Origin of the sequence: Halococcus qingdaonensis (assembly GCF_024508235.1) — an archaeon.
Classification (GTDB): domain Archaea; phylum Halobacteriota; class Halobacteria; order Halobacteriales; family Halococcaceae; genus Halococcus; species Halococcus qingdaonensis.
Genome location: NZ_CP101943.1, coordinates 2015704 through 2073374, shown reverse-complemented (window position 1 = coordinate 2073374; position 57671 = coordinate 2015704). Strand labels below are relative to the sequence as shown.

Annotated in this window: 52 protein-coding genes, 1 tRNA gene and 4 pseudogenes (2 of these 57 only partly in view); 26 read left to right on the top strand and 31 right to left on the bottom strand. The window is 62.0% G+C overall.

Going from position 1 to position 57671, the window contains the following annotated elements; all coding sequences use genetic code 11:
• Both NO363_RS10655 and NO363_RS10650 read right to left on the bottom strand, forming a co-directional pair.
• Positions 1-490 carry the 5' end (the start) of a branched-chain amino acid ABC transporter permease gene (locus NO363_RS10655; RefSeq protein ID WP_256684987.1) on the bottom strand. Its footprint begins 842 nt before the window's first position, so the window shows 490 of its 1332 coding nt (coding positions 1-490); the start codon lies at positions 488-490; its stop codon lies beyond the left edge, outside the window.
• A 60-nt stretch (positions 491-550) separates the two neighbouring features.
• A complete protein-coding gene (locus NO363_RS10650; protein ID WP_256684985.1) occupies positions 551-1654 on the bottom strand; it encodes a branched-chain amino acid ABC transporter permease in 1104 nt (367 codons plus the stop codon).
• Positions 1655-1761: 107 nt separating this feature from the next.
• On the opposite strand from NO363_RS10650, the gene NO363_RS10645 reads away from it, so the two are divergent.
• The 5 genes and pseudogenes from NO363_RS10645 to NO363_RS10625 all read left to right on the top strand — a co-directional run bounded on the left by NO363_RS10645 (position 1762) and on the right by NO363_RS10625 (position 5601).
• Positions 1762-2952 carry a phosphoglycerate kinase gene (locus tag NO363_RS10645; protein WP_256684983.1) on the top strand — a complete coding sequence of 397 codons (1191 nt, stop codon included), beginning with the start codon at positions 1762-1764 and terminating at the stop codon, positions 2950-2952.
• Complete coding sequence (locus NO363_RS10640) at positions 2949-3431, top strand: GNAT family N-acetyltransferase (RefSeq protein WP_256684982.1); 483 nt, start codon at positions 2949-2951, stop codon at positions 3429-3431. Before NO363_RS10645 ends, NO363_RS10640 begins: the two co-directional genes overlap by 4 nt.
• Before the next feature lie 11 nt (positions 3432-3442).
• Positions 3443-3516 (top strand) — tRNA-Thr (locus NO363_RS10635).
• Between the two features lie 172 nt (positions 3517-3688).
• Positions 3689-4427: pseudogene (gene fabG, locus NO363_RS10630) on the top strand (3-oxoacyl-ACP reductase FabG).
• Positions 4428-4491: 64 nt separating this feature from the next.
• The gene (locus NO363_RS10625) at positions 4492-5601 is read left to right on the top strand and encodes a CobW family GTP-binding protein (RefSeq protein ID WP_256684980.1); all 1110 of its coding nucleotides are present in this window, start codon (positions 4492-4494) and stop codon (positions 5599-5601) included.
• Between the two features lies 1 nt (position 5602).
• Here the strand turns inward: NO363_RS10625 and NO363_RS10620 are convergent, their stop codons facing one another.
• Positions 5603-5758, bottom strand: coding sequence for a hypothetical protein (locus tag NO363_RS10620; RefSeq protein ID WP_256684979.1), 156 nt, complete (start codon positions 5756-5758; stop codon positions 5603-5605).
• A 127-nt stretch (positions 5759-5885) separates the two neighbouring features.
• Positions 5886-7043, bottom strand: a complete 1158-nt coding sequence (locus NO363_RS10615) for a glutathione-independent formaldehyde dehydrogenase (protein ID WP_256687964.1) — start codon at positions 7041-7043, stop codon at positions 5886-5888.
• Positions 7044-7163: 120 nt separating this feature from the next.
• Here NO363_RS10615 and NO363_RS10610 point away from each other — a divergent pair, with 120 nt between their 5' ends.
• Together NO363_RS10610 and NO363_RS10605 are read left to right on the top strand one after the other, a co-directional pair.
• Entirely contained in the window at positions 7164-8186 is a 1023-nt protein-coding gene (locus NO363_RS10610; RefSeq protein ID WP_256684978.1) for an NADP-dependent oxidoreductase, read from the top strand.
• A gap of 50 nt (positions 8187-8236) precedes the next feature.
• Positions 8237-8659 (top strand): Rieske (2Fe-2S) protein, encoded by a 423-nt coding sequence (locus tag NO363_RS10605; protein ID WP_256684977.1) that lies wholly within the window; start codon positions 8237-8239, stop codon positions 8657-8659.
• Between the two features lie 3 nt (positions 8660-8662).
• On the opposite strand, the gene NO363_RS10600 is transcribed toward NO363_RS10605, so the two are convergent.
• From NO363_RS10600 to NO363_RS10590, 3 genes are all read right to left on the bottom strand, one after another.
• Positions 8663-8842: a DUF7576 family protein gene (locus tag NO363_RS10600; RefSeq protein WP_256684976.1), complete on the bottom strand. Its 180-nt coding sequence runs from the start codon at positions 8840-8842 to the stop codon at positions 8663-8665.
• A gap of 35 nt (positions 8843-8877) precedes the next feature.
• A complete protein-coding gene (gene glmU, locus NO363_RS10595; RefSeq protein ID WP_256684975.1) occupies positions 8878-10059 on the bottom strand; it encodes a bifunctional sugar-1-phosphate nucleotidylyltransferase/acetyltransferase in 1182 nt (393 codons plus the stop codon).
• A 364-nt stretch (positions 10060-10423) separates the two neighbouring features.
• A complete protein-coding gene (locus NO363_RS10590) occupies positions 10424-11284 on the bottom strand; it encodes an IS5 family transposase (RefSeq protein WP_256684385.1) in 861 nt (286 codons plus the stop codon).
• 135 nt (positions 11285-11419) lie between these two features.
• Here NO363_RS10590 and NO363_RS10585 point away from each other — a divergent pair, with 135 nt between their 5' ends.
• Positions 11420-11632, top strand: a complete 213-nt coding sequence (locus NO363_RS10585) for a DUF5684 domain-containing protein (RefSeq protein WP_256684974.1) — start codon at positions 11420-11422, stop codon at positions 11630-11632.
• A gap of 74 nt (positions 11633-11706) precedes the next feature.
• On the top strand, positions 11707-14475 hold the full coding sequence (locus tag NO363_RS10580) for an AAA domain-containing protein (RefSeq protein WP_256684973.1): 2769 nt from the start codon (positions 11707-11709) through the stop codon (positions 14473-14475).
• A gap of 2 nt (positions 14476-14477) precedes the next feature.
• Here NO363_RS10580 and NO363_RS10575 read toward each other — a convergent pair whose 3' ends face one another.
• Positions 14478-15863 carry a WD40/YVTN/BNR-like repeat-containing protein gene (locus tag NO363_RS10575; RefSeq protein ID WP_256684971.1) on the bottom strand — a complete coding sequence of 462 codons (1386 nt, stop codon included), beginning with the start codon at positions 15861-15863 and terminating at the stop codon, positions 14478-14480.
• A gap of 188 nt (positions 15864-16051) precedes the next feature.
• On the opposite strand from NO363_RS10575, the gene NO363_RS10570 reads away from it, so the two are divergent.
• Positions 16052-16804, top strand: coding sequence for an MBL fold metallo-hydrolase (locus NO363_RS10570; RefSeq protein ID WP_256684969.1), 753 nt, complete (start codon positions 16052-16054; stop codon positions 16802-16804).
• Positions 16805-16813: 9 nt separating this feature from the next.
• Here NO363_RS10570 and NO363_RS10565 read toward each other — a convergent pair whose 3' ends face one another.
• The 11 genes from NO363_RS10565 to NO363_RS10515 form a co-directional block, all read right to left on the bottom strand.
• The gene (locus NO363_RS10565) at positions 16814-17884 is read right to left on the bottom strand and encodes an mRNA surveillance protein pelota (RefSeq protein WP_256684967.1); all 1071 of its coding nucleotides are present in this window, start codon (positions 17882-17884) and stop codon (positions 16814-16816) included.
• Positions 17885-17928: 44 nt separating this feature from the next.
• Positions 17929-20016, bottom strand: coding sequence for a ribosome rescue protein RqcH (gene rqcH, locus NO363_RS10560; protein ID WP_256684965.1), 2088 nt, complete (start codon positions 20014-20016; stop codon positions 17929-17931).
• 36 nt (positions 20017-20052) lie between these two features.
• Positions 20053-21069, bottom strand: a complete 1017-nt coding sequence (locus NO363_RS10555) for an NAD(P)/FAD-dependent oxidoreductase (RefSeq protein ID WP_256684963.1) — start codon at positions 21067-21069, stop codon at positions 20053-20055.
• A 279-nt stretch (positions 21070-21348) separates the two neighbouring features.
• Positions 21349-22998: a tRNA uridine(34) 5-carboxymethylaminomethyl modification radical SAM/GNAT enzyme Elp3 gene (locus NO363_RS10550; protein ID WP_256684962.1), complete on the bottom strand. Its 1650-nt coding sequence runs from the start codon at positions 22996-22998 to the stop codon at positions 21349-21351.
• Positions 22999-23049: 51 nt separating this feature from the next.
• Entirely contained in the window at positions 23050-25128 is a 2079-nt protein-coding gene (locus NO363_RS10545) for an OB-fold nucleic acid binding domain-containing protein (RefSeq protein ID WP_256684960.1), read from the bottom strand.
• Positions 25129-25279: 151 nt separating this feature from the next.
• Positions 25280-25546 carry a hypothetical protein gene (locus NO363_RS10540; protein ID WP_007739517.1) on the bottom strand — a complete coding sequence of 89 codons (267 nt, stop codon included), beginning with the start codon at positions 25544-25546 and terminating at the stop codon, positions 25280-25282.
• A gap of 285 nt (positions 25547-25831) precedes the next feature.
• Complete coding sequence (locus tag NO363_RS10535; protein ID WP_256687962.1) at positions 25832-26143, bottom strand: hypothetical protein; 312 nt, start codon at positions 26141-26143, stop codon at positions 25832-25834.
• 157 nt (positions 26144-26300) lie between these two features.
• Complete coding sequence (locus NO363_RS10530) at positions 26301-26648, bottom strand: hypothetical protein (protein WP_256684956.1); 348 nt, start codon at positions 26646-26648, stop codon at positions 26301-26303.
• 53 nt (positions 26649-26701) lie between these two features.
• Complete coding sequence (locus tag NO363_RS10525; RefSeq protein ID WP_256684954.1) at positions 26702-28300, bottom strand: hypothetical protein; 1599 nt, start codon at positions 28298-28300, stop codon at positions 26702-26704.
• Positions 28301-28394: 94 nt separating this feature from the next.
• Positions 28395-28955, bottom strand: a complete 561-nt coding sequence (locus tag NO363_RS10520) for a DUF1102 domain-containing protein (RefSeq protein ID WP_256684952.1) — start codon at positions 28953-28955, stop codon at positions 28395-28397.
• A gap of 414 nt (positions 28956-29369) precedes the next feature.
• Positions 29370-29957 carry a YIP1 family protein gene (locus tag NO363_RS10515; RefSeq protein ID WP_256687960.1) on the bottom strand — a complete coding sequence of 196 codons (588 nt, stop codon included), beginning with the start codon at positions 29955-29957 and terminating at the stop codon, positions 29370-29372.
• A gap of 262 nt (positions 29958-30219) precedes the next feature.
• On the opposite strand from NO363_RS10515, the gene NO363_RS10510 reads away from it, so the two are divergent.
• The 3 genes from NO363_RS10510 to NO363_RS10500 all read left to right on the top strand — a co-directional run bounded on the left by NO363_RS10510 (position 30220) and on the right by NO363_RS10500 (position 33869).
• The gene (locus NO363_RS10510; RefSeq protein WP_256684950.1) at positions 30220-31173 is read left to right on the top strand and encodes an integral membrane transporter; all 954 of its coding nucleotides are present in this window, start codon (positions 30220-30222) and stop codon (positions 31171-31173) included.
• 354 nt (positions 31174-31527) lie between these two features.
• Positions 31528-32247, top strand: coding sequence for a DUF2270 domain-containing protein (locus tag NO363_RS10505; RefSeq protein WP_256684948.1), 720 nt, complete (start codon positions 31528-31530; stop codon positions 32245-32247).
• Positions 32248-32462: 215 nt separating this feature from the next.
• Positions 32463-33869: an FAD-dependent oxidoreductase gene (locus tag NO363_RS10500; RefSeq protein WP_256684946.1), complete on the top strand. Its 1407-nt coding sequence runs from the start codon at positions 32463-32465 to the stop codon at positions 33867-33869.
• Between the two features lie 18 nt (positions 33870-33887).
• Here NO363_RS10500 and NO363_RS10495 read toward each other — a convergent pair whose 3' ends face one another.
• Genes NO363_RS10495 through NO363_RS10485 form a run of 3 tightly spaced genes read right to left on the bottom strand, consistent with a single transcriptional unit; the run spans position 33888 to position 37467 of the window.
• Entirely contained in the window at positions 33888-35213 is a 1326-nt protein-coding gene (locus NO363_RS10495) for an ABC transporter ATP-binding protein (protein WP_256684944.1), read from the bottom strand.
• A complete protein-coding gene (locus tag NO363_RS10490; RefSeq protein ID WP_256684943.1) occupies positions 35210-36292 on the bottom strand; it encodes an ABC transporter ATP-binding protein in 1083 nt (360 codons plus the stop codon). Before NO363_RS10490 ends, NO363_RS10495 begins: the two co-directional genes overlap by 4 nt.
• Positions 36289-37467, bottom strand: coding sequence for an ABC transporter permease (locus NO363_RS10485; RefSeq protein ID WP_256684942.1), 1179 nt, complete (start codon positions 37465-37467; stop codon positions 36289-36291). The genes NO363_RS10490 and NO363_RS10485 overlap by 4 nt, the downstream gene beginning before the upstream one ends.
• A gap of 248 nt (positions 37468-37715) precedes the next feature.
• On the opposite strand from NO363_RS10485, the gene NO363_RS10480 reads away from it, so the two are divergent.
• Positions 37716-38663, top strand: coding sequence for an ABC transporter permease (locus NO363_RS10480; RefSeq protein WP_256684940.1), 948 nt, complete (start codon positions 37716-37718; stop codon positions 38661-38663).
• A gap of 54 nt (positions 38664-38717) precedes the next feature.
• Here NO363_RS10480 and NO363_RS10475 read toward each other — a convergent pair.
• Positions 38718-39374 (bottom strand): annotated as a pseudogene (locus NO363_RS10475) (tyrosine-type recombinase/integrase); the annotation flags it as partial.
• A 438-nt stretch (positions 39375-39812) separates the two neighbouring features.
• Positions 39813-41456, bottom strand: a complete 1644-nt coding sequence (locus NO363_RS10470; RefSeq protein ID WP_256684939.1) for a transposase — start codon at positions 41454-41456, stop codon at positions 39813-39815.
• A gap of 344 nt (positions 41457-41800) precedes the next feature.
• Here NO363_RS10470 and NO363_RS10465 point away from each other — a divergent pair, with 344 nt between their 5' ends.
• The 3 genes from NO363_RS10465 to NO363_RS10455 all read left to right on the top strand — a co-directional run bounded on the left by NO363_RS10465 (position 41801) and on the right by NO363_RS10455 (position 44523).
• Complete coding sequence (locus NO363_RS10465; RefSeq protein ID WP_256684937.1) at positions 41801-41959, top strand: hypothetical protein; 159 nt, start codon at positions 41801-41803, stop codon at positions 41957-41959.
• A complete protein-coding gene (locus NO363_RS10460) occupies positions 41949-42689 on the top strand; it encodes a recombinase family protein (RefSeq protein ID WP_256684935.1) in 741 nt (246 codons plus the stop codon). Before NO363_RS10465 ends, NO363_RS10460 begins: the two co-directional genes overlap by 11 nt.
• A gap of 766 nt (positions 42690-43455) precedes the next feature.
• A complete protein-coding gene (locus NO363_RS10455; RefSeq protein WP_256684934.1) occupies positions 43456-44523 on the top strand; it encodes a zinc-dependent alcohol dehydrogenase family protein in 1068 nt (355 codons plus the stop codon).
• Between the two features lie 266 nt (positions 44524-44789).
• Here the strand turns inward: NO363_RS10455 and NO363_RS10450 are convergent, their stop codons facing one another.
• Positions 44790-46004 carry a cytochrome P450 gene (locus NO363_RS10450; RefSeq protein ID WP_256684933.1) on the bottom strand — a complete coding sequence of 405 codons (1215 nt, stop codon included), beginning with the start codon at positions 46002-46004 and terminating at the stop codon, positions 44790-44792.
• Between the two features lie 275 nt (positions 46005-46279).
• On the bottom strand, positions 46280-46852 hold the full coding sequence (locus NO363_RS10445) for a DUF8170 family protein (RefSeq protein WP_256684932.1): 573 nt from the start codon (positions 46850-46852) through the stop codon (positions 46280-46282).
• A 112-nt stretch (positions 46853-46964) separates the two neighbouring features.
• On the opposite strand from NO363_RS10445, the gene NO363_RS10440 reads away from it, so the two are divergent.
• Together NO363_RS10440 and NO363_RS10435 are read left to right on the top strand one after the other, a co-directional pair.
• Positions 46965-47375, top strand: a complete 411-nt coding sequence (locus NO363_RS10440; protein WP_256684930.1) for a helix-turn-helix transcriptional regulator — start codon at positions 46965-46967, stop codon at positions 47373-47375.
• A 14-nt stretch (positions 47376-47389) separates the two neighbouring features.
• On the top strand, positions 47390-47608 hold the full coding sequence (locus NO363_RS10435) for a hypothetical protein (RefSeq protein ID WP_256684929.1): 219 nt from the start codon (positions 47390-47392) through the stop codon (positions 47606-47608).
• Positions 47609-48088: 480 nt separating this feature from the next.
• Here the strand turns inward: NO363_RS10435 and NO363_RS10430 are convergent, their stop codons facing one another.
• Both NO363_RS10430 and NO363_RS10425 read right to left on the bottom strand, forming a co-directional pair.
• Positions 48089-49426, bottom strand: a complete 1338-nt coding sequence (locus NO363_RS10430) for an ISH6 family transposase (protein ID WP_440939890.1) — start codon at positions 49424-49426, stop codon at positions 48089-48091.
• 49 nt (positions 49427-49475) lie between these two features.
• Positions 49476-50702: a hypothetical protein gene (locus NO363_RS10425; protein ID WP_256684925.1), complete on the bottom strand. Its 1227-nt coding sequence runs from the start codon at positions 50700-50702 to the stop codon at positions 49476-49478.
• A 131-nt stretch (positions 50703-50833) separates the two neighbouring features.
• On the opposite strand from NO363_RS10425, the gene NO363_RS10420 reads away from it, so the two are divergent.
• From NO363_RS10420 to NO363_RS10390, 7 genes and pseudogenes are all read left to right on the top strand, one after another.
• On the top strand, positions 50834-51115 hold the full coding sequence (locus NO363_RS10420) for a helix-turn-helix transcriptional regulator (RefSeq protein WP_256684923.1): 282 nt from the start codon (positions 50834-50836) through the stop codon (positions 51113-51115).
• A 327-nt stretch (positions 51116-51442) separates the two neighbouring features.
• The gene (locus NO363_RS10415; RefSeq protein ID WP_256684921.1) at positions 51443-51694 is read left to right on the top strand and encodes a Rossmann-fold NAD(P)-binding domain-containing protein; all 252 of its coding nucleotides are present in this window, start codon (positions 51443-51445) and stop codon (positions 51692-51694) included.
• 97 nt (positions 51695-51791) lie between these two features.
• A complete protein-coding gene (locus NO363_RS10410) occupies positions 51792-52793 on the top strand; it encodes a DUF7983 family protein (protein WP_256684919.1) in 1002 nt (333 codons plus the stop codon).
• Positions 52794-53314: 521 nt separating this feature from the next.
• Positions 53315-54240 (top strand): annotated as a pseudogene (locus NO363_RS10405) (replication factor A).
• Positions 54241-55071: an RPA family protein gene (locus tag NO363_RS10400; protein ID WP_256684917.1), complete on the top strand. Its 831-nt coding sequence runs from the start codon at positions 54241-54243 to the stop codon at positions 55069-55071.
• Positions 55072-55149: 78 nt separating this feature from the next.
• A complete protein-coding gene (locus NO363_RS10395; RefSeq protein WP_256684915.1) occupies positions 55150-55491 on the top strand; it encodes a winged helix-turn-helix domain-containing protein in 342 nt (113 codons plus the stop codon).
• The gene (locus NO363_RS10390) at positions 55488-55979 is read left to right on the top strand and encodes a type II toxin-antitoxin system VapC family toxin (RefSeq protein ID WP_256684912.1); all 492 of its coding nucleotides are present in this window, start codon (positions 55488-55490) and stop codon (positions 55977-55979) included. The genes NO363_RS10395 and NO363_RS10390 overlap by 4 nt, the downstream gene beginning before the upstream one ends.
• Positions 55980-56152: 173 nt before the next feature.
• On the opposite strand, the gene NO363_RS10385 is transcribed toward NO363_RS10390, so the two are convergent.
• The 3 genes and pseudogenes from NO363_RS10385 to NO363_RS10375 form a co-directional block, all read right to left on the bottom strand.
• The gene (locus tag NO363_RS10385) at positions 56153-56968 is read right to left on the bottom strand and encodes a transposase (protein ID WP_256684911.1); all 816 of its coding nucleotides are present in this window, start codon (positions 56966-56968) and stop codon (positions 56153-56155) included.
• Between the two features lie 82 nt (positions 56969-57050).
• Positions 57051-57385: pseudogene (locus NO363_RS10380) on the bottom strand (alpha/beta fold hydrolase); the annotation flags it as partial.
• A 93-nt stretch (positions 57386-57478) separates the two neighbouring features.
• Positions 57479-57671 carry the 3' end of a hypothetical protein gene (locus NO363_RS10375; protein ID WP_256684909.1) on the bottom strand. Its footprint extends 551 nt past the window's final position, so 193 of the gene's 744 nt are visible here — the last part of the coding sequence; its start codon lies off the right edge, out of view — the gene reads right to left on this strand; it ends in the stop codon at positions 57479-57481.

The following is a 57671-nucleotide window of genomic DNA, read 5'->3' as shown; positions in this document are numbered from 1 at the left end:
TCTGGAAGGTGGTGGAGTTGTACGTGAGTCGGATGATCTCGGAGAGGCCGAGCGTGACGATAGCGAGATAATCGGCCTTGAGCCTGAGTGCGGGCAGCGCCGCGAGCGCGCCGACGAGCGCCGCCGCGACCATCCCGCCGACGACGCCGACCCAGAGCGGGAGGCCGAGGCCGGGCACGCCGCCCGCCGCGGGGCTCGCGGGCGCGGTGAGCATCGCCATCGTGTAGACGCCGACAGCCATGAACCCCGCGACGCCGATGTTGAGTAGTCCGGCGTAGCCCCACTGGAGATTCAAGGCGAGCGCGAGCAGCGCGTAGACGGCCGCGAAGAAGGTGATTCGCTGTAAGGTGCTCGCGAGCCCCGCGATATCGAGCCCGAGTGCCATTCCCAACACCGTGAAGCCGACGTACAGCCCGAACAGTACGCCGAGGATCAATACGGCGTCGTTGTCCGGTAGCCGGGCCGCGACCCGCTCGGTGGCGCTACTCATCGGTCCACCTCGCTGGCCGCAGCCGCAGTCGGTGACGGTATCCATTCAGTCGCGGGGCGGTCATGCGGTCGTCACCCCGCCGAACAGCCCCGACGGCCTGACCAACAGCATGAAGATCATCACGAGAAAGGCCGCGACGGTGGTAAAATCGGAGGGGATCCAGACCAGCGACACCGTGCTCGCGAGTCCGATGAGCAACCCGCCGAACATCGCGCCGTAGACCGAGCCGATACCACCGAGAATGACTGCCGCAAAAATGAGGAGGAGCAGCACCCAGCCGAAGTCGAAGGCGATGGTGCCCGTCTCGAGCGTGATGAGATAGCCCGCCGCACCGGTGAGTCCGCCGCCGATGACCCACGTGGCGCGGACGACGCGTTCCGTTGGAATTCCGGTGACGCGCGCGAGATCGCGGTTGTCGGCCATCGCGCGCATCGCCGTCCCGAGCTTCGTGTACTGGAGCACGACGTGGACGCCGACCAGCAGCCCGATCGCACAGACCGCGAGCGTTGCCTCGTGGGCGTTGATCTGGATGCCGACGCCCGGAACGGTGATCCCCGGGATCGACCCGCCGGTGATTCCCGGCCGACTGGTGCCGAAGACGAACGCGATCAGATAGCGCAGCGCGAGCGCGACGCCGACGCTCGCGATGAGCAACGAGATCCCCTCCTGATCGCGCATCGGCTTGTAGACGAGCCGATCGATAAGCAGGGTGAGCGCGATGGTGAACACGGCCGCCATGACGAGCCCCGCGACGACCGCCAGCGGCGTCGAGACGACGCTCACGCCGACGCTGCCCGCGGTCGCGTCGCCGCTGACGCCGAGCAGGAGCAGGTCGCCGACCGACACCGTGCCGAGCCCCGCGATCACGTAGGTGGTCGCCCAGCCGGCGAACGCACCGCTGGAGATGTAATCGCCGTGAGCGAAGTTGGGAAAGCCGAGGATCGAGTACGTCATCGAGAGCCCGACCCCCGCGAGCCCGATGACAAGCCCGAGGATCAGCCCGTCCTTGAGGAAGACGGCGAGGCTGAGCACCGACAGCGAGCCGCTCAGTAGTTTCGAAACCAGATCGACCGCCAGCAGCACACAGACGACCGCGACCAGCAGCGTGAGGGGTTGTTCGGCGACGACGCTCCGGCCGCGAGAGTAGGTTTCAGCAATACCCATGATACGAGTCCACATGAAACGGTGGGGGAGACCGTAATAAGTGTTGCTCCCTCCGTCCGGCGATCGGGAGGGAAAGGGATTTGCCGGCGGCCGAAGGAGGGCGCACAATGATCCGAACCCTCGACGACCTCGACTGCGAGGGCGTCGCCGTCGGGGTGCGCATCGACATCAACAGCCCGCTCTCCGAGACGGGGTTAGCCGACGACGCCCGCCTGCGCGCCCACGTCGAGACCCTCTCGGAGCTGCTCGAACGCGGCGCACGCGTGGCGATTCTCGCCCATCAGGGTCGCCCTGGCGACGACGATTTCTCGACGCTCGCCGCCCATGCCGACCGCCTCGACGAACTGCTCTCATTCCCTGTCGACTACTGCGACGCCACCTTTTCGGCCGCTGCCAGGGAGCGCGTCGCGGGGCTCGATGGCGGGGAGGCAGTCCTGCTCGAAAACACCCGCTTCTACGCCGAGGAGTACATGGAGTTCGATCCCGAGCGCGCGGCCGACACCCATCTCGTCGAGGGGCTCGTGCCCGCCCTCGACGTCTACGTCAACGACGCCTTCGCCGCCGCCCACCGCTCACAGCCCTCGCTCGTCGGCTTTCCACAGCGACTGCCGGGCTACGCCGGCCGGGTGATGGAGCGCGAACTCGACGTGCTCGCGACCATCGAGGAGACTCCGCGCCCCCGCGTCTATCTGCTCGGCGGCGCGAAGGTCGGCGATTCCATTGGTGTGGCCCGGAGCGTCCTCGAACGCGGCCTCGCCGACACGGTGCTGACCGCGGGCCTCGTCGGCAACGTCTGCCTACTCGCCAGCGGCGCGGAACTGGGAACCGCGAGCGCCGAGTTCGTCTACGATCAGGGCTACTGGGACGAGATCGATCGCGCGGGCGAACTACTCGATGCCCACGACGAGCTCCGCGTTCCGGAGGATGTCGCGATCGAACGAAATGGCGAGCGCCACGAGATCCCCGTCGTGGAACTGCCCCAGGAGACCGAGACGCCGGCGATGGACGTCGGTAGCGAGACCGTCGCCGCCTATTCCGAGATCCTCGATGACGCCGGCACGGTGATCCTGAACGGGCCGGCGGGCGTCTTCGAGGAGGAGACGTTCGCCCACGGGACGCGTGAACTCTACTCGACGGCCAGCGAGGCCGATCACAGCATCGTCGGCGGCGGCGACACGGCGGCGGCGATCCGGCGGCTGGGCATCGATGGGTTCTCGCACGTGAGCACCGGCGGCGGCGCGTCGCTCGCGCTGCTCGCTGGCGATTCCCTTCCCGCCGTCGAGGCGCTCGACGAGTGACCATCGAACCGCCCGACACCGCGGCCGCGGGCGAGATCGCGGAGCTGTGGGTCGAACTCGCCCGTGATCAGCGCGCGTTCGGCTCGCATTTCCGTGCCGAGCCCAATCGGGCGACCATCCGCGAGGCGATCGTCCGCGATATCGTCGCCGGCGGGCTGTTGGTCGCCCGCGAGGACGGCGCGATCGTGGGGTTCGTCATGTTCGGACCCGAATCCGAGCGGTTCGAGCAGGACGTCTCGCGCGGTATCGTCCGGAACATCGTCGTCCGCCCGGAACGGCGAAACGAGGGCATCGGCACGGAGCTGCTCGCGGCCGCCGAGCACGAACTGGCCGCGGCGGGGTTCGACGCCGTCGTTCTCTCCGCGCTCGCGGACAACGAGGCAGCACGGCGCTTTTACGCGCGGGCGGGCTACGAGCCACACCGCATCGACTTCGAGAAGTCGCTCGAAAGCGACAGCGACAAATCGGGCCGTGGGTAACCCACGAGTGCGCCAGGGGAGCTTGGGTGGTGCAAGCACTCGATTTGTAATCGAGAATTCGTGGGTTCAAATCCCACCCCTGGCTTTGTAGCGCGAACCGATCGAGCGTAGCGTGGGCCGAACGGTATGAACCCCCCGTTGCTATCAGGGAGTGAGAATTTTCGATCCAGTGTCATGGTCGACGGTGAGGGCGCGGGGGTAACGTCGTGTGGAGACGGTCGGGACGGCGAGTGACCTCCGACGCTCGCAACGCCACAATGAACTCGAAGCAAACGTGCGTCGTGACGGGTGGATCGCGGGGAATCGGACGGGGATCACCGAGGGCTCGGTCGCAACGGTGCGACCGTCGTCGTGAACTACCGATCGTCGGAGGCCGCCGCCCACGAGACGGCAGAGGCCATCAAGGAGGAGGGTGGAACCGCCGTTCCGCTCCAGGCCGATGTCGCCGAGCCGGACGAGGTCGAGGCCCTGCGCGAGCGGGTCCACGAACTGTTCGGCCCGATCGGCGTGCTCGTGAACAACGCCGGCATCACCGTCGATCGGACGTTCGCGAATATGACCCGCGAGGACTGGCAGCGCGTCGTGGACGTGAACCTGGGTGGCGTCTTCAACTGTACGAACGCCTTCTTCGAGGACATCGGCGACGCCGAGCACGGGCGGCTGATCAACGTCTCGAGCGTCGTCGACCAGCAGGGCAACTACGGTCAGGCGAACTACGCGGCGACCAAGAGCGGGCTGTTCGGCTTCACGCGCACCATCGCGCTCGAACTCGCCAGTTCGGGATCGACCGCGAACTGCGTCGCGCCGGGGTTCGTCGAGACCGACATGCTCGACGACGTTCCGGACGACGTGAAGGAGAAGATCCGCCAGCGCATCCCGCTCGATCGCTTCGCCAGCGTCGAGGACATCGCCGGCATCGTCCGGTTCGTCGCCTGCGACGACTCCGAGTACATGACCGGCCAGATCATCGCGGTCAACGGCGGCATGGAGAGGTAGGAACCCGAGTCGTGACAGCGCGCTAGCTGCAAGAGTGTAGTAGCTCCGTTCCGTAGGACGGACGATGACGCACACCACGGCATCGGAACCGATCCCCGTGACGGTCGTGAGCGGCCCGCTCGGCGCGGGGAAGACGACGCTGCTCAACCGATTGCTGGCCTCCCCCGGCGGTCGCGAGATCGCCGTCATCGTCAACGATATGGGCGAGATGAACGTCGACGCCGAACTGCTCGCGCGCTCGGACGACGCCGACGATCCGGGCATCGTCGACCTCTCGAACGGCTGTATCTGCTGTCGGCTCCAGGACGATCTGCTCACCGAAGCCGCGCGCCTCGCCGAAACCCGTTGTTTCGACGTTCTGGTGGTCGAATCGTCCGGCATCAGCGAGCCGGTGCCCGTCGCGCGGACGTTCCTGGAGGGTTCCGACGAGAGCGATATCGATCCGACCGACCACTATCGTCTCGACACGATGGTGTCGGTGATCGATGCCTACGGCTTCTGGAAGGAATTCGACGCCGGCGCATCGCTGCCCGCGGGGGCCGACTCCGACATGGACCGCCCGCTCGCGGACGTTCTGATGGAGGGAATCGAGTTCTGTGATGTCCTCCTTCTCAACAAATGTGATATGGTGCCCGACGAGCGACTCGACGAGATCGAGGCCACACTCGGAACGCTCCAGTCCCGCGCCGAGATCGTCCGGACGATACGCTCTGACGTCGATCCGGAACTCGTACTCGACACCGACCGGTTCGACTTCGCGGCCGTCACGCGTTCGGCCGGCTGGAAGCAGGCACTGGCTGGCGATGGTCACGATCACGACCAGCCGGCGGCCGCAGCCCACGGCGTCTCGTCGTTTATCTACACCGCGGAACGGCCGTTCCACCCCGGGCGACTCGACGAGTGGCTCGACTCGTGGACGGAGAGTGTCGTTCGGGCGAAAGGCGTCTTCCGACTCGCCGGGCGCGACGACGTGATGGGACTCAATCGTGCCGGACCGTCGGTCCAGGCCGGCCCGATCGGGAAATGGGGCGACGATGACGATCGGCGCACCCGACTCGTGTTCATCGGCAGCGGGATGGATGAGGAGGGGATCGTCACCGCTCTAGACGATTGTCTGCTCGGCGACGACGAATCGGAAAATCGCGCGTTCGACGATCCGTTCCCGACGAACTGAGTTACGGCGAGACCTGCTCGCGGAGTTCGTCCCACGACTCGTGGAAGCCGTAGTTCGAGTCCGTCGTCTCGTCCCCGCGGACGACCTCCTGGTAGGTATCGTCGTAGTCAAGCAGTTTGCCCCAACCCTCCATGTCGTAGCTACAGTAGATGCACATGGGTATCGATACCGTGGCTACCCGGTCGTGGGACATAACGTTTGTGCGGGCGCGACTCGGCCCCCTCCCCGTGGTCACTGTCCGCTACGGGTGTCGCGAGGCGCGCAAAAACCGGTGATCGGGGGAGTTAGGGTTCGAGCAGGACCTTCGTGACGCCTTCCTCGCGGTTGTCGAAGCGCTCGTACATCTCGGGGGCCTCGTCGAGACCCACACGATGTGAGACGAGGAAGCTCGGGTCGGCACGATCTTCGATGATGAGGTCGCGGAGCTGGCGGTTGTAGGATTTGACGTCGCACTGGCCGGTGCCCAGTTTCTGGCCCTTCTCGAACAGCAGTCCGAAGTCGATGCCCAGTCGCCCTTCGGCGGCCATCTCGTCGGGTGCGCCAGGGTCGTCGGGGACGTACAGCCCGACGATGCCGAGCTGGCCGGTCGGGCGCACGGTTCTGATGAGGTTGTTGAGCACGTTCGCGGGGTTTTCCCGTGCCGGGTCGTAGGCGTCGTCGGCCTCCTTGTCCGGGTCGATCGCCTGGTAGCCGACCGCGTCCACGCCCTTGTCGACGCCGCTGCCATGGATTTCCTTGATCTGTTCGACGGGGTCGCCCTCCTCGAAGTTGATCGGCGTCGCCGCGCAGTGTTCTTCGGCGAGATCGAGCCGGCTCGGCACGCGATCGACGGAGTAGATCTCGGATGCACCCTGGATCTTCGCGCTGTAGGCCGCCATCAGTCCGACGGGGCCAGCGCCGTATATCGCGACTGATTCGCCGGGCTGGAGGTCGGCCAGTCGCGTGCCGTGCCAGCCGGTCGGGAAGATGTCGGCCAGCAGCGCGAACGAGTCCTCGTTCTCATCCCCTTCGGGGAGTTTGAGCGCGTTGAAGTCCGCGTACGGTACGCGGAGCTTCTCGGCTTGCCCACCTTTGTATGGTCCCATCGCGACGTAGCCGTAGGCACCGCCGGCGAAGCCGGGGTTGACGTTGGTACAGAAGCCGGTCTTGCCGTTCTCACAGTTCTCACAGAACCCACAGGCCACGTTGAACGGGAGGACGATCCGATCGCCCTCTTCGAGCGTGCTGACGCCGTCGCCGACTTCCTCGACGATCCCCATGTTCTCGTGGCCGAAGACCATCCCCTCGTCGGCCGCGGTCCGCCCCTCGTACATGTGGAGGTCCGAGCCACAGATGCACGACGTCGTGATGTCGATCACCACGTCGTTGGGATGTTCGATCTCGGGTTCGTCGACCTCCTCGACGGCCACTTCGTGTTCGCCCTGATAGACGACTGCTTCCATTGACATTGTGTTCCAAAAACACATGCAGGCGAGGTGTGCTTCAATCTTTTGTAATCATTAATGCATATCGGTGGCTGTGCGAACCGGAACGCTCCTCCGCCGGTCGACCATACCGGCCCCGTGAGCCAGACCAATCGACAGTTCGTTCTCGGCAAACGGCCAGAGGGCAAGCCCGACCGCGACACCTTCGAACTCGAAGAGACCGAGATTCCGGAGCCGAAACACAGCGAGGTGCTCGTCCGCACGCTCTTCCTGTCCGTAGATCCGTACATGCGCGGACGGATGCGCGACCGCGAATCGTACGCCGACCCGTGGGACGTGGGCGAACCGATGGCCGGCCACGTCGTCGGCGAGATCGTCGACTCCGAACACGACGACTGGAAGGCTGGCGAGTTCGTCTTCGGCAACGGCTCCTGGAGCGAGTACGCGACCCTCGACGGCGACGATCTCGCACCCGTCGAACCGAGCGCGAACGCCCCGCCCGAATCGTATCTCGGCGTGCTGGGCATGCCCGGTCGAACTGCCTACTTCGGCACGCGCGAGGTGGTCGAACCGACCCCGGGCGATACGGTGGCCGTCTCGGGCGCGGCCGGTGCGGTCGGCTCGACGGTCGGCCAACTGGCGTCCTTCGCCGGTGCGCGCGTCGTCGGCTTCGCGGGCAGCGACGAGAAAGTCGACTATCTCGAAGACGATCTCGGCTTCGACGCCGGCATCAACTACAAAGAGACCGACGACTACCGCGCGGCGCTTGACGAGGCGGCTCCCGAGGGCGTCGACGGCTACTTCGACAACGTCGGCGGGCCGATCTCGGACGCCGTCTTCACGCAGCTCAACGTCGACGCGCGCGTCGCGGTCTGTGGGCAGATCGCCACGTACAACGACGAGGGCGTCGCGACCGGTCCTCGGAAGCTCCCGCTGCTCATCCCCTCGCGCGCCCGCGTCCAGGGACTGCTCGTGGGCGACTACGTGGCCCGTTTCGAGCAGGCCAACGCGCGCCTCCAGGAATGGGTGGAAGACGGCGACCTCGTCCATCGCGAGTCGATCGTCGATGGCTTCGAGAACGCACCCGACGCCTTCCTCGGACTGTTCGAGGGCGACAACATCGGCAAACAGGTCGTGAAGGTCGCCGAGCCGAGCGAGTAGTCCTATTCGCAAACGACGGGCCTACCCCGGTCGGTCGCCAACTCCGGGTGATGGCATCCGCTGACGGCACGATCATGCCGGTCGACGACGTTCCTGCCGACACGACGGCGCTGTTCAGGATCCGTGAACGCGATAATGGAGAAACCCACGAGGCCGTTCTCGTCGACACCGACGACGGCATCGAAGCGTGGCTGAACCACTGTATGCATTTCACCCATATCGGCCTTGACAAGGGGTCGGGCGCGGAGTGCCGGAACGGCGAGATCGTCTGTACGAACCACGGCGCGATGTTCGAGGCCGACACCGGCTACTGCACGTTCGGCCCCTGCGAGGGCGCACGCCTCGCCGACATCGCCATCGCAGTCGAGAACGGTGCCGTGCGACTCGCCGACGAACGCTACGAGTTCGTCGCCACCGGGCCGAAAGAGGACGACGATGTGGATCTCACCTCGACCTCGAACGTCGAGTTCTGACCCTCAGCCCACGAACGCCGCGCGGCAATCCTCGTCACAGAAATGCTCGGTGCTCACCTGTCCGTTTTCGATGCCCGTCAGCACGCGATGGGTCGGCTCGTCGACGATCTTCTCGTCGCAGCTCGCACACGTCGGCGCGCTTCCTTCGGTAGCCTCGCCGACCGCGGACGTCGGATCGTTCATGGCCCGTGTTCACATCTCACGATATAAATATCCGACTACCTGTCGCGAGCGACCGTCTCGTCCGGCTCCGTCCGCGTGCCCGCATCGAGCACGACGCCCGGATAGAGCGTGGTGTGGACCCCGGTTTTCGTCCCGTCGCCGACGACGACGCCGTACTTCCGTCGGCCGGTCGAGACGCGCTCGCTCTTGACAGTTTGCTTCACCGGCTCGTCGTCGTGGCGGAGGTTGGCGACCGTCGTGTTGGCTCCGAAATTCACGTCCTTCCCCAGAACGCTGTCGCCGACGTACGAGAGGTGGGGGACGTGCGTCCCGGCCATCACGACGCTGTTTTTGATCTCGACGCCGTTGCCGACCCTCACTTCCTCGCCGAGCAGCGTCGCGCCGCGGACGTAGGCGTTCGGACCGACGTGTGCACCGGACCGGATCAGGGCCGGACCCTCGACGACCACACCCGGCTCGACGTGTGCGCCCTCTTCCACCACGACGGGCCCACGGAGTTCGGCGCGGTCGCTGACGTCGCCGTCCACGCGCCCGTCGAGGGCGGCGAGTTTCCATTCGTTGGCTTCGAGGAGTTCCCAGGGTCGGCCGACGCCCATCCAGCGGTCGAGTTCGGTGTAGGAGACGTCGTACTCGGCGAACACCCGATCGAGCACGTCCGTGAGTTCGTACTCGCCGCGCTCGCTCTGTTCGACGTCGAGCCACTCGCGAGCTTCGCTCGGCAAAACACAGGCTCCGGCGCTCACGAGGTCGGTCTCGGGCTCCTCTGGCTTCTCGGTGACGCCCACCACTCGCTCGCCATCGGTGTCGAGCACTCCGTAGTTGGAGGGGTTTTCGGCGCGGTAGGCGGTGATGCCCGGTGCGTTCTCGAACAGTTCCTGAATACTTCCTGGATCGTAGAGGTCGTCGCCGTAGAGGACGGCGAAGTCGCCGTCGAGGTGTTCGCGCGCGGCGCGGACGGCGTGAGCCGTTCCCAACTGTTGGTCCTGCGTGGCGTATTTCACCGGGATCCCGCGATACTCCTCGCCGAAGTAGTCCCGGACGGCGTCGGCCTCGTAGCCGACGACCAGAATGAGTTCGTCCGTGCCGGCCGCGATAGCCGCGTCGGCGGTGTGCGCACAGAGCGGGCGGTCGGCGACCGGGAGCATCGGTTTCGGCGTGTGGGCGGTCAGCGGGCGCATCCGCGTGCCTTCGCCGGCCGCGAGGAGCACTGTCTGCATGTGAGGGCCGACTCGCCGGCGTGAAATAGGCCTACCGTTCGTCGTTGCTGGCAGTGGTACGCTGTTGGATCACTGTGTTTTCGGACGGATGCTTTCATACGGAGACACACTCTGTTATTCCCCGATTCGATGTACCAACTATTCAGTTTTCTCTATAAATACCTATATTAATCTACTACAGAATAGAAATATTTAATACACAGCGATCTGTTGCGATCAATCGATGTCAGCAATTTCGGAGTTCCTGCTCGTTCCGCTACAGAGTGATGGCGGTGGTGTGTTTGGAGCTGTATCCACACTGATCGCCGTGGTGGTAGCGCTCGTTACCCTTGCCGGTATGTGGAAGGCCTTCCAGCGGCCGTGTTTAATCGCATGACGGAAGTGGAATTTCCTGTTTTGCGGCCTGCTTGATGTTGTACACCGCACACATCAACGCGATCTCACGAAATTCTCGATACCATGTCCGCGCTCGCAGGGCGACGCCCAGCGAGCGCTTGACCGAGGAGAAGACGGTTTCTGACATGGAGCGCTGGTGGTAGAGATCGTCGTCAATTCGGGCGTTGTGGGCGTGATCGTAGGGCTTGTTGATGCAGTGCTTGATCAACGGTCGGAGGTCAAGATCCTCACGGAGGTACTCACGCAGCCACGTGCAGTCGTAGCCTTTGTCAGCAGTGAGGATCTGCAACTCGTCCGCCTGCCGGCGGGCGAGTTGCATGCAGATGTCGGCGTCACTTCCTTCTCTGGTGGTCGTACAGTGCAAATCGAGGATGACGTTTGTTTCTGCATCGACAAGTTTCGTGGCTTTGAGGCCCTGTACCTCGTATTTCGTCTTGTTGCAGTACGAGCGGCTCGCAGGCGAGCGCTCGAAGAACGTAGCGTCGATCGCTCCGATCGGCCCAGTGTTATGAAACTGCGCAGACTGCTGGAGAAGTGTTCGACAGACCGCCATCTCAATTCTATCGAAAGCGAGACATAACGTCGATGGATGCGGGAGATCGGCCGGCTCAAGGCCGATCTCCCGCGATATTCGTGGCATTTCCGTCAACACATCGATCGTCATCCGGTAGGTTGTATCGAGATAAATCCGGAGACAGTGGATGGATATCATCGCTGCATCGGTGAACCCGCCGCCACCTTCCGGGGCGGCGGGTTCGTCCCAATCATCGGCAACCCTTTTGACGGCGAAGACAACACGTTCGGTGAAGCGGAAGATTTGCGTTGACATACTTCGCCGTCTTCCGCTTCAACTCCGTCACTCTGGCGACCTGATCCGACGTTGTCTAGCGATTAAACACGGCCCTTCCAGCGGGCCGGTCAGCCGGGGTGGGCTGCAATCATTCCGATATACAACCTGTACGTCATGCTCAAGATCGGCGGCAACGCGTGGTGGTGGCTGCTGATAATCCTCTTCGTTCCGATCGTGAACCTCTACGGCATGTACAAGATGTTCGCCGGTGTCTCGCGAGCGTTCGGCCACGGGGTCGGGTTCGCTCTCGGACTGTGGTTTCTGAACTTCATCTTCTGGCCACTGCTCGGGTTCGGCGACGACGAGTACCGTGGTACCCCACAGTAGCACCCAGGGAACAGCATCCACTGACGATTTCGATGACCGATAGCGTTTTTCACCAGCCGACCCTGTTTTAGCGTGTGACCGAACTGCGGGGATCGCTCGTCGAGGTGGGCGAGGTGACGTCGGTGAGCACCGACTACGGCGAGCGCGATTGCGCGGAGCTCACGCTCAGGCCCGACGACGGACGGGCCGCCCCCGTGACGCTCACGCTGTGGGGCAAGTGGACCGAAACCGTCGACTACGCCGAAGAAGGCATGGAGCTGCTCGCTGTCGACGTCGAGGAGGACGAATATCGGGGCGAGATCCAGTATTCGACGACCGGCGATTCCAGAATCGTCGTCGAACCCGACTACCTCGTGAACGTGACCGACGTGCGATCCTGGGTCCAGTGTCCCCGGATGCACTACCTCAACAAACTCTCCGGTGTGCCGCTCAACTACCCGGTGATCAAGGGGACGATCGTCCACGAGGTCTTCTCTGATCTGCTCCGCGGCGGCGACGTCGAGACGGCGATCGACGAGCGTGTCGCCGAGGCGGGTCTCGATCTCGGACTGCTCGACCGCGACGCCGACGAAGTCAGGGCGGACGTGGCCGACCACGCTCGCGCCATCGACGGCTGGCTCCGACAGGGCACCCTCGATGGTGGAGACGAGTGGCGATCCGAACGGACGCTGATCTCGGAACGGTACGGCCTGAAGGGGCGAGCCGACGCCGTGCGCCGCGGCGCGCCGGTCGAGCTTAAGACGGGAAAGAACACGAATAGCGAACCACGCTTTCAGGACAAGGTGCAGGTCGCCTGTTACGCACTTCTCCTCGATGAGATGGGTGAACCACCCGACACCGGGACGCTGATCTACACGAAAAACGCCGCCCTCGACAGGAGCGAAACGGATGGTGATCTCTCGCCGGCGAAGGATTTCTCGCTGTCCGACGGGCTGTTGGAGTACGTCCTCAGACAGCGCAACGAACTCGCCGCGATGGGCGTCGACAAAACCGTGCCGACGGGCTACGAGGCCAACGCGACCTGCAACTACTGCTTCGAGCAGGACACCTGCATGGTGATCTCCGGTCGGCTCGACCAGGAGTCGAAGGCCGGAGGGATCGGCGAGCCGCTCCCCGCGGAAGAGCGGGCCTATTTCGAACGGTTCTACCGGGCCATCGAGGACGAGCGCCGAGCGGTCCACCGGGAGTACGCGAAGCTCTGGACCCAGAGCGCCGAAGAGCGCGCCGCCGCCGACCGGGCGCTCGTCGACCTCGAACCGATAGGGGAGACGGAAGTCGACGGTCGGTGGGAACTCCGCGCGCGCTGTGACGACCCGGTGTCGAAGATCCGCGAGGGCGACGTCGTTCTCGCGAGCGACGGCCACCCCGTACGAGGGACCGCCGAGATGGCTCGCGTGATCGAACTGGGCGAGGAGGTCGTCGTCGAAACTGACGAACCCGTCGAGCTCCGCCGGCTCGACGTCTATCCCTCCGAGATGGGTGTGGATGGAATGCTCACGGCGCTGCACGACGCGGTGCTCGCCGGCGATCTCACCCAGAAGGACGTGCTCTTCGACCGGCGCGAGCCGACATTTCGGGAAATCGACGAGACGTTCATCGACAACAACCCCGCTCAGGATCGGGCCGTACGCATGGCGGTCGGGGCCGACGACTGCGCGCTGATCCACGGGCCGCCCGGCACCGGCAAGACCTACACGATCGCCCGGGCGATCCGAGCGCTGGTCGATCGTGGCGAGCGCGTGCTCCTGTCGGCCTTCACCAACCGTGCGGTCGACAACGCGCTCGAAGCGCTCGAGGAACAGGGGTTCACCGAGTTCGTCCGCGTGGGAACCGAGAGCGGCGTGCGCGAGGACATGCAGGACCATCGGCTCGAATCGCGCGGCGACCCCGAAGCGCGGGCGCGCGAGCTCAGCGAGGCCCCGGTCGTGGCAGCGACGACCGCGAGTTGTGGTTCGCGCGTATTGCGCGAGACGGAATTCGACGTGGCGCTCGTCGACGAAGCTGGCCAGCTCACCGAGCCGGCGACGCTCGCCGCGCTCGCGCTCGCCGACCGGTTCGTCCTCGTCGGTGATCACCAGCAGCTCCCGCCGGTGGTGCAGTCGGCCGACACCGAGCAGGCAACCGAATCCGAACCGACGACCCCGACCGCTGCACGATCGGACGGCGGGCACGCTGACGTCCAGCAATCGATCGAGCCGTCGCCGAGCGGCGGTGGCGGGCGGGCGGCCGACCTCTCGCGATCGCTGTTCGAGCGACTGGCCGCCGAGCATCCGGACGCGTCGGTGCTGCTCGACACCCAGTACCGGATGGCCCAGCGGATCCAGGCCTACTCCTCTCAGGAATTCTACGACGGCGCGCTCCGGCCGGCGAGCGGGGCGGTCGCCGCCCAGCACGTCACCGACCTTCCAACTGTGGATGCCGACGCGCTCCCCGACCTCCTCCGGAAACGGGTCGCGTTCGTCGATCCCGACGGCACGGCGCAGGGGAACACGAACCCCGCGGAGGTGACGGCGGTCGCGGAGCTCGTCGAGCGAGCCGTCGAAGCGGACGTCCCGCGCGAGGAGATCGGCGTCATCGCGCCGTTTCGCGCGCAGGCGGCAGCCATCCGCCGAGAAGTACCCGACGTCGCCGTCGACACCGTCGATCGGTTCCAGGGCTCGGCGAAGGAGGTTATCATCGTCTCGTTCGTCGCGACTGGCGACCTCGATTCACCGATCTTCGAGGATCACCGACGGGTGAACGTCGCACTCACGCGCGCGAAGAAGGCGCTCGTGCTCGTCGGCGACGAGAACGCACTTTCCTCGGACGAACGCTACGCGCGGATGGTCGACTGGGCGAAATAGGGCTATCGCTCGACGATCGTTCCCTCGGCACCGACCGCGACGGCTCGTTGATCTCCGACCGCGATCCCCCGTAAATCCGCAGCAACCGGTGTCTCGACCGATTCCCAGTCCCCGTTTGCGCGTTCGTACATCGCACCGCCGTCGCCGGCCGCGAACCCCGCTTCGTCGTCGATGGCGATCGCCGAGAGCGCCGCCTCGCCCGGCCGACGTCGGGTCCAGACCGCGCCGTCGTGGCGGAACAGCGAGCCGTCGTCGGCCGTGACGAGCGTTTCGGCGGCGTTGGCGGCGATATCGATGAAGGCGGCGTTCGCGTCCTCGATACCGATCCGCTCGAACGATTCGCCGCCGTCGGTCGTCTCGTAGACCGACTGGTTGGTGTCACAGAGATGGCCACGGTCGCCGTCGACGAACGCGATCGACGAGATGCTCGACCCGCTCCCTGGTTTTTCGATGTCCTCCCACGAGACCGTACCGCCTTCGTAGCTGCCGCGGAGGAGTTCGCCCGAGCCGTTGACCAGGTAGAGCCGCTCGCCGCCCAATTCGCCCGTCACGGCGACGTCCTCCCAGGTGCTGGTCTGATCCTTCGGTGCGGAGTGGTCGGTCAGCGTTCCGTCAGCGTAGCGCCCGAGCACGCCGCTGTCGCCGGCGAACCAGATGGCTTCACCGTCGTCGGTCGCGTCCACGCCGCGCAGCACGTTCCCGTTCGCCGTCGGGCCGTCGTCGAGCGCCACCGTCCACTCGTCCTCGTCGCGGGCGAGCACGATTCCGCCCTCGCCGACCGCGTACGCGCTCTCGTGAGTCGCAACGACGTCGAGCAGCGATCGGTCGGTCGGCGTGTCACTCTCTGTCCAGTCCGGTTCGGCCGATTCGTCACCGTCGCGATCGTTGCCGTCGCGCTCACTGTCGTCGCTCCCGGATGCGGATTCGTCGGCCCCGTCGTCGATGCGCTCCTCGCCATCGTGTTCGTCGGTTGCGGACGCCGCACCCGAGGTATCGAGAGCGGACGAATCGTCGGTCGTTCGACGCTCGGCCGTCGCATCGGCCTGGGAACGATCGACTCGTCCATCCCTGGGGTCGTGATCGTCGTCGCTGTCGCTACTGTCGCGTGTTTCGCCGGTGCTCGCCTCGCTTCGGTCCGCACCGTGGTCCGTTGGTACATCCTCGTCGACCACCGACGGGACCCTCTCGCCTTCGTTCGTGAGATAGAGAAACAGCGGCGGGAGGACGTAGACGGCGATCGCCAGGAGGATGAACGACCGATTGCCGGTGAAACTGGCCCAGAGTCCGATGGCGGTGAGCGCGGCCGCGCTCGCGGCGTGGACGCCCGAGCGGGCGTACTGGCGGTAGTACGCGAAGAAGCCGCTCCCGCCGGCCGAGGAGTCTGCCATCGCCGAGCGTGGGGCGGTAGCGCTCATGAGCCTTCGGCTTGATACTGTCGATCGGATGTCTCAGAACCATTCTATCGCGATCGAGGCCCGACGGTCGATTCGATCCTCGCGATGCGCGGTTCTCCGATCGACGGCACGAACCGACGCGCCAGCGAGCGTCTTTTCCGCGCTGCCGCCGCCCATCCACCATGCGAGTGACTTTCCTCGGAACCGGCGCGGCGATGCCGAGCGGCCGGCGTGCGCAGACCGGACTGCTGCTCGACGCCGACGGTGATTCCCTACTCGTCGACTGCGGCAGCGGCGTCCTCAACGCGCTCGCACGGACCGACGCGGGCTACGAGGGCGTTTCGACGGTTCTCCTGAGCCACCACCATCTCGACCACGTGGCCGACCTCCTTCCCCTGATGAAAGCCCGCTGGCTCGCCGGCGCAGAGCATCTGGAAGTCGTCGGCCCGCAGGGCACCAAGGCCCTGCTCGACGGCCTGCTTGACGTCCACGAGTACATGGACGGGCGCATCGATCTCCGAGTGCGCGAGATCGGCGCGGAATCGTTCTCGGTCGCCGGGTTCGACATCGACGCCAAGGAGACCCGCCACTCGATGGACTGTCTCGCCTATCGGTTCACGCATGGGGAAGGACCGACGTTCACCTTCAGCGCCGACAGCGAGGCGTTCGAGGGTCTTGCGAATTTCGCCGACGGATCGGCCGTACTGGCCCACGACTGCTCGTTTCCCGACGAGGTCGACGTCTCGAGCCACCCGACGCCGAGCCAGCTTGGCGAAACGCTCGCCGATTCGGGAACCGACGTCGGACGGCTCTATCTCACCCATCTCTACCCCCACACCGAGGGTCGCCACGAGGAGATGCTCGAATCGATCGGCGAGCGCTACGACGGCGACGTCAGGTTCGCTCGTGATGGACTGACGGTCGAGATCGAGTAATTCATCGAATCACTCCAGGCGATAACGCAACAGCGCCGCGATCCCGCCGAGTGAGCCCAATTGATCGCCGGGCGCGAATTCGCTCGAAAAGACGGTGACGGAACCGCCCTGCTGTTCGACCCGTTCGATGATCTCGTTCACGTCGACATCCCACTCGCCATCGTCGGTGCGTTCTTCGCGCAGGCGCTCGTCGAGCACGAGCAGCTCCTCCACGGCCCCGAACTCGGTGGCCTCGGCGACCTTCTCGATGCCGTAGGTGGCCTCCGCATCCTGCCCGATGCGGGCGGTGAGTTCGTCGATCTTCCCGGCCTCCTCGGCGATGCGAGTCTCGGCCTGGACCTCCTCGACCGCACCGCGCTTGAGCACCTCGTGAACGCCGCGATCGCCGATGGCGCTCGTGTCGACGGTCGCTCCGAGTTTGTCCAGCAGCTCGGGTGCGTTCCGCTCGATATACTTCTTGGCGTCCTCCTTGGTGAATCCCGGTCCGGCGAGCAAGACCGCATCGACGTCGAGGTGTGAGAGCGCGCTCGCGAGCTCGGCGAACAGTTCGGAGCGCTCGCGGGCGTACTCGCCCTTTCCGGTGGGGCCAGTGAAAGAAGCGTACTCCTCGGCCCCGTACTGGGCGACGGTGTGGATCGAGGCCGCACCCTCCTCGACGGTGGCGATCGCCACGTCGGCGTTCTCGGTCGCCTCGACGGCCTCTTCGATGCGCTCGCGCTGGTCGGGCTGCCATATCTTCTCGATCTCGACCTCCGCGCGCTCCTCGACGTTGAGCGTGTGGTGATGGCCGATCTGGTCCTCGCGCGAGGCCGACTCGATCGTGCCCGATACGCGGAGTCGGTTGGCGAACTTGTGGAACTCGCTGTCCTCCACGCTGATCGTGACCGACATCGGCTCGCGTTCGCCGCCGGTGTCGCGCATCCGATCGTCGTCGCGCTGGATGCGCCGGGTGGTCTCGCCCGAGACGAGATCGCCGGGTTCGAGCACGTAGGAGAGATGCCAGAGATCGTCGAGACTCTCGGGAACGAGCGTCCAGCGCTCGCGCTCGCCCTCGAGTCGCGTGCGGCCGTTGATCTGCATATCACGACTGGGTGGGCGAGCAGTAAGTGCGCTGTCGTTGTGGCTCAGTCGACGATCCGGCTCCCGCCCGGTGGCAGGAACTCCGCGATCAGGTCCGGGCTGGCGACCTTGCGAACGAACGAGGTGTCCTCGAATCGCTCGCGGAACTCCCGGTACAGTCGTTTCGCGGCGTCGTTCTGTGCGTACTGGCCCGGCTCGACTTCGATCGCGGTCTCCGTCCGATCGGCGATGGCCGATGGCGGTCCGCCGATCACGCGCGTCTCGGGCTCGCAGGTGATGCCGACCGCGACGCCGACGGCGGTGTCCCGGAAGTAGGTACGGTCGCCGCGGATGGCGAACCCACCCTTTTCGAGATACTCGCCGCTCTCGGGCGTCTTCGAGACCTGGTCCGGCTCGGCCATGTAGGCGTCGCCGGCGAAGCGCCCGTTCTTCCAGACCGTCGAGTACGAAACGGCGAACCGGGCGGCCTCCTCCAGGCTTCGGTCGGGCAGGTCGATCTCGCGGGTCGGCTCGCTCGGACCGGTGGCCTTCAGGATCGTCACCGGCCCGCCTTGGACCTGCGTGTGGAAGAAGCGATCGCCGCGATCGAGGTATTTCTTCACCAGATCCTCGTTCTGATCGGCGTTGCGCCCGCCGATCACCAGATAGCCGTCGCTCGTGTGGAACCAGCGGAACCGTTCGTACCACTGCTCGTCCGTGCGGACGGGAATCGATCTTCGAGAGAGCCAGTCGATGTCTTCGCTCTCCTCGTCGGGCTCGTTATCGACGTCGCCGGCCTCCCACTCGTCACGCTGGCGCTCGATCGCTTCGAGCTCTTCGCGCGTCTCGGCGACAGCCTCCTCGGCACCCTCCTTCTTCTCGACGACGCGCTTTGCCTCGCGGTAGAGCCGATCGGCGTTCTGTTCGACGCCCTCCTCTGGGTCGAGCTCCACGTCACGGTCGTCGATTTCGACGGTGACGGTGCCCTCGCTCGGCTCGATGCCCGTCACGGCCTCGGCGGCCGCGATCCCGCGCTCCTCGCCCTCGGCGAACCGCTCCTCGATGGCCTCCCAGCCGATGCCTTCCTCGCGCGCGTTCCTGACCGTGATGAGGATCTCGTCGACGAGCTCGTAGTTCGCGTAGAGCGATTCGGCCGTTTCGCGCTCGCGGTCGGCCTGCTCCTCGAACTCCTCGATGGCACCCTCCTGCTGGTCGATGATGCGCTGCTGGCGCTCGATCTGCTCCTCGAAATCGGGGCGCTCGCGCCCGCCGCTCTCCTCGTCCTCCGTGGTGTCGAGCTCGACGAAGTACGCGTCGAGCGCCGCCGTGAACGAGTCGAACTCCTCGCTATCCAACTCGGCGCGCTCGTCGAGCGGAAAGGGCGTGACGTCGACCGGTTCGCCGTCGTCGCGGTAGATACGGGGAGCGAAATCACCGCTCGACAGCTGTTCCGACAGTCCAGTGAGTGCGTCGTAGAGCGCCTCGAAATCGGTTTCATCGGCCTCTTCGATGGCCAGCTCCTTCTCGACGTCCGCGCGGGTACAGAGCTCCTCGCCGTAGAGCCCGCCGAAGTTGAGCTGGGTAGCGAGCGTGCGCACGAGATCGGTGTTCGACTCATCCATTCGGGCGGCAAAGCCGTCGTAGTCGACCGCGAGCGGGTCGAAACGTGCCGAGGGGAACTCGTACTGTGCGCCTGGGGCCACGGTCCGGGACTGGAGGCGGACGGTGTTGAGACAGTCGACCACCTCGCCGGTCGCGTCGAGAACGGCGACGTTTCCCTCGCCGAACAGCTCGGCGACGACCTTCGTGTTTCGATCCCCACGCTCGAACTCGAAGGTGAGCACACGATCGAAGCCGAACTGCGAGACGCCGGCGAAATCCGCGCCCGAGAGCCGGTTTCTGAGCATCTTCGCGAACCCGGGCGGACGACCCGGCGCGTCGGGGACGTGCTCGGGCGAGACGACGTGTGCGCGCTTGGTCTCGCCGACCTCGATCAGCAGTTCGACCCGGCCACGATCGAAGTCCCTGAGCTTGAGGCGCAGCAGATCGTCGCCGTAGAGATAGGCCTTGTCGAGCTTCGCGCCGGCGTACGTCCCGAGCTCGGTGACGAGGGCCGCGAGGTCGACGCTGGTGAGCTCGCGCTTCGGATCCATACCCGTTCTGTGTACGGGTGCCGAAAAGAGGTGTCGTTACGCGCGCTCTCGGATGCGATCGCCGGCATCGAGGCCGCTGTCGAGCGCGAGATGGATCCGCCCCTCGCCCGCGACCCAATCGCCGGCGAAGAAGAGCCCGTCCGCCTCGGCGCGGGCGAGCAGCTCCGTATCGACGCCGTCGTCGGGCTGAGCGAGCCGCCAGCCCTTGCTGTCGACCCAGTCCGGGGCGGCGAGGCGCTCGTCGTCGAACAGTTCCGCGACCGAGTCGGCCGCTGTGGCCGCGATCTCGTCGGTGGGTTCGCTGTAACGCTCGGCCGACCAGCCGGGTGCCAGCTGGACGATCAGAAGCGACTCACCCTCTGGCACGTGGCCCGGCTTGCACTCCTCGCGCGAGAGCCAGCCGATCTCGTGCTCACCGTCGGTGTTCACGAGCGCGTAGTACGGCCGATCGAGCGCGAACGGGTAGTGCAACACGGCGGTGACGGTCGTCCGGTACGGCACCGCATTCATCGTTCCGACGAGTTGCTCACGGAGCTCGTCCTCCCATCCCGCACTCGCCAGCAGCTCCGCCGTCTGCGGGGCGGGCGGCGTACACACCAGTGCGTCGAACTCGCCACAGTCGTCACCGGCCACGTTTTCGAGCCGCCAGCCGTTCGTCCGTTCGATCCCGCCGATGCGGGTGTCCGTCTCGATCGTCGCGTCGGTGCGCTCGAACAGCCGGTGGGGCAGCTGCTCGATGCCGTCGCGGTAGGTCCACTTTCGCTCGTCGCTGTCGTGGCCCTCACTGATCTCGTTCGCGCCGTCGAACGTCCAGACCGGCGTGTCGATATCGACCAATCCCGACGCGTCGAGTTCCGGAAGGAGATCGTCGGCGCTTCCTTCGTCCTTGCAGTAGTTCGCGCCGTAATCGTACCGACAGCCGTGCCGTCGCCGGGTCGCGGTCCGGCCGCCGATCGACGACGCCTTCTCGAAAACCGTCACGTCCGCCGTGTCGTTGAGCGCGTACGCCGCTCCCGCGCCGGCGACGCCGGCACCGACGATGGCGACGTTCATCGCGGCCCCTCCCGTCGCGAGCAGTTCTGAGTCATCGACTGCGCTACGGACTCCGGACGCTAAACGAGATCGGGTCACAATGGTTTCAGAACGTCGACCGGATGGGGCCATGAACCCCCGAACCGGCTCCGCACCCCACGAGTGGGTCCGTCCGTGGCATCACCTGCGGCGTCCCCGTCCCCACTCGCACACCCCTCCTACATAAATCAACTGGCCGGTTCGGGGGTTTCAGCGATCCAAACCCCCGTTTTCGGCAACTCGAATGAATCTGATAGCGGTTTACAATCGCTTCGAGACGTACGGGCCGTCCTGGTGATAGCCCCGATTGCGGTAGTACTCGCGTGCGCCGATCCCGCTGATGACGCTCAGTTTGTCGAAGCCGGCGTCGGCGGCCATCCGCTCGGCGTGGTCAAGCAGTTTCCCGCCGTAGCCCCTGTGTTGCCAGTCGGCGCTCTCGTCGCCGACCTGGACCATCGGGCCGTAGACGTGGAGTTCGCGGACGATGGCCGCGTTTTCGAGCTCGCGGCGCACGGGGTCGTTCAGGAAGCGCAGCCGACAGAATCCCACCAGCAGGTCGCGGTCGGGGTCCTCGTAGCTGATGAACTGCTCGGTGCCGCCGCCCGATTCGTAGGTCAGCACGTCGCGCTCGACGTTCTCGGGCGGTTCCTCGTTCATTCCGACCTCGCGGCAGCGGATGCAGTCACAGTCCCAGCCGTGTTCGTCCATGCGCTGGCGCGCGAGCTGGCGGAGGTTCGACTTCCAGACGCCCGCATCGATGAAGTCCGCCGGGATGTCGCGCTGGACGCGTTGGAGACGGACGTACTTGGGTATCATCGACTTGATCTCGGCGACCAGTTCGGCGGCCGTCTCGTTGTCGAGCGGCTCGAACTCCTCGTTTCGCCACATGTCGTAGGTCGCCGTCCCGCGCACGACCAGCATTGGGTAGATCTTGAGATAGTCCGGCCGCCACTCGCTCTCCTCGAACAGCCGGCGGAAGTCCTCGATACACATCTCCCGCGTCATCCCGGGCTGGCCGGGCATCATGTGAAAGCCCACCTTGAACCCTGCGTCCCGCAGCCGGCGGTTCGCGTTCACGGAGGCCTGTGTGCCGTGCCCGCGATGCATCGCGCGATTGATTTCATCATACGTGGTCTGCACGCCGACCTCGACTTTCGTCCCGCCGAGATCGAGCATGCGGTCGATCTGCTCGGGGTCACACCAGTCGGGTTTCGTCTCGAAGGTCGTCCCGATGTTGCGAACCCGCGCCGTCTCGTTGTCGGCGATCACGTCTTCCAGATAGCGAAAGTCGTACTCGTCGGGCTCCTGTGCGAAGCTCTCGCTCTCGGAGGGAGTCGGCTCGGCGTCGGGATCGAACTCGTTGAGCGCCTGGAGCGCCCGCTTGACGAACCACTCTTGGTAGTCGTGGCTCCGGGCGGTCATCGTCCCGCCCATCACGATTAGCTCGACCTTGTCCACTGGGTGCCCGATCTCGCGCAGTTGATTGAGTCGAAGCGTGACTTGGCCGTAGGGATCGTAGTCGTTCTGGACGCCGCGCGCGGCGGCCGGCTCGTGGCCCGTGTAGCTCTGCGAACTCGAAAACTCGGAGCCGGGACCGCCCGGACAGTAGAGACACTTCCCGTGCGGGCACATGTGCGGGCTGGTCATGATCGCCACCGGCGAGACGCCCGAGGCCGTTCTGACGGGCTTTCGCTGCAGCACTTTCTCCAGCTCCTCGCGGCGGCCCTCCGGCGCGTGATCCATGATCTCGGAGTTCTTCGGGACTTTCGGCGCGGAATGGGTCGAACAGGCCTCGAGTTTCGCCGCCTCGACTTTGCCGCGTTCGATCTCGCCGTCGAGAATCCGCTCGATAAGCGTCTCGCAGGTCCGCTCGAATGCCTCCGTCTCGGTCGGCGGAATCTCGGTACTCATCGCACTCGTGAAAACCAGTCGCGTCGCGTGAATAAGGCTGTTGTTGCCGACCTACGACCGTTCGGCGACCGCTTCGATCGCCGCCTCGCGGACGGCCTCGCGCTCGCCGACCAGGAAGGTCAGCCTGTCGTCGCCGGCCGCGCCGACCGACACGTCCGCGTCGGGCGCGCCGTCGGCGACGTCCGTGGCGACGGCGTCGAGATCGAGGGCGTCGACGTGCCGGACGAGCAGTTCGTCCTCGCCGATCCCCAGCAGCACCGGTGCGTCGTCGCGGGTTCGGCGGTGGAGTTCGTCACAGAGCAGTCCCGTCGGCGGGAAGTCGTAGCGGTGGGTGAACGCGTCCGTATCGAGCACGCTTACAACTGTTCCGTCGACCTCGTGCTGTTCGAGATGCGCCCGTGCGGTATCGAGCGCCGTGTCGAGCTTCTCGCGGAACTGGGTCGCCAGCCGCGTCGCGAGCGACTCACGCCCGTCGAACAGCAGGTCGGCGACGAGTTCGCGCTTGTCCTCGTAGGCCTGGTAGTTCGCGACGAGCGCGACCGACTGCCGGAGATCGCGTGTCCGGTCGGCGTCGTACTCCATCTCGCTGGCGAGATCGGCGTACGCCGCGGGCGTCTCCTCCCAGAAACTCACCGCCGGTAGGTGTTCGAGATCGTCGCGCACGTCGGGATCGACGTGGACGGCGACTGTCGCCGCGATCGCGGTCGCGGTCGTCCCCGCAGTGTCGACGAACGCCTCGGCCGTCTCGCCGTTGGTGGCCCCGTCGGAAACGACGGCTCGATCGGCGTCGTACACCGAGAGCAGTTCCAGCCCGTCCTTCGAGGCCCCGGTCCCGCCGACGCCACAGAAGACGAACAGCGGGAACTTCTCGTCGTGGCGCTCGTTGGCGTCGAGCATCTTCGTCACGTCGCGGGTCGCCGAGTTCATGTCGTAGACGCCCTCGCCGAGCGGTCGGCGGTCGAAGTAGTGGTACTCGGCGTCGCGCTGGGCGTGCTCGTCGCGCACGAGGGGCAGCGTCGCCCGCTCGATGGCGCTGGCGGCGACGTAGCCGTCGGCACTGGCGTCGTGACGGACGATGACGGGTCGTGAATCCAGCACGGCGCGCCGGATCAGCCCCGCGAGATCGCGGATCTCGTCGAGGCGATCGTCGACCGCTTCATCCTCAGCGAGCGGTGCGACCGCCTCGGGCTGGGCCTGCTCGGCGAGTGCCTCCTCCATCCGGTCCTCGACGGCCTCGCGCTCCTCGTCGTCCAGCACGGCGAGCCCGGACGCCTCGACCTGGATCTCCTCGCGATGGCGCTCGACGCGCCCTTCGATGGCGACGACCGCACCCTGTTCGACGTCGGGGTACGCGCGGACGCCGGCCTCCTCGAAGGCCGCGCAGTCGACCGTGCCGCTCTCGTCGTGAAGCGTGAAGACGGTCGGGCCGCCGGTCTGGCGCACCGAGGCGACCGTACCCTCGACGCGCACCTCGTCGCCGACGCGCGATTCCAGTTCGTCGATGGCGACGCGCTCGCGCTCCTCGTCGGGTTCGGCGAGCGTCGCGCCACCGTCGTCGGCCGTCGATGCGGCGCTCGTCCCGGTTGCTCTCTCGGTGCTCGTGTCGGTTTCCGACTCGCTCGCACCGTCGATGTCGACCGTCGCCGAGCTCTCGTCCGTCTGTGGCTCGTCGGTCGTCACTGCGCTCTCGTCGGCGTCGGTCGCCGGACGTCCGGCGACCGCGCGCTCATTTGGGTCTGGGGCCTCCGCGTCGTCCGGGAGTTCGTCACCCTCGGGCGTGTCGACGAGGCTGCCGCGGAACTCGCGGTCGGCCTGACGGATCGACCACGTGAGATCGACGTTGCCGTTGTCATGGACGTCCGTGACCTGGACGTAGACCGTGTCGCCCGAGTCCCAGTCGAGGCTCTCCAGACGGCTGTCGAGCTCGCTGCGGTGGAGCAGACCGGTGACGCTGTCGCCGATGTCGATGAACACGCCAAACTCGGCGAAGCCGTCCACCGAGCCACGGTAGAAACGCCCGGGCGTGAGTTGGTTCGCGTGCGATCCCTCGAATTCGAAAACGACGTCCTCCTCGTGACTCTCGCAGATGTAGCCATCCGTGGAGGTGCCGCAGATGATACAGCTACCCATTGGCTCAACGTACGGCCGGGCACTAAAACGGTTGTCGAAACGCGGCGCGCACGCACCGTCGGGATCAACGCTTCGGCGAGACAGCATCGACAGATCGGCCCGGTCGGCGCACGCGGGAGGTGTGTGGGCTGTGCGGAGCGGTAACGGAACGTCAGTCCTCGAAGACCCGACTGTCCGCTTCGAGGGCTTCGATATCGTCCGCGATCCGTTTGGCCTCCTTGGGAAAGAGCGCCACCTGGACCTCGTTGCCTTCGTCGTCCTCGAAGACGAACTTCACGCGTTTGTCGCCGAACTCGCGTGCCTCGGCACTCGTCACGTCGAACAGTTTCGCGGTGGCGGACTTGTTCGATGGACCGACGTTCTTTAACGCGCCGTCTTTCAGTTCGACCATGAACGACGCGATATCGAGGTTGAGCATACTGGTGTGTGGCGGAGCCAGCAGTTAACCATTGTTCTCGGCAACCTGAGCTATGGAACGATCAACTGTCTGGTTGGGTTGACAGTCGCTCACATATCGATGCATGGTTTCCGTTTGCTGGTTTGCGTGACTGCTGGACTTTGCAGTAGTTATCAGCCATGCTGTACCAATCGATGACTGTACTTGTCCGTGAGCCCCACTTCCACACGGCGTTGATGGTTTCGGGCGAAAACGTGTTTCGGCGGGTCTTGACCTTCGTTAGACTGCAGTTGCATCGTTTGTATATTAGTCCTTATATTGTTCTGCGAGTTCTTCAACAGTCTCCATTTTTCTCGGATGGTATTTTTCTGTCAGAATTGTATTGGGGATAATCATCAAAATCACTCGTTGAAAACCCAAAAAATATACTAAAATACCATGAGAATACATGAGTTTCCCTGAATAGTAGATGAATGCACCCACAGCATATGTGACGATTCCGGCCACCTGTGCGGGGGTCTGCGGACCGCGCCGAACGCGGTCAACTGGCTGATCGGCGAACATCGGGTCGATACCGATGAGTATCGGTTGAACGATATCCTGAAAGATGAACCACATCACTACGACGAGTATCGCTACTTCAATGTATCCTCTAAGTTCCATTGTAACGATTTCTTTTCTTGCTGTCGATTTTCACACAGAATTAATAAATTCGTCCTTGTTGATTACTTATAAGGATATCTTCACGGAAATTAATTGACAAACACAATTTCAATCACCATTCATCAAGATCGAGATCACCCGGGACAAACCATCCAGGGATATATCTGTTTGGAATCAGAGCGGAGATCGGGATGAATAATAATACATGGAGTCCACCTATGTATTCATTAATCCCATGGGAGTATATGAGTCTAGTAGAATAATAAATAAATATTCCTACAACAAATGTGACAATCCCGGCCACCTGCGCAGGAGTCTGTGGACCGCGCCGGATGCGGTTAACGGGCTGGTCGGCGAACATCGGATCGATACTAATGAGTATTGGCTGGACACCCCACTGGAATACGAACCACATCACTACAACGAGTACGATTCCTTCGATATATCCTTTGAGCTTCATTTTCTTTGTCTATGATGGTCCCTTTAATCTTGACAATTCGACCGTATCGTCCTTCACTGGGTTGGGAGATTATTACATGCTTGTTTATTTTCTTCCTTTCTGTCTTCGAGTGATGCTTGTACGCTGCAGTAGTCGTTTGCCATACTGTACCAGTCTGTGCTTTCTTGTCCTCGCGATCCCCACTTATATACGTCCTTGATGAACTCGGGAGATCTACCAGATTTTCGAAGATTTTCGACCCATTTGAGGCTGTAGCCATTCTCAACGTACCACACGACATCCTCGGCAGGTACGTCCATGTTCCTGAGCCGACTGACTCGCTTGAAGTTGGTACTCTCGGGACTGAGTTTCAACCCGCTCTCGGAAGCTTCTGCCATCATCTCGAGATTTCCGTCTTTGGAGAACTCCGTGATTTGCTCCACGGTGAAGCCGTCCTTTTTCAGCGTGCTCGCCGCCCCGTCGGTGGTAACGTCGAGTGCCTTCTTCACGATCGAGTTCGGCATGTACGGCCCGACGTGGTTGACGATCAACTGTCCGAGTGTTTTGAGATCTCCGGCCATTTCCCCACCAAAGCTCTTCTTCCAGTCCTTGAGGTGTCGTATCGCCAGTTGTCCCTCGGTCAGTTTTGCGAGACCGGGAATAGCTCCGGCTGCGCTGAGCGCTGCAGTACCCAGTTTGCCGTTCGCGGCGTCTTGGACGGCGTCACGCGCATCCGCGACGCTGCCCAACGTCGGAACGAACGATCCGGCAATCTGGCCGAGGATGTAGAACACGGAGTTCGCCGAATCCACTGGATGCATCCCGTCCCGCATCCCCGTTTGGCCGAAGAATGCCCCCTTTATCGCTGTCTTTGCGTCTTCTAGGGAAAGATCGGCCAAGAACTCGGGAATCTCGAACGTGTGGCCCGCGATCTCCACCGTGTGAGGTTGCTCCCCCGACGAGCCATCGTTGTTGGAATCCGTCCTCGCATCGCCGCTGTTTCCGTTCTCACTAGTGTCACTTCTATCGTTGTTACTGGTAACTGTCTCCTCGTCACCGGACCACCCGTTACCGGCGTTTTCAATCCGGTCGTTGCTGCCGTTGTCGCTCCTGACTCCACCATTGCCGGTATCGCTGTTCACGTTCTCGATGGAGTTGGCTTGCGACTTCTCGCCGGTAGCAGTGCGAACTTCGACCGACTGAAGCAGGTTCTTGCCGGGCTCGACACCGCGGGAGTCGATGACCAGTCCGACGTGCAGTGACTGCCCGCCAGGCCGAAGCGTGACCGCCCGACTCTCGCTTTCGATGGGATTGCCATCGGGTCCGACGAAGGTCACGGCCTTGCTGCCACCGTCGAACCAGACGCTCACGGGCTGTGCCCCTTTGTTCAAGGTCGTGAAGACGTTCTGGAAGGCGGTTCGACTGCCGGGATTGACGCCGCGGCTGCCTTCGCCCATTCGAACCTGCAGCGCACCGTCGGATCCGTAGGAGGCGAACTGCCCGTTGGGTCCCTCGGACGTTTCGAATGCGAGGAACGCGGAGGCGTCGCCAGCGACGGTCACGTCCGCCGATCGCTCGGCGGACGTGGAGGTGAACGCGCCCGTCGCGTAGACGGCGGCGAGCACCACCGCCAGTGCCAGCACTACAGTGCCAAGCTTGCGAGCAGCTCTCACGCTCGACCTCCAGCACGGAGCAGTGGCTCGATCCGCGGGCGTTCGGTCGTGGACGGGGACGTTCTCGACATCGAGCTGACGATCGATCGCCGAATTAGCTCGGATCCTGTGGTTTGCCGTCAGCGCCGGGGGCCTGTCCGGAATTGGGAGCTTTGGCGTGGACGGTGATGGCCTCGATGAGGTTCCCTTGAGAGACGCCGGAAGTGGTGTCGACCATGATGCCGACCTTCACCGAACTGCCGACGCCGAGGGAGCTGCCCGCCGATTCGATGGAGCTGGTCGGATCGCCGTTTTTGTAGAAGGTCACGGCGTCGGAACTGTCCTCGATCCGGATATCGACCGACTGACCGCCCTTGTTGGTGATCGTGAACACGTTGTCGAAGGAGGTCTTTGCACTCGGGTTGACGCCTTGTCCTTTGACCTTCGCATCGCCGTCGAGGTTCACCGCCAGCCGGCCGTTGTTGGTCGTGGCGTATTTCTGGCCGTTCGGCCCCGATCCCTGTTCGAGCGCGAGGAACGCCTCTTGGTCGCCGACGACTTCGACATCGGTGCTCCTGTCGGCCGTGACGCTGCTGAACGCGCCGGTGGCCATCACCATCGAGGCGGCGACCACCAGCACGATCAGCGCGAGCAGTTTTCCTTGTGGCAAACGCATTGTTGTGTCCTGTCCCACGGCCGCTGGACGGCCGCGGGGTACAGCCACCACCTCCAGCGCTATCCACGTAGTATTGGGCCGCTTGATACTCCATCAAGCTCGGCCTACCATCTATCAAGCAGAGCTTGATAGCGGACAGAACCCAGTTTTGACATAAAAACGTGGCTGCGGCAACCACTTTCAGCGAGAATCGTCAGCGCGAAACGACTGTAGACGGATGAATTGAGGCGATCGAGATTATTGTGGTTGTCTATATGCCATTACTATCGAACTATTTATTAATGGGGTTGGTCGATCCACTCGCTTGTGACGAAATCGAAAACTTATCTCGCCCGGATGCGCCGAACGGTCATCCTGTCGGTCCGAACTCTCTTTTTGTGTCGAATATATTAACAATCGTACTGCGTCGATCGACTACGGCAATAGTGCTGTTCCGGCCGCAATCGCCCGGAAGGCATAGCCGAAGACGAAGACCGCGGGCACGGCCGCAGCGAGGGCTGCGCGCCCGAGACCGATCTCGTGGACCTCGCTTGTACCGACGACGAGCAGTGCTGCTCCGTATAGCGCGCAGGCGATCCTGAGTCCTGGGATTGGAACGCCGGCGAGCACGCAGGGGGCGCTCGCGTAGGCGATGACCTGCACGGTTTCGCTGACGCCGGCGCGGTCATCGGCCACAGCGACGAGCGCGAGCGTCTCGGTGGCTGCCGCGAGATGGAGGGCGAGCGGCGCGACGAAGCCGACGGCGATGAGGAGCACGAGCAGCGCCGACGCGAGCTGCTGGTCGGCGAGCACCGGATAGGAACCCGGAACGAGCGCGAAGCGGGTCGCCTCCTCGATGGCGACCACGACCATGACGAACGCGAGCCCGGGCGCCTGATCGCCCGGTGCGACCCCGGCGGCGAAAAACCGGCGCGGGCGTACCAGCACCTCGAGCCACGCCCGCGCGAGCGCTATCGGGCCCCTGTCGCGCCCGCCGGTCGGGTTCTCGACCCACTGCGTCACGATCGGTAGTCGACTCCCGTCGGGTATCCCGGTTTCGATGCGCCGGTCTCCCATCCCGTCGTCGCCGATCGTCCGGCCTCGCGGACGGTTCCGGGCCCGTCGCCGGACCGAAGTGACCCGTATTTACGCGGTCGTCGCGTACGTGTGACCGTGAGCGACGGTGCACCCGACTTGCCGATCGGTTGCCCTGACCGGCGGGCGCGACCCCTCGCGAGCAGTGGACCGACCATCGACGACCCGTTCGTCCGGGTGAACTGACGTGGTGACGATCGATCAGCCGTCGCTACTGGTCGCCGCTTACGCCGCGGGCGTGCTGATGTTCTTCGCGCCGTGTAGCGTCGGCCTCCTGCCCGCGTATCTGACCTACTACTTCACCCACGATGCCGAAATCGATGGGGGTGCCATCGCTCCCGCAGACCGCACCGCGAGCAGCGGTTCGGGAAGCTTCGCGCGACAGCTGCTGCTCGCTAATGGCGTCCTGCTCTTCCTCGCCGGGGCGATCCCCCTGTTCTACATGGCGACGGCGGGGATCCGTCTGCTATTGCCCGGTTACGAGATCGTCGTCCCGCTGGCGAAACTCGGCACCGGCAGCTATCTCCCGCCGGTGGCGGCGGTGTTCCTCGGCACGGGACTGTCAGTCGTCGCGACCGGTCGCCGCGGCGCGGTTCGTGGGCTCCGCATCGGCGGGATCGCCACCCTCGGCATCGTCCTGCTGTACCTGCTCGTCGGCGGGGTCGTGCTCGTCGTCGGCCAGTGGGTACGCCCGTATCTCGCGTCGCTCCAACTGCTCGTCGGCCCGTTGCTGGTGGCGCTCGGGGCCGCCTACTACTACGGTATCTCGCCGCTCCGCGCCATCGAACTCCCCGAGCGCGGTGAGGTGTCCGACTCGGAGTTCTTCACGTTCGGCCTGCTCTACGGCGTCGGGAGCCTCGCCTGCAACCTCCCGGTGTTCCTCGGCGTCGTGCTCTCGTCGTTTTTCACGGGGAGTTTCCTCTCGGGACTGGCGGTCTTCGCCGCCTTCGCCGCCGGGATGGGCACGCTGATGATCGGGCTGAGTGTCGTCGCCAGTCTCACCGAGGGGTCGCTCTCGCTCGGGCGCTACGCCGCCCCGGTCCGGTCGGTCGGCAGTGCTGCGTTCGTGCTCATCGGACTGTACGTGACGTGGTACACGCTCCGCTCGCTCGGCTACCTCCCGGATGGTGCACTTCTCGGCTAGCCGCCGATCGGTCGGCCGGACGCCTGCCGTTCACCGCCGCCTGCTGTTCATCGTCGACCAGCCGACGAACCCGTGCGTCACTTGCAACCATGCACCTCTGCTCCACTCAAACACGAATAGTTGGATAATATCATCATTGTCGCCCCGATATCGTCACTCTCACTCCATCGTATGGCAAGTCTTATCCGAAACAGTTCGGTAGGGCGACACACTGATCGAACCGAATTACCGGCGACGCGATGTTCGACACCGACCACGTACTCGACCGATGACAACGAACCACGAGCGACACGCGAACCGATGGCGTGACGGGACACTGATCGATCGCGACCGATCGTCGACGGGGTGGGATCCGTGAGCGGGAACGAGCCGTTCGATCCGACCGGCGAGAGCGAGCGCCACATCGGCCGCGGGATGTTCGAGGAGGGGATGGGCCCTGGATCGTCGATGGCCCATCTCTACCGTGGGGAAGTTCATCGCATGAAGTTCTGGCGCGAGCGCCTCGATCGCACCACCAACTGGGCGGTCACGATCATGGCGGCGATCCTGACCTGGACGTTCACGAGCGACAACCCCCACTACATCCTTCTCGTGGGCATGGTGATGCTCACGGTCTTTCTCGTGATCGAGGCCCGCCGCTATCGCGGCTACGATCTCTGGCGCTCGCGCGTGCGCTTGTTACAGGAGAACGTCTTCGCGAACGCGCTCGATCCCTCGCAGGAGATCGACGACCCCCACTGGCGGCGCGAACTCAGCGAGGACTACCGCACGCCGCGCATCAAGATCTCCTTCGAGGAAGCGCTCGCCCACCGGCTCCGCCGCATCTACCTCCCTTTGCTGATCGTCCTGCTCGTCGCCTGGCTGGTCCGCATCACCGCGTTCATGCACGGGACGCCGTGGCCCGCCAGCGCCTCGATCGGCGTCGTCCCTGGAGCCGTTGTGAGCGCCGTTGTCGCCGTCGTCTTCGTCGGCGCGACGTTGATCGCATGCCGGCCGCGTACGTGGCAGGCCAACGGCGAACTCCGACTCACCGACGTCGACGTCTGGAGCGACGTCGACGGCCACCACGACTGATCACGCCGGCCGGCTGGGCCGATTGACCGAAATCCACGGTCTCCACCGGCCGTAGCGGTGGTTTCACTCCTCTTGTCTGACCAGCAGCACACTGTCGGATGGAAACAATTGGAAAGTAGCACTATGGAGATACACTCATTGCAGTGGGCTTCTGTACTTGGATCGTTAGATATCTCTGCCCGACAGTATATACTGCCCGTCGCCGAATCTCTCCTGTGAGCACGTTCGTCATCATCGGTGGCGATGCGGCCGGCATGTCCGCGGCAAGCAAGGCCAAACGGGACGATCCTGATCTCGATGTAATCGTTTTCGAGGCCGGTGAGTGGGTCTCCTATGGTGCCTGTGGCCTTCCCTACTACGTCAAGGGCGAGATACAGTCCTTGGAGGACCTCGTCTCGATCACGCCCGAGGAGTTCCGTGAACAGCGCGATATCGACCTCCGGATGGGCCACGAGGTCGTCGCCATCGACCCGAACGATCGGACTGTGACTGCTCGTGGAGAGAGCGAAGTCGTCGTTGAGTATGACCACCTGCTTGTTTCGACCGGTGCCGCGGCCGTCGAACCTCCGATCGACGGTATCGACAGGGACGGCGTCTACACGCTCGGCTCGATGTCCGACGGCAAGGAGCTCCGAGAGTACGTCGGTCGGGCACGAACCGATGGAACCCTCAACCAGCCAGACAGCGGGCCAGCCTGTCGATTTCTCGACGACTGTAACGGTCCCGTCGGCATCGTCGGCGGCGGTTATATCGGTATCGAGATGGCCGAGGCGCTGGCCGGCAACGGCTTCGAGGTACAGCTGTTCCAGCGCGGCGATCGCATCCTGAAACCGTTCGGCGAGGCGACGAGCGACGCGATCCTCGATCATCTCGGCGAGCAGGACGTCGCGGTGAACCTGAACGCCGAAGTCGAAGCACTCGCTGGTGGTGATGGGGTCGAAGCGGTCGTGACCGTCGACGGACGAACGCCCGTCGAGATGGTGCTTGTTGGGACCGGTGTCAGCCCACGCACCGATCTCGCCGAGGACGCCGGCATCGAACTGGGCGCGACGGGCGCTATCGCAGCTGATGCCTACCGGGAGACGAGCCGCCCCGACATTTACGCGGCGGGCGACTGTGCGGAGGCCGAACACGTCGTCACCGGTGAACCGGCGTACGTTCCGCTCGCGTTGACGGCCAACCGACACGGCCGAGCGGTCGGTCGAACGATCGCGGGCACACCGACCGACGGCGGCGGTATCGCGGGGACGGCAGCCGTCAAGGCCTTTGATCGGGAAGCCGCCCGGACAGGTGTTCTTGATCATCAAAAGGCTCGTCGCGTCGGGTTCGATCCCATCACCGAGATTATCGACGCGAAATCGCGCGCCGGCTACTATCCCGGTGGGAGCACGGTCGGGGTGACACTCACCGCCGACCGCGACTCCGGGCGTGTGCTCGGTGGCAGCCTCGTCGCCGAATACGGCGAGGGTGCAGTCCATCGGAGCCATGCGCTCGTCGGTGCCGTCACCGAGGGCATCGGTCTCGGCGAACTCTCGAACTACGATCTCGCGTACGCGCCGCCGTTCAACACGACATGGGACCCCGTGCTAACGGCTGCGAAGGTGCTCGACGGTAATCGTTGAGGCAGGCGAGGACGATCATCACTCGTTCAACTGCCCGGAGAGCGCCGACTCGACCGTGGACGATTCGCCACCCACATCATGGAGATGACACGCCGCTCGATGTCCGGTGTCGGTTTCTTCGAGCGCGGGCTGTTCTCGACAACAGACCGTCGCGAACGATTCGCCGAGGCGCTCTTCGGCAGTCTCCAGCTCGCCGGCAGCGATGTCCGCGAGCGCGGCCGACAGCACCTGCTCGGCGTTCGCGTCGTGCAGTTCGTCTGGGATGTCGTAGTCCGCGCGGATCGCCGTTCGCAGCTCCGACGCCGATATTTCGTCGGCGCGTTCGACATCCCCTTCGGCGACGAGTCGCGTGCGGAGCCGCTCGGTATCGAGCGTCCGGTCTCGGAGCGCAATCCGGAGATCCAGTATGCCGCGCCACACCTGCTGGTCGAAGTCGTAGTTCGGCGGCTGAATCACTGCGGGACACCGAGTGTGGAACCGACAGCCCGGCGGCGGATCCGCCGGATCGGGCACCGTGCCTGAAAGTTCCGCACGCTCGCCACGCCTGGTGGGGTCCGGCGTCGGCATCGACGCGAGCAACGCACGGGTGTAGGGATGTTGCGGATCGGCGAAGACCGCCTCGGTCGGTCCCCGTTCGACGATCTCGCCGAGATACATCACCGCGACGCGGTCGCAGACGTCGCGCACCACGCTCATGTCGTGGCTGATCAGCAGGATCGAGAGCCCGAACGTCGTCTGAAGGCGTTCGATGAGCGCGAGGATCTCGGCTTCGACCGAGACGTCGAGCGCCGACACCGGCTCGTCGGCGACCAACAGCTCCGGGTTCGTCACCAGCGCCCGTGCGAGCGCGACCCGCTGTTTCTGCCCACCGGAGAGTTCGTGTGGATACCGATCGTAGTCGTCGGCTGAGAGACCGACCTCCGCGAGCATCGTCTCGACGACATTCCGTCGACGATCTCGGTCGCGCAACCCGTGGAGTGCCAGCGGCTCGGCCACGGATTCGCCGATCGACAGCCGCGGGTCGAAGCTCGACGTCGGGTCCTGGAATATCATCCCCGTCCGCCGGCGGAAGCGCTTGCGCTCGTCGTCCGTGTGGTCGCCGACGGTTTCGCCGTCGAACCGGATCTCGCCATCGGTGGGCGTTTCGAGCCGCAGCAGGCTCCGCGCGGCGGTCGACTTTCCACAGCCGGATTCGCCGACGAGACCGAGCGTCTCGCCGCGGTGTATATCGAAACTGATCCCGTCAACCGCGCGTATGTGGCCGACCTCGCGGTTCAACAACCCTTCAGTAACCGGGTAGTGCTTGGTGAGGTTACGTACCGACAGGACGGCATCGTCGGTCACTGTTCTCCTCCCTCGGTCGCGTGCCCGCCATCGGTCTGTCGTTTCGACCGTCCGGTCGCTTGCGCTGCGCGGTCGGTTGCGTCCTCCTGCACCACCGCCGTGTCGTGGTCGTCGTCGTAGAAGACGCAGGCAGCACGATGCGTTTCGTTGTTGTTGACGGGTTCGAGCGATGGTTGCTCGCCGCCGCTGCAGTCTTCGATGGCATGCGGACAGCGCGGGTGGAACCGACAGCCGGTCGGCGGGTCGGTCGGGTCCGGGAACTCCCCGCCGATGGTCTCCCGACGTTCGCCACGTCCCGGCAGACAGCGCAGCAGCGCTTGGGTGTAAGGATGAGCCGGCGTCTCGAACACGTCGTAAACGTCGCCCCGTTCCATCACCTTCCCCGCGTACATGACGACCACGCGGTCGGCCATCTCGGCGACGACGCCGAGGTCGTGGGTGACGAACAGGATCGCCATGTCGCGTTCGGTCTTGATTTCGTTCAGGAGATCGAGAATCCCCGCCTGGGTCGTCACGTCGAGCGCTGTCGTCGGCTCGTCGGCGATCAACAGGTCGGGTTCGGCGGCGAGCGCCATCGCGATGACGACGCGCTGTTTCATCCCGCCGGAGAACTCGTGGGGATACTCGTCGAAGCGCGTCGCTGCCTCAGGAATACCGACCCGATCGAGCAGTTCGATCCCGCGCTCGCGTGCAGCACGCTTCGAGACGTCCCGATGGAGGCGGATGGCTTCGACGAGCTGTGCACCGACGGAGTAGACGGGATCGAGTGCGCCCTGTGGGTTCTGGAAGACGTGCGCGATCCGCTCGCCGCGCACGTTCGAGAGCTGTTCCGGCGAGCGCTCTGTGAGGTCGCGCCCGTCGAAGTCGACCCGGCCGCCGACGAGTTCGCCGGGTGGCATCGGAAGCAATTTCGTGATCGATTCACAGGCGACGGTCTTGCCGGAGCCGCTCTCGCCGACCAGACAAACGGTCTCACCCTGCTCGACCGCGAAACTCACCCCATCGACCGCCAGCACCGTGCCGTCGCTCGTCTCGAAGTGGGTTCGGAGGTCATTCACCGAGAGGAGCGGTTCGCTCATGCGTTCCCCCGTGGGTCGAGCGTGTCTCGGAGTGCATCGCCGATGACGCTGAACGAGAACACCGTGAGAATCAAAAACACCAGCGGGAACGCCCACACCCACCACAGTTCCATGTTCAGATCGGTGAGCATCTGGCCCCACGACGGGACGTTCTCGTCGCCTAGCACGACGATGAACGAGATAGCCGCCTCCGTGAGAATCAGGAGGGGAATCTGGCGCGTCGTGGCCGTGAGAACAGTATTCGAGACGTTCGGCAGGATGTGTCTCCGGATGATCTGCAATCGGCTCGCGCCCGCGCTCTCGGCGGCGGTGACGTACAGCTCGCCGCGACGTTGGATGACCTCGCTGCGGACCAAGCGGGCGACACCACCCCAACTGAACAGTCCGAACACGAGAACGATGAGAAACAGGCTCTGACCGAAGACGAATCCGAGGACGATATAGACGAGAAACGCCGGCACCGTCTGCTGGATATCGACGTAGCGCATCAACACGTCGTCGACCCAGCCGCCGACGTAGCCGGCGACGGTACCGACGGCCGTCGCGATCGGCACCATGAGCATCGACGTGACGAGCGCGACGAGCAGGCTCACGCCCATCCCGGCCACGACCAGCTCCAGCACGCTCTGGCCGACCGCATTGGTGCCGAACGGGAAGCGGAGACTGCCGTGACAGTACTGCTGGACCGCCGTCCCGGTCACGTCGCCGGCGCAGTTGATGGCGACCGTCCCCGCCTCGACGGTGGCAAACAGCGCCGGCTGTTTGGCGTACTGGATGTTCGTCGACGGGCGATCGAGCACGAGCAGGCTGGCCGTCCCGAGAACGAAGAAGACGGCCAGATAGGCCGCACAGGCGACTGCGAGTCTGTTCCGGCGAAACCGTCGCCAGTACTGCATCGTCCGGTCGCGGTTGCGGACGGCCGGAACGACGACGGCGAAGGCGAAGACGACCAGCGAGAGGACGAACAGCCAGTCGAGCCGCGAGGGGGCGTACCACGCACCGATCGAGAGATCGTAGCCGGTGAACCGATCGTAGAGGAACAGTGCCGCGAGCAGCCCGAGCGCGAGGAGAAAGCCGCCGGTCCGCCGTCCGACCACCGGCCGTTCCTCGTCTAACTCCTCCCAATCGATGGCATCGAACTGAGCGTCGATGCTCGCATCGGAATCGACCGCCATGCTACTTGTTTCCGATGTTCGCTTCCACGGTAGTATAAGCTTTCAGGATGGCATACAGAATCTGATACGACCGGATGAGGCCTGAAAACTTATGGCACGCCGGAGCATGGTCGGCAGCAGCATCGAAGGATGTACCGTCCAGCACTCCCCACGCACGGTTTCCGATCGAGCCGATGGTGGTATCCACTCGGCCTGCAGTGCCGGCAGCGACCTGTCCCGCATCCGACGACGAGCGGTGGTGAGACAGTGTGAACCGTCGCTGGCAAATCGTCCGCCGGGCGACGTTCGCCGTACTCGCCACGTTTCTCGTCGTCTCGCTGGTCTTCGCGTTCGTCGCAGTCACGTCGGACCCCTACACTGGACAGCTCGCACGGTCGGCCGCCGAGGAATCCGCGGAGGAAGACACTCCGGTGAAACAGACGGATGCATGGGAGCGATTGGTCGAATATAGGCAGCAGCGCAACCTCGACGAACCGGTCGGCGAGCGCTACGTCGACTGGTTGGGCGACGTTGCGACGCTTGACCTCGGGACGGCGTTCGGGACGACGAGGACGGGAGTGATGTTCGGCCAGTCCTACCCCGAGGACACCCCAGTGACATCACTGGTAGCGAGCGCGGTGTCGCGCACGCTGTCGTATCTCGTTCCGGCCATCGTGTTCTCGGTCGTCGGCGGCATCAGCATCGGCGTCTACACGGCGACGCGCCAGCACACGTTCGTCGATCGACTCGGGACGAGCGTCGCCCATCTCGGCTTCAGCCTACCGAACTTCTGGCTCGCAGAGATCGTAGTGCTCTCCGGTCTCGGTGTGGGCGGGATGCTGTCAGGTGCGCCGGGACGGACGAGCGGGCTTCTCTACACGGTCGTGTTTCCGGCCGCAGTGTTGGGGACGAGCCTGCTTGCCGGACAGCTCCGGTACGCACGTGCCCAGTCGCTCGAATACACCGATGCGGAATTCATCAAACTCGTTCGGGCCAAAGGCGCAGGAAGCCGACGAGTCGCTCGGCATCTGCTACGCAACGCGGCCGTCCCATTGCTGTCGCTGTTTTTCGCAGACATGCTCGGGATCGTCGTCCTGAACGTCTTCGTTATCGAGTACGTCTTCGGGATTCAAGGTCTCGGCGGGTTGAGCCTCGTCGCCATCCAGCAGAAGTCAGCTAGGTCGATTCATCATGCACAGTCTCCCTACGCAATTTAGATCGAGATTGTTCCATTGTTGGTCGTGCATGAACAAACTGCCTGCCTGACTTCAGACTGGGTTGGGAAGACCTCGATCGTCGAGGCGCTGCTTTTTCGCGAAGACCGTCGCATAGCGATCTTCGAGGTGAACGTCTTCCCACCGAAGCCCCTGCCGACGCTCATCGCTCCGATCTCGAAGAATTTCCGCGCCTCGCACGCCGGAGTACGAGAGGAGATAGACGAGTGCACGATCACGGCAGGCTTTGATCGCTGCCTCTCTGTCTTCGCCGACGTTGTCGATCGCCGTGCTGGCTTGCTCGTCGACGAAGCCGGTGAGCTGCTGGCGATCTTCGGCCGACCACGCTTGCTGCTCGCCGCTCTTGTGACCACCGTCGTCGGGAATTGGCTCGGTCGCGTTGCGCCGCTGAGCGACGTTCTCGGCGAGGTGCCCCTCACGGACGGCCCAGCCACAGAACGCGGAGACGTACGCGTAGTAGGTGCGCACAGTGCCCGCTGTCCAACCTTGCCGAGTGAGGTGACGCGCGTACTCGCGCAGGTGGCCCGAGTCCAACTCGTCGAACGTCGTCGGACTGTCTTCGTGGCCAGTAAGAAAATCGACGAGCCGATCGAGCTCTCGGCCCGCGTCCTGGCGATAGTTGCCGCTCTCGCCACCCTGACCTTTGCCCTTGTCCGTCAGGAAGTCCTCGATAACTGCATCAATCGACACCACGCTACGCGCCTCCACTGCGTTCGCTGGCTCGAGCACTGCTCTCGCGATGAGTAACCGTGGTTCTGGGTCGTGGCATCTGGTACGCTGTGGGAGAGGGCGGGGAGGTGGATAAATCTACGTGCCCTTATTCAACTAAGCACGAGTAAACCGAAAAACCGCCAATTCCTCCGATTTCAACCGTAACAGGTGGCTTAGACTCAATATTAGAGTTTATACACTTTATAGTGGTTTATCGAAATTCAGCCCTGCTGCTGCGAATACCCCAAAATCTATGCACGGGAGAGCCGCTAAATCGAAAATTCCGATATGATCTGACCCGAATCGAGCATCCGCAACTGCCACTCACTCCACTGAGTGGCAGTTGCACAAGGGCCTCAGAGTGAAATCAGGGGAACTGGACAGTGACGCCTCTACTGAGGGGCGAACCCGGCGCGGGTTCTACAGGAGTGTTACCAACCTCCTCTGGAGGAAGCCACGAAACCGCGGGGCGATGACCCGCGGTTTCGTGCGGAATTCCACGACACCAAGCGAGAGTTGGACCAAGAGGTCAACCAACAGCCACATATCGTACAGCAGCATCGCGAATCCGAAGTGGAACAACCGCACGGCGTAGTCTTTCGATGTCGTCCACGGGGCGAATTCCTTGATGCTGCCGTAGGCGTTCTCGATACCGCCTCGTCGGGTGTATCGCTTAATCCGACGTCGTGTCTGCCGCCGATCCAGACCAATCTCGTCGTCGACGGCGAGATTGGTCAGGAACGTTTGGATTTCGTCGCGATCCTCGTCAGGAGGGAGTCCAACTAACGTCGTCTCAACCCTGGCATTGTTTGGTTTTCCCTTCACGGGACCGTGCATCGCCCATGTATCCTTGACCGTGACCTGATCGTCCATGCGCGCGATGAACCGCTTCACGCGGGCATCGCGCGTGGCCGGGATCACGTAGAACAGATCACGCTGTTCGAGTGCTTCGATCACGTCCGCAGCGTGGAACTCTCTGTCAGCGTAGACGCGGCGGACGCTCAATCTGACGCGCTCCTCGACAATATCCACGAGCCGGCGGACCACGCCGCCGGCTCGATAGGATTTGTCTTCGCCAACGTACTCGTTCGGATCATGATCATCAGCGTCACCGATCGGAAGCATTGCCGCGGTGAACTGGATGTTATCGCCAACAACGCTCGCAGTCGCGAACTTGTAGCACCAGTCGTAGGATTTGTCCTTAGGAGCTCCCTGAACGCGAACTATCTCGTCACGTTCACCGTAGTAGGCGATGTAGGTCATGTCGATCGCGATCATGACCGGCCGGTCGAACTCCACGTACGGCTTGGCCCGCGTCAAGACGCGGGCCGCGCCACGGTTGACCATCTCCGTGATTTCGTCGAGGTCGAGGTCTTTGACCGCCGTTAACAGCGTCTCTCCAGACGGACCGTCCTCGTAGAATGGATCATCGAGATCCGGCTCAGGATTGACGTAATCGCCGTAGATCTCGGCACCGCCGTTGGCGGCGGTGCCTGTGACCCCGAGCAACGTCTCCAGCAGCAGAAGCTCTTCGTCGTCGTAGATCGACCCATCGGGTCGGTCGAAATCGATCGCCGGGAACACGACAGAGGTGAGCTCTTCGACCACTTCGCGGGTTTTCCCGCGAATGAGTCGGTTGACGGTGCGCTTCGAGGAGCCTGTCGGCTCCTCCGAAGCGCTGTCAGCGTAGGGCGTCCCGATTGGACTCCCACGTCTGGCGGCAAGCATCCGAATCTGCCGCGCGCTCTCTTCGATTCTCGATTGAAACTCTTCGAATCGGTTGCGACGCGCACGCGAGAGCGTACTCTGATTAGGTACGTCGTCAGGATCGAATCCAAGATCGGCTGCCACGTCGGGGTCCTCTTCGAGCGTCCGATGCACGGCGGCATCGGACGCATCTTCGAGTTCGCCGAGAAAGAGCGCCCGAACCATCGGTTCGAACGGCTTCGAGTCGTGCCAGTCCGGGAATGGATCGTTTTGGGCGTACGAAGCGAGATCGAGGTGGCTGACCACCTCGACCGCGTCAGATGTCTCGTCGAGGATGTCTTCGGCCTGTTTTGTCAACAGCAACCGTCCGCCAGAAAGGGAATCAGTGTTCTTCAGTCGGTCATCGGGTCGAGGCTGCGTTCCGCAGCCCCGACCCGTTCTGTGTCGTTTGTGACCACTCGGGACTGTGTTCCTCCCCGACCGGTTAGCCGTCCGACTCATCCTCATCCCGATTCTCGTGCATAGATTCTGTCGTTCGTGACATCAGTCAGCCTTGGAGATCCAGAGATTCGGAGGATGGATTTCTACAAACCACCAGTCTTCTAACTGTTTTGGAAAGTGCAGTAGCGTCTCAGAAACCCACCTTTCTGATACACCTCCATTAGTACTAAATACCGTACTAACCATAGTACGGATCACCAATGCCGACAACAGCCATCAACAAAGCCGGTGATCGCCACTACAAGACCACCGTCCCTCTCGGGTTCGTCGAGGGGTTCGATCTCGACGGCAAACGATTCGAGTGGTCGGTCAAGTCCGGCAACACCTTCGAACTCCGTGTGGTCGACGATGACGACTGAAACCGAATCCGACACTGCTGTCGGCTACATTCGACTCTCTCAAGACGGGAAATCACTCAATCGACAGCGCCGGGACGTCAAGGACTACGCAACTGGGCGCGGGGTCGAGCTGATCACAGTCTACGACGAGGGCAAACGAAGTTCCGGGTTCGATACCGACCGCCCGGAGTACACCGCGCTCCGTGAGCACGTTGCTGACGGCGGTGTGGATACGGTTATCGTCCCGAACCTCTCGCGACTCTCCCGTGATCGCAAGGAACGTCTCCGACTCTTGCTTGACGTCGATACAGCTGACGTCGCGGTTCATTCGGTTGAGCTCGGTCGTGCGGTCGATCTCGATGACGATTGGGCACTCGTCCACCAGTCAATTCGGGCGACTACCGACGACGTCGAGAAACGCAAAGAGATCGCGCGCTCGAAACGCGCAACACAGGAACGCATCGAGAATGGCTACGATCACGGTCGTCTACCGTTCGGGCTGACCTACGACGAGGACGGACGCTACTGGGTTCCTGCCCATGACACTGACGAGTACCAAGCGGCGCTTGCGTGTATCAGACTCCGCAACGATGGTCGCTCCTGGCGAGAGATCGAACGCGAGACCAGCGTGAACAAAGACACCGCGCGCCGGATCTACTCCCGCTGCGAGCGGTATCTTCCCGCGGATGTGAACGGAAACGAGCGTAGCTCGACTTCACAGCCAAGACGGACGATCAACTCGTCACGGTAGGAATTGGTCGGATGGCTTTGGGTCATGCTTATCCTGCCAGCGCCGACGGCCCCTCCGAGGGCCGTAAAAGTGGTCCTATCTACAGAAGTTGTCTGCACATCGAACGCCTCAGTGTAAAAAGCACGATTAGCGGGAACCCAGAAAGTAATAGACGCTAGCAAAAGTGAAAGCCCCAACCCCACCCAGAAGTATCGACCGATAGAGCGGTTCTCCTCCCAGAATAAGTGATAGACCAATCCAAGTAGCGAAAAACCCGATACCAACCAAAAGAACATACCAAGCTCGCGGCAGATCTCTAAGCCACTGGTCCACCCTTCTATACTGACTCAAGAGAGTGTTGACCATACACCATTTCCATCACCCGTCGATATATGTTTTCTCACCCAGTCAGTAGGCACTCCCTTCGTTGCAGGGTAGCGCTCCGACGTGATCGGCGCGACGACACCCCGCGTCCGGAGTGTAAATCTGACGAGCCAAACCTCCTCGACGTACACCGATATTACTCTGTATTGTGATAGAATTACCCCGAAACCGCCAAGTCACGATGTCAGTTGTAACTCATTGGAATAATGAACTACTGCTGTCCGGTGGTTTTTCGTCGCTGATTCGCGCTCGAAATGGATTTACTCGTGATTCGTACAGGACTCATGAGTGCATACTCTGTCATTATTCACTAGACCGATGAGAGGGAGTGATGAAAACACTGATTAAATGAAAACCATCATCCATAATGGTTATTAGCTGCCTCTTCGTGTGTGGGAATGTCATGCAGGCAGTTGTACTGGAGGAGTTTCAGGAGCCGTTGACCGTCCAGGATGTCGAACGTCCTGAACCAGAACCCGATGGAGCCGTCGCCAAACTCATCGGGTGTGGAGTCTGCCGCTCGGATTGGCACTGCTGGCAGGGCGACTGGGACTGGTTCGGTTACCGGCCCGACCCGCCACACGTTCTCGGTCACGAACCCACTGCTCGTATCGTATCCGTCGGTGAGGATGTCGAAACCGTCGAAGAGGGGCAGGAAATCGCAATCCCGTTCTGCCTCGCATGCGGGACCTGTGATCTGTGTCGGAACGGCCGCGAGAACATCTGTGAGAACCACATCGGGTTGGGATTCATGAATCAAGCTCCCGGAGCGTTCGCCGAGGAGGTTCACATTCCACACGCCGATGTCAACGCTGTGCCGCTGCCGGACAGTATCGACGCTGAAACCGCCGCTGGGTGTGGCTGCCGATTTATGACTTCGTTTCACGCGATGGCCCATCGGGCACCCGTAAGCGGTGGCGATGATGTGGTGATCCACGGCTGCGGTGGTATCGGTCTTTCAGCCGTCCACATTGCCAACGCTCTCGGTGGCAACGTGATCGCGGTGGACCTGAAGGATGAGAATCTCGACAAAGCTGAAGAACTCGGTGCGGTCGCCACCGTCAACGCTAGTGAGGTCGACGATCCCGCCGCCGAAGTTCACGACATCACTGACGGAGGAGCGGACGTCTCAGCCGACGGACTCGGTATCAAAACCACTTGCCAGAACGCGGTCAACAGCCTCCGCAAAGGCGGAACGCACGTTCAGATCGGGTTGACCACCTCGGAAGAAGAAGGAATGGTTCCACTGCCGGTCGATGACTTCGTTTCCAAGGAGATCGATTTCCACGGCTCACTCGGTCTCCAGCCCTCGCGCTACAGCGAGATGCTAGACATGATCGAATCGAGCAAACTCGATCCGGCAGCGCTCGTCAGCGAGACTGTCGACATTCACGAAGTCCCAGATGAACTCGCTTCCATGACCGAATTCAACACGCTGGGAATCCCAGTCTGTAACGATTTCAGTAGCTGAGCACTCTCGGACAATTTTTGCTATAACCCCGTGCGGTTGCGCGCCGGGAGAACGCCGATCCCGATTTTGCACACAAGATCGCCCGCTCTTGTGTAGTACAGCGGAATCACGAGATGGCAGGCGATCCAATTCGTAAACGGCCTGTGTCCATGACGTAGTGGCGGTTTCTCAGGTTTGATTAGTTATTGGTAACACGCTATTCCGCCAGTCGACACAAGAGCGATCCGTTAACTCCGATATTCACATCTCGGTATTAGAGTATTGTTTCATATGGTAAATTGAACTGGGAGTTCCTGAACTCCATAGAGGAACGTGCTCCCGACTGGTTGGAGTTCCGTTTCGGGGACCTGCATCGTCTCGAAGCGGTCAAACATCGTCGAGAGAGCGGTTCTCGCTTCGAGACGTGCCAGGTGTGCTCCGAGACAGAAGTGGATGCCATTCCCGAAGGCGAGATGCTGATTCGGCGATCTGTCCGGAACGAACGTGTCGGGATCGTCGAACTGGTCGCCATCATGGTTTGCTGAGCCGTTCCACACGACGACTCTATCACCAGCTTCGACATCGTGACCCCCGAGTTGTGTGTCGTCTGTTGCTATTCGTGAGACTGCTTGAATCGGTGATTGGTACCGGAGCACTTCTTCGATAGCAAGTTCGAGCGAGGCGGCATCACGGACCGATTCGATCCCATCTGGAAGCGTTGCGAAACACCGGACCGCATTCGTGATCAGATTCGTGGTCGTGATATTTCCGGCGATCAACAACAATGCGAGAAAGCCGAGCGTTTCACCCTTTGAAAGGGTAGCGCCTTCGATTTCGGCGTGAATGACCTGACTGATGAGGTCATCGCGTGGGTCTTCCTGACGCTGTTCGATCAGGTCCGTGAAGTACGTCGCCATCTCGGCTTGGGTCTGTAGTTGTTCCTCTCTGACTGTTTCAGCGCTCACCGTGGCTGCTTCGGGACCTTCGACGATGGTATCGGACCATTGTTTGAACTGCTCGCGGTCGTCCGCTGGCACGCCGATGAGTTCGGCGATCACGGTGACTGGCAGCGGCGTGGCGAGGTCCGCGACGATATCCATTTCACCGTCATCAACGACGGCATCGATGTACTCGTTGGTGATGTCACGGATGTGCGGGGCGAGGTGTTTCACCGCACCGGGCTTGAACGGGTCGTCGACGACTTTTCGGAGCTCGTCGTGGCGTGGTGGGTCGGTATTGAGCATGGTTTCGAGAGCCATGCCGTCGGTTTCATTCTCACCCTGTGCCGTCAGCGGTCGCTCCGAGGAAAACTCCTCCGCGTTGTGGAGAACGTCTTGAACGTCGTCGTAGCGAAACACGTCCCAACACCCGCGGTCCTCGTCGTAGCGAATCGGTGATTCCTCGCGCATCTCTCGATACCACGAGAACGGATCGAGGCGTGCTTCACGTGTTGAGAGTGCGTCCGGTTGAGCGACTGGCCCCGCTTGTCCTGAAGTTGCCATACCCCATATTCGTGAGGCGATTGAATAATGTTATTGCTTTATTAATTAGACCTCTAATTAGTACATATCCAGTAGAATAGGCGACTAAGCAGGAAAGCAGGTTCTCAGATTCCTACTGAAACCTCATAGCCTGATGGGGGTGCAGCGCAGGCAGGATAAGCATGATAGACCGTTCTTCCTGAACAGCAAATCATCAGCTGCGTGGTAGTTTGTAGAAACTCATCCTCCGAATCTTTGGTTGGTAAGACACTACCTTCGATAAAGCCGTCTACAATTCATGGAAGTTTTTCGACAGCAGCCATCAACTCGTCTTCACCTGTCCAGACGAACAGTCGCCCCTCTCGGTCGAGGAGGTCAAACCCATCGAGTTGGAGCGCACTGTACGGCTCGTTCCCGTCGAACTCTTCATCAAGCGTCGATTGGGCATACTCGCGCTTGAGGACGTGCGCTCGTTCGAAGTAGGGCTGATGGAGAAAGAACATCCCTTGCTCGACAAGGAATCCACTGCGGTCGTGTTCGGCAACGCCAACGAGACACGTCGCGTAGTCAGCGAGAATGCGAAACTTCACCAGCGTGTTCGACCACTCACCGCGAATGTCCACCATCAGGAACGCATACACGTCGGAGCGACGGTTCAATCGGTCTTTGACGAGCTGGAGCCGATGGATTTCCGGCGTGCCGTAGCTTCCGAGCACGAAATACGAGGTCTCGTACTCGAACAGCGGCGTCAGTTCGGCAACCGCGTCGAGCGCTTGTTCGTATTCGCGTGGCGAGAGCGTATCGAGGTGGGCGTACTCGGCAGCGCGGTCGGCGATATCATCAACACCCGGCTCCGAATGGTCGTCCATACGCTGGGTACGAAGCAACCAGCATTATATCTTGCTCACCAAACCAGCCGCCAGTTTAGCAACCAAATTGGTCGAGACAAACTATTAGTACCGGCAGGACGAACAACTACTCATGAGCGAGACAGCATCGACGGACGGCTTCGAAGGCGAGCAAGAGCGCGAGCGGTTGCACGTCGTAACGCAGGACACGCGGTTCGTCCTCCTTCAGAACATTCTCGGCCACCCGTCACAGCTCCCCTCGATGAAGGAACTCGCCTACGTCAATCCGAGCAAGAGTGAGGGAACGATTTACCAGCATCTCGAACGGCTGGTTGAGGCGGGTATCGTCGAGACTTACATGCTCCCATCTGACCGACGCAAACGCGACCTTCCGTACAAGTTCTATGGACTGAGCGATGAGGGACAGGCGTTTCTCGATCGCCATGGCCTGTTGCGCGCCGAGGAGACGTTACGCGCAGTGTACGAGCGCATCGAGAAAAACGAGCAAATCAAACGCTTCGAGCGTGCGCCGCGGCCGCAATAGAGAAGAAGAGACAAATGAGCGACGACGTTCATCACCCCGACGACACAGAAGACCGTTCGGACGCCCACCAGCAAGCGGTCGAAGCCTGCGAGTACGCGATCGACGCTCTCCATGGTAGCGACCTCTCGCGCGCCCACGCGCTGCTTGACGAGGCACGGGCAGCTGTCGAGCGTGCCCAGCACGATGACAGTGAGCAAGCTTACCGCGAAACTGCTTACGACTGCTACGATTGATGGCCCCAGAGTGGTCGCCAGCGCCGTCTGACGGCTATCGGAAGCACGATCCCGAGTGAAAGTGATGCTTTGAGAAACGTCAGTGAGAGCTATAGTGATTATCGGAGCATCTATGATTTTGCACGAATATTTCCTCACAGTTGAGAGATCCACCGTGCGAGATACAGAGCGCATATTCAGCACGCCTGTTAGAGACAATCTGTATTCAAATATCTGAAGTCAGGCAGGTAGTTTGCTCATGCACGAGCAACAGTGGAACAATCCCGATCTGAATTGCGGAAGAGACTGTGCCTGATGAATCGACCTAGCTGACCTCTGCGTAGATCGTATTGTAGACCAGTTATCATGTCTTTTCCTGGTCATTAGACAAACAGCACGTACAGAGGGTGAAAGTATCACTGACAGGCGTAGCGGCAGGCGGTCGGAATGCTTTCGATGGTTCGTCAATAATCAGAAATATGGGTCGCGTCGCAAGACCGTTTAGACTTCACCTCCAGTGACTGTGACCGAAACAGTGCAGCGTATCTTGTTGTGGGTTGACCGCTGGAGGAAATTATCGAAGAACTGGCGGTAGTAATCTGGATTCGCGTACTTCACGAGTCGCAGCTGAAGCAGCGCCTCTAACCCGTCTTCCGTCCACCGCATCCAATCACGTTTGCACCGTTTGGCGACTTCACCCATTGCCCGTTCGACTGGGTTCGAGGTCCACGGTACCTCGAACCCGTCGAGTGCATCCTCGGCGAACGTTACTATCGATGGCAACCCACTCCGGAGATACTCTGCTGCTTTCGGCGAGGATAGCTGCTCTAACTGCCATGCCGTCTTTTCTATCCTCTCTTCCGTTCGGTCGATCCGCTCGCGGATCGCCGAACGTTCCTCCTCTGGACGATGCTTCTCGACGGAGTTCTTGAGATGGAACAGCTCACCTGCAACTTCCGAAGTGACCTCCCTGCGGTCATCTAATGAGAGTGCGCCGTCGTCCCAGAGCATGTAGCTGAGTGTTCGTGGAACGTGGGACAGATCGAGTTGGTGTTTGCGTGTTCCGTCGGTAAAGGCTGTGACGAGACGATTTTCAGCGTCACTGACGACCCTCGCGTCGTCAGTGATCGCGTCTATTGCCTCCAGTGAGGATGCTGTCTCATCCCAGTCAGCGTTAACCGAGACATCCAGCAACGACCGCGAGTTCTCGGCGGTGTCTTCTGCGAGGGTAACTTGGACGTCGTGGTAGTCGCGGTCGTCGTCCTGACTGTAGCATTTCGTGCCGTCAGGGACGACAGTGTCGGCTGCTGTGCCGGGAAGACGGTCGGCAACGAACTCGGTGAGTTCGTCGCCGTATTCTTCGACACGGCGCTGGATGGTGTCCGGCGACGGCATCTTGTCGAAGCCGTCGCCGTGAGAAGCAGCGTCGCGGTAGGAGAGCGTGGTGGCGAGATCGACGCTGTGAGCGGAGATATCCTGTTGATAGCGTTTCTTTCCATCGAAATCGACGAGGTCTTCGATAGGGCGGAAGTGAGAGGGGTTCTCGTCGTCAGTAGCGGTGTCTTCGACGTAGTCGAGAGTGAATTGGTGCTCGCCGGCGGTGGTAACCGCCGAGCGAGTGGAGGTAGCGGAGCGTTGGAATCGGTTGGTACCGTTGCCGTGTGCGTGTTTATCGCCGCAGTACGCCTCAACGAGGTGCTCGTTGAGGCTTTGGATGAGTGTCTCAAGGAGGGCGGATTCGATACTCTGCTGGGTGAGTACCTCGGCAACAGCAGCGAGTGGATACTGTTCGGTCAGATCAATGGACAGTACCAAGTGAACGGTGAGTGTGATTTGAATCGGGGACTCTCTCATCTCAACATCAGAGTAGTCCCCTTCCTTTCAGGTATCAGCTACGGCTTCTTGCTGACGGATATCGTCCCGATTCTAAAGGATTCTGCGACGCGACCAATAATGCTGTACGCGCGCGTGCCGACTGGCACCGCGCGTACGGAACGCCGAGACCATACTTGAGCCGCCAGTTTCCGCCCTCTATCGCATTCGTACTCACTGGCCCGGTGAATTCTTCTTCCGTTTCGTCCCAGAACGCTGGCTGTTCTTCTCTGAGTGTTGCCACTAGCTTCTCGTAGGCGATTTCGTACTCCTCTTCGAGATATTCGCGGAGTTCGTCTAACTCACCCGCTTTGTGCAACTCGGACACGCGCTCGTCGCCGCGAGCGCGTGTCCTGAGCTTGTGGACCAGACACTTCACCCGATTCGGCAAGATGTCGTTGTAGGAGTCGTGATCGTCGGTGAGCCAATAATCCACACCTCGGAGTGGGAAGATGAGCGCGAGCGCCAGCGCTCGCGCGAAGGCCGTGTTCCGACACTGGAGTCCAGCGAAACAGTCCAGTTGCGGCAGATACGAGCTTCCAACGGTGAATCCTTCCGGCCACTTCTTGGGCTGTTTTCCGTTCTGCTTGCGACGCATGTTCTCCTCGTAGAGGTCTTTTTTCGCGCCTTTCCTCGCTGGATAGGTCTCGTCGGCGACACCGACGAGACCGTTGATTTCCTCATCGTCGAGTTCGTCGGCGTACTCGGTTTTGAGTTCGTCAACGGTGCTGACGCCGAACAGTAGCGAGAGGAAGTTCATCGAAACCGTCGAGTCGGCGATCTTGACGCCGTGGCGGTCGGCGACTTTGTCGCCGAACCGCTCGGCGTAGCGTTGAATCGTGTCTCGATCGACCTGAATCCCGTACTGATTTTGGAGAATCCGTTCACTGGCGTGAAACGGATTCTCCGCCGCATGGAACAAGCACAGTTCTACGATCGGTTTGCCGTAGTGGCAGCCTTCGTAAAATAGCGGCGTCATATCTGGAAGCGTCGGCTTTCCGCAGTTCTTGCACCAGTAGCGGCGGTATTCGACCGTGATTTCCTCGAAGCCGTCCTCAGTGATGAGGACGGCGAAGACCTGTTCTTCGATGTTGTGTTTGCGGTAGTTCTGATCGCCGCAATCGGGGCAGGGACGCGGCTGCGAGAGCCGCGTCCCGCTGTAACTGCGGAGGCGATCTTGGACGGCTTTGATGAAGAGCGACGGAACCAGAGGATTGAGCGTCTTTTCGTGTGGATCTTGCATACGGTTCCCTCGGCTGCACGCTATTTACACCGTCGCACGCCACAGCGCCCATTCGAAGTCTGAATCGAATCGGGGTTCATTCGGTATCTGAAACCAGTATATTTTACTGACAGACAAACCACCTCTGGGACATGTATGATCTGACTGGCTTCCAGCGTGATCTACTGTACGTGGCAGCTGGCAAAGACAAACCGCACGGTCTGGCACTCAAAGACGAACTCGAAGAGTACTACGAGAGTCAAATTCACCACGGGCGGCTCTACCCGAATCTCGATACGCTCGTCGACAAAGGACTGCTCGAAAAGGGCGAACTCGACAAGCGAACGAACTACTACCAGGTGACCAAGCGTGGACATCGCGAGATCGAGGCCCGCCGCGAGTGGGAAGACCAATACGTGGCTGCTGAGGCCTGACTGTTTTCGATTTGTCCCGCACCTACACTCCCAATGTGTCCTGAGAGCGACGAGGTGACCGAGCCTCCACCCTGTCCGAACTGTGGTTCGAGAGATCCAAGCGAGCGCGGGAGCGACGAGTACGTTCTCGAGGATGGGACCAAACGCCGAATGACATACTGTACGGCCTGCGTTCGCGAGACAGAGGATGGAACGATACGCTATGCAGTCATCTCTGAACAGTTCGTTCGGACGGAGATCGATCGGGAGATGACTGATGGGTGACCGGATCTAATCGGGTTCCCCCCGTGTCTACAGATTCATATACAGGTAGCTAAAACAGCGGCTATGGATGAAGAGCGGCGATTGCCGCCGTTCGCCGAAGACACACTCGCGCTGGTGGCCGACGCGGCTGGTGGAAGTGGCAAAGATCTTCTCAGGGACGAAGCTATCGACGTGATTGCTGACGACGAGCGCTTCGACAAAGTCGACGCTGAAGAAGCGCTGGAAATTCTTGACAACCGTGGGTATATCTACACGGTTGGCGAGGCTATTCGCGTCACACCGACCGCCCGACGAGTGAACAGTAGTGGCGAATGAATCGCGGTCTGTGGTTGACAGCCTGACAGGTGAATTCCATTCGTAATCCGGCGTGTTGTCACTGGTTCTTTAGACAGTGGCGGTCTAAGTGGCGTCTATGGCGATTCCGTTCGGAGCGACGTGGGGAACGCTGATCGAGCGGTGCGAGAAACTGCCCGAGGAGGCGACGCTGATCACGCCGCTGGCGTCAAAGCGATTCCGGATTACCGACGTTCAGGATCAGCGAATCATCATCGAAGACGTCGATTCGGGCGATACCCAACCGTTACAGCGTGAGCAGTTCGCAGCGCTCGCCGAGCACACACGCGAGGCAACCGATGGGTACGAGCTCTCTCGACTGCCGACGCAAGCCGAACCGTACGCGGCAGTGCTCGCACTGCACCCGCGCTACGTACTCGACGAGCGCGAGAACACGCTAACCGAACTCGACGAAGCCGACGAGAGTGCCGTACTGGACGAGGCTCCCCACTTGTCGATGAGCGCGGGCACGGACGACGAGCAGGACAGCCAGCGCGAAGAACCCGAGATCGACGTCTACTCGGATATGCTGCTGTTGATCGACGCGCTCGAACGCGAGGACATGAGCGCTCTCGATAGCGTCGAGACGCCCGTATTGGTGAATTTCTACACGTTATTGTCGGACGTCCAGCGCAACGCTAACGACCTGCGCAAGGATGTGACCGACGTGCTCTTGGAGCGGGTCGGACACGACCGGCCGGTGCACGGCCAGTACGGGTCGGTCCAGCGAACAACGCGGAGGAACCGCTCGCTGAAAGGTGACGAAGAAGTGCTCGAGGCGTTCACAGAGACGGGCATCGATCGCGAGCGACTGCTCGGCGTCGATCGAAACAAGGTAGAGGAAGCGCTGGATGTCGTTTCAGTGCCCGAATCGGCCGTCTACAATGTCTCCGAGAGCGAGTACGTGCGGAAAGCCGAGGTGGACGACGAACGCAAGGAGACGCGCTTGCAGGGGCTCAAGGACCGCTTGGCAGTCAGCGACGATCCCGAAGCGGATGTCCTGCGCCAGGAAGTCGACCGCTTAGAACAGGAAATCGAGGAGTTGACCGAGTTCTCGCCGGCGAGTTCGTTCGATGAGTGACAGTGAATACGGCCAAAACATTAATGATTGTATATGATAATAGTGGGTCGCGGAGCAATCAACCCATGTACAAGATCATCTGCGAGTCGTGTGGAGAGTACGGCTTTCACCCTTCACGGGTCGGCGCAGAAACACAGGCTGAAACGCACACGCATGACACCGGCCACGCCTCGCATATCGAACCGATGACTGAGGAGACGCTCTCATAGCCTCAAAACGGAGTCGAGCATCGATTTCAGTTCTTGAATGGGGGGAGTACTCATCCCAGATACCGTTGTATCTCGGGGTGAACTCAATCTCACGAATCGCAACTCGCCTGTGAGCGTGTCGATCATGCCGTGACACATTGCTTGTCCGTGTACTCAGTGTCCGAGCGATGAGTGTCGTCCAATTCCCGATCCAGAATCATACTACCGGGGGTCTCGGCCCGATCCACTTTCACTGTCCTTTCCGCGGTTTTTTACTCGGGAGACGTTAACGATGAGCGTCTCCCATCGAACACACGCGGAGGCAGATAACCCATGACCGAAGTGCATTCACACGCCGAAGAGATCCACGACCAGTTCGCCGATCAGCTGGAGATTACTGTCGAGGAGGTCGAAGAACGCCTCGAAACGCTGGTCAACGAGTATCAAGTGCCCATCGAGGAAGCGCGCCGCAGCGTCACCAGCAGCTACTACGACGAGGCCGACGTCGATCAGGACTCGCTGAGTGACGCGAACGAACAGCGCGAGATCGGCAGTATCAACGCGGCGGAAGAATGGGTCGATATCACCGCAAAGGTCGTCGAACTGTGGGAGCCACGCAGCGATGCGATCGCACAGGTCGGCCTCGTGGGCGACGAAACCGGGCGGATCAAATTCACCTCGTGGGCGAAATCCGACTTGCCCACGATCGAAGAAGGGTCGGTGTACCAACTGGGCAACGTCGTCACCGACGAGTGTCAGGGTCAGTTCTCGGTGAAACTCAACCGGACCACCACATCGAGGAAGTGGACGAAGAGATCGAGGTCGGCGACAACACCACCGAGATTGAGGGTGCGCTGATCGATATCCAAAGCGGGAGTGGGCTGATCAAGCGCTGTCCCATGGAGGACTGTACGCGCGTACTCCAGAACGGGCGTTGTTCCGAACACGGCGAGGTCGAGGGAGAGTTCGACCTTCGGATCAAAGGCGTTCTCGATAGCGGGAGCGAGGTTCACGAGGTGATTTTCAATCGGGAGATGACCGAGGAGTTTGCGGACATCACGCTCGATGAAGCCAAAGAGCGGGCGATGGACGCGCTGGATACGACAGTCGTGGCCGACGATATCAGTGAGGACGTGCTCGGGCAGTATTACCGGGTCAGCGGGCCAGAACTCGGCCGATACGTGCTGGTCGATGAGTACGAGAAGCTCGGTGCGCGGATGGATTTCGAAGAAGTGCTGATCACAGCGAGGTCGCTATAGATGAGCTCCAGTCCAGACACGAGTGAGTCGACGGGGCGAGAGGTCGCCAAGCGGCTATTCGCTCGCGAGTTCAACGACGCGACATACACGTTCAAAGAGTCCGAGGATGAACTCGCGCCGAACTACACGCTACTGCCGACGGGCGATCGGGTCAACCGATTGTTTTTCGCGGGGACGCTGACCGAGACCGAGGACGTCGGCTCCGACAGCGAATACTGGCAGGGACGGGTGGTTGATCCAACGGGGACGTTCTACGTCTACGCGGGCCAGTATCAACCGGAGGCGGCGAGCACGCTGCGGCAGATCGAGACGCCGACGTATGTGACAGTGGTTGGGAAGCCGCGCAGTTACGAGACCGACGACGGCGACACGAACGTCGCCGTGCGGCCGGAGTCGATCAGCGAAGTCGAGGAATCGACCCGCGACCGGTGGGTAGTCGAAACGGTCGAGCAGACGATCGACCGACTCCAAGCGTTCGACGAGGAGATCAATGACTACGCGCAGATGGCACGCGACGAATACGGTGAGCGGCTCGCTCCGTATCGGGAGGCGGCCATCGAAGCGCTAGAAAGTCTCGATGCCACCGACGCTGACGACTCTGTGAGTGCAACTACAAGCGAAGCAGAGCAGGATGTGTCTGCGGGCGACTCGCCCGCCAGCGATCCCGATCCGGTCGAAACTGTCGATCACTCTCCTGGCGAGACTGGCGAGGCTGGCGCGAACGGTGGACCAGATGAACGAGCAGAGAGTGGGGAGAGCAGTCTTGACGGCAGTTCAGAGGCTGAGGAACCGTCCGAAGATACTGATACTGGACTCGGCGACTACGACTGACGGAAGCATGTGGGGTCTGTTTCCCGGACTGCCACCGTAGCAGATGGATTTAACATGACGGAGCGTGTAGCGTGTCGTATGACTGAACGCGATGAGCGCGGGCGTTACGCTCCGGATCACACGGATGCAGACATCCTGGAGGCCGTTCGTGAGCACGATCCAGCGGGAACAAGCGAAGTAGCCGACCAGCTCGGCATTGCGCGTCAGAGTGCCGACCAGCGTCTCCGGAAGCTGGAGGAGGCAGGGCGAGTCCACCGCAAGAAGATCGGCGCGGTGGCGGTATGGTGGCTCGACGACGAAGAACGCGCGACGGCCGAGATCGATCCTGATGACGGGTTCTGGGATGCCGACCCCGGATCGTCGGCTGAACCGACGGACGCCACGAAGACCGACGAGTATCTCGCCGACGCGCTAGAATGAGTAGCGCCGACACCGGTACCGATCCTACCTCCGCGAGTGCCGTTGACGTGCGTAGCGACCCGCTGTTCATCGATACTGGGGCGTTCTTCGCGTACTACAACGAGCGTGACGAGTACCACGAGACAGCTCGCGCGGTCTTTCAAGCGATCCGTACAGGCGATCTCGCCTATTCACCCCTGTACACTACTCGATTCGTGCTCGCAGAGCTCGCAACGCTGTTACTGTACAAGGTTGATCACGCGACTGCTACGCAAGCACTTGGTGACATCCTCGCTGCGGGGAGTTTCAACGTCATCCAGGCCGATCCTGCAACGTTCGCGGCTGCACGCAATGAATTCGCCCGGTACGACGATCAGGAGATAACGCTCGTGGATCAGCTAACTGGAGTGCTCGCCGATGATCGCGGCGTCGAGCACATCTTTGCGTTCGACAGTGATTTTCGGACGCTCGGGTTCACTGTAGTCCCTGGAGATACCGGAGAACCATGATAGACGAAGAGATTTGCCGAGGCCGGTGAGGCGATCGAAGAGCTTCGCGAGCACGACCGAGAGTACCTCGCGGAGCGACTCGCTGGCGATCACGCCGACTATCGCTACGGCAGCGACTAGTCTGCTCTTTCACTGTCTTGACTGCCGTGTTGAATTGAGGTACGGCGCGGTGATCACAGTTTCTCATAGAGTTGTTCGATGTTCGAGATAGCGAACATCAGGATGATTTCTCGGAACTCACGATACCAGAATTGCGCTCGCACGGCGGAGCCGAGCGAGCGCTTGGTTGTTGAGTGCGAAGTTTCGGACATCCACCGCTGAGAGTATCCAGCGTCCCGAATCAGCGCGTTATGGCCAACTGTCTCCAGTGAGGATCCGCGTTCGAGAACAAGCGGGTCAACGTCGAGCGTGTAGAATTCGAACTTGCTCATCCAGTCGTGAAATCCTTTGTCAGCGGCGACTGAGAGCAGGTCGTCGGCGTTCCGCCGAACAACCTGCGATCCGAGCTTCGTATCGTGCTTCCACTCGACCGAACACTGTAGATCCAACGCAGCAGGTGACTCCGTATCGGTTAATGTCGCAACTTTCAGTGTCTGTACATCTCGATCTGCTCGATGAAGGCAATACGATGAGGCGTGACTACGTTCGAAGAAGGTACTGTCGAGAGCGACGTGACCGGACTGCAGGAGTTGCTCCGCTGAAACGCGGAGCAACGCCCGCCAGATCGTCATCTTGAATCGATCGAACGACTTGTAGATCGTCGTGTAGTCTGGAGCATCGTTGAGACCGAGTCCGAGAATCTCACGCAGCTCGCTGAAACACCGGAACCGATTCTTGGTTTCACGGTAGCTGTGGTCGTCTTCGAGCCGATATCCGTGAATGACGAGATGCTTCCAGCGGGCAACCTCCGAAGGTGGGCTTGCCCGCGTTGGTCCCAATGCTTGTATGGCAAGCCGCTTACAGTCCCTCAAGAAGTCGAGGAGATCCACTTACGCCATATCGGTCTTCCTCGGCTTCGCCTTACCGATGTGACGATCTATCCCGCCGCCGTACCTCTATTCAACAGAGTACAGGATACCGCTCGGCGAACCGCAACGCCATGAACCCGTCCATCGACATCCCACAGAGGACGAACGTGTCGATGTCGAGCGCATCGGTCAGAGCGACGATGTCGTCGGCGAGATCGTAGAGATCGTACTCGGTCGCGTACTGGTCGGTCCGCGCCCGGAGATCGTAGGCCACCGTCCGGTAATCGTCGCTGAGGGCGTCGATCTGCGAGTCGTACATCGTTCGATCCATCAGCGTCCCGTGCGCGAAGACGATTGCCGTCCCCTCGCCGCGATCGGTCACGACCGTCTCGAGCACACTCGGTACGGCTCGCTCGCCGTCTCGCTCGATTCGGACATGACAATAGCACGGCTGCGAGCGGCTTATAGTTAGTGCGCGGCCCGAAGTCACGCGAAGTCAAGAATGAGTTCGATGGAAACGACGATTGCGCCTCAGTCGTCGGTTGAGTTGGCTTCCGGGAGCGATGCTTCGTCGTCCTCGTCGGTTGCACCGTCACCATCGTTGTCGACATCGTCCGAGTTGCCGCTGTCGGACTCGTCGTCTTCGTCGACGTGACCGTCGCCATCATCATCGTCTTCGGCGTTCCCTCCGAAATCGTCGGTACCGTCGTCGCCGTCGTCGGGT

Coding starts and splice junctions, on each gene's coding strand:
- NO363_RS10650 (WP_256684985.1), bottom strand. CDS start 1,654: ATGGGTATTGCTGAAACCTACTCTCGCGGCCGGAGCGTCGTCGCCGAA.
- NO363_RS10645 (WP_256684983.1), top strand. CDS start 1,762: ATGATCCGAACCCTCGACGACCTCGACTGCGAGGGCGTCGCCGTCGGG.
- NO363_RS10625 (WP_256684980.1), top strand. CDS start 4,492: ATGACGCACACCACGGCATCGGAACCGATCCCCGTGACGGTCGTGAGC.
- NO363_RS10620 (WP_256684979.1), bottom strand. CDS start 5,758: ATGTGCATCTACTGTAGCTACGACATGGAGGGTTGGGGCAAACTGCTT.
- NO363_RS10615 (WP_256687964.1), bottom strand. CDS start 7,043: ATGGAAGCAGTCGTCTATCAGGGCGAACACGAAGTGGCCGTCGAGGAG.
- NO363_RS10605 (WP_256684977.1), top strand. CDS start 8,237: ATGGCATCCGCTGACGGCACGATCATGCCGGTCGACGACGTTCCTGCC.
- NO363_RS10600 (WP_256684976.1), bottom strand. CDS start 8,842: ATGAACGATCCGACGTCCGCGGTCGGCGAGGCTACCGAAGGAAGCGCG.
- glmU (WP_256684975.1), bottom strand. CDS start 10,059: ATGCAGACAGTGCTCCTCGCGGCCGGCGAAGGCACGCGGATGCGCCCG.
- NO363_RS10590 (WP_256684385.1), bottom strand. CDS start 11,284: ATGTCAACGCAAATCTTCCGCTTCACCGAACGTGTTGTCTTCGCCGTC.
- NO363_RS10585 (WP_256684974.1), top strand. CDS start 11,420: ATGCTCAAGATCGGCGGCAACGCGTGGTGGTGGCTGCTGATAATCCTC.
- NO363_RS10575 (WP_256684971.1), bottom strand. CDS start 15,863: ATGGCAGACTCCTCGGCCGGCGGGAGCGGCTTCTTCGCGTACTACCGC.
- NO363_RS10570 (WP_256684969.1), top strand. CDS start 16,052: ATGCGAGTGACTTTCCTCGGAACCGGCGCGGCGATGCCGAGCGGCCGG.
- NO363_RS10565 (WP_256684967.1), bottom strand. CDS start 17,884: ATGCAGATCAACGGCCGCACGCGACTCGAGGGCGAGCGCGAGCGCTGG.
- rqcH (WP_256684965.1), bottom strand. CDS start 20,016: ATGGATCCGAAGCGCGAGCTCACCAGCGTCGACCTCGCGGCCCTCGTC.
- NO363_RS10555 (WP_256684963.1), bottom strand. CDS start 21,069: ATGAACGTCGCCATCGTCGGTGCCGGCGTCGCCGGCGCGGGAGCGGCG.
- NO363_RS10550 (WP_256684962.1), bottom strand. CDS start 22,998: ATGAGTACCGAGATTCCGCCGACCGAGACGGAGGCATTCGAGCGGACC.
- NO363_RS10545 (WP_256684960.1), bottom strand. CDS start 25,128: ATGGGTAGCTGTATCATCTGCGGCACCTCCACGGATGGCTACATCTGC.
- NO363_RS10540 (WP_007739517.1), bottom strand. CDS start 25,546: ATGCTCAACCTCGATATCGCGTCGTTCATGGTCGAACTGAAAGACGGC.
- NO363_RS10535 (WP_256687962.1), bottom strand. CDS start 26,143: ATGTGGTTCATCTTTCAGGATATCGTTCAACCGATACTCATCGGTATC.
- NO363_RS10530 (WP_256684956.1), bottom strand. CDS start 26,648: ATGAAGCTCAAAGGATATATCGAAGGAATCGTACTCGTTGTAGTGATG.
- NO363_RS10520 (WP_256684952.1), bottom strand. CDS start 28,955: ATGCGTTTGCCACAAGGAAAACTGCTCGCGCTGATCGTGCTGGTGGTC.
- NO363_RS10490 (WP_256684943.1), bottom strand. CDS start 36,292: ATGAGCGAACCGCTCCTCTCGGTGAATGACCTCCGAACCCACTTCGAG.
- NO363_RS10485 (WP_256684942.1), bottom strand. CDS start 37,467: ATGGCGGTCGATTCCGATGCGAGCATCGACGCTCAGTTCGATGCCATC.
- NO363_RS10465 (WP_256684937.1), top strand. CDS start 41,801: ATGCCGACAACAGCCATCAACAAAGCCGGTGATCGCCACTACAAGACC.
- NO363_RS10460 (WP_256684935.1), top strand. CDS start 41,949: ATGACGACTGAAACCGAATCCGACACTGCTGTCGGCTACATTCGACTC.
- NO363_RS10455 (WP_256684934.1), top strand. CDS start 43,456: ATGCAGGCAGTTGTACTGGAGGAGTTTCAGGAGCCGTTGACCGTCCAG.
- NO363_RS10450 (WP_256684933.1), bottom strand. CDS start 46,004: ATGGCAACTTCAGGACAAGCGGGGCCAGTCGCTCAACCGGACGCACTC.
- NO363_RS10445 (WP_256684932.1), bottom strand. CDS start 46,852: ATGGACGACCATTCGGAGCCGGGTGTTGATGATATCGCCGACCGCGCT.
- NO363_RS10440 (WP_256684930.1), top strand. CDS start 46,965: ATGAGCGAGACAGCATCGACGGACGGCTTCGAAGGCGAGCAAGAGCGC.
- NO363_RS10435 (WP_256684929.1), top strand. CDS start 47,390: ATGAGCGACGACGTTCATCACCCCGACGACACAGAAGACCGTTCGGAC.
- NO363_RS10425 (WP_256684925.1), bottom strand. CDS start 50,702: ATGCAAGATCCACACGAAAAGACGCTCAATCCTCTGGTTCCGTCGCTC.
- NO363_RS10420 (WP_256684923.1), top strand. CDS start 50,834: ATGTATGATCTGACTGGCTTCCAGCGTGATCTACTGTACGTGGCAGCT.
- NO363_RS10415 (WP_256684921.1), top strand. CDS start 51,443: ATGGATGAAGAGCGGCGATTGCCGCCGTTCGCCGAAGACACACTCGCG.
- NO363_RS10410 (WP_256684919.1), top strand. CDS start 51,792: ATGGCGATTCCGTTCGGAGCGACGTGGGGAACGCTGATCGAGCGGTGC.
- NO363_RS10400 (WP_256684917.1), top strand. CDS start 54,241: ATGAGCTCCAGTCCAGACACGAGTGAGTCGACGGGGCGAGAGGTCGCC.
- NO363_RS10395 (WP_256684915.1), top strand. CDS start 55,150: ATGACTGAACGCGATGAGCGCGGGCGTTACGCTCCGGATCACACGGAT.
- NO363_RS10390 (WP_256684912.1), top strand. CDS start 55,488: ATGAGTAGCGCCGACACCGGTACCGATCCTACCTCCGCGAGTGCCGTT.